53 protein-coding genes and 5 pseudogenes (1 of these 58 running past the window's edge) are annotated in these 57,671 nt (G+C 65.5%); 36 read left to right on the top strand and 22 right to left on the bottom strand.

The features are described from left to right. From ON21_RS33930 to ON21_RS34005, 16 genes are all read left to right on the top strand, one after another. A partial coding sequence (locus tag ON21_RS33930) for a dihydrodipicolinate synthase family protein (RefSeq protein WP_218004198.1) occupies positions 1-944 on the top strand: 944 nt, incomplete at its 5' end. A gap of 50 nt (positions 945-994) precedes the next feature. Further along, entirely contained in the window at positions 995-1,900 is a 906-nt protein-coding gene (locus tag ON21_RS33935; RefSeq protein ID WP_039804976.1) for a LysR family transcriptional regulator, read from the top strand. A 97-nt stretch (positions 1,901-1,997) separates the two neighbouring features. Further along, on the top strand, positions 1,998-2,189 hold the full coding sequence (locus tag ON21_RS33940) for a hypothetical protein (protein ID WP_157171159.1): 192 nt from the start codon (positions 1,998-2,000) through the stop codon (positions 2,187-2,189). A gap of 435 nt (positions 2,190-2,624) precedes the next feature. Beyond that, on the top strand, positions 2,625-3,542 hold the full coding sequence (locus ON21_RS33945) for an MlaE family ABC transporter permease (RefSeq protein WP_083881072.1): 918 nt from the start codon (positions 2,625-2,627) through the stop codon (positions 3,540-3,542). Then, positions 3,543-4,406: an ABC transporter permease gene (locus ON21_RS33950; RefSeq protein WP_039804980.1), complete on the top strand. Its 864-nt coding sequence runs from the start codon at positions 3,543-3,545 to the stop codon at positions 4,404-4,406. A gap of 4 nt (positions 4,407-4,410) precedes the next feature. After that, the gene (locus tag ON21_RS33955) at positions 4,411-5,502 is read left to right on the top strand and encodes an MlaD family protein (RefSeq protein ID WP_174372241.1); all 1,092 of its coding nucleotides are present in this window, start codon (positions 4,411-4,413) and stop codon (positions 5,500-5,502) included. Then, positions 5,499-6,506 (top strand): MlaD family protein, encoded by a 1,008-nt coding sequence (locus ON21_RS33960; protein WP_039804982.1) that lies wholly within the window; start codon positions 5,499-5,501, stop codon positions 6,504-6,506. The genes ON21_RS33955 and ON21_RS33960 overlap by 4 nt, the downstream gene beginning before the upstream one ends. Then, positions 6,494-7,534: an MlaD family protein gene (locus ON21_RS33965; protein ID WP_039804984.1), complete on the top strand. Its 1,041-nt coding sequence runs from the start codon at positions 6,494-6,496 to the stop codon at positions 7,532-7,534. The genes ON21_RS33960 and ON21_RS33965 overlap by 13 nt, the downstream gene beginning before the upstream one ends. Beyond that, positions 7,534-8,637, top strand: a complete 1,104-nt coding sequence (locus tag ON21_RS33970) for an MlaD family protein (protein ID WP_039805041.1) — start codon at positions 7,534-7,536, stop codon at positions 8,635-8,637. The genes ON21_RS33965 and ON21_RS33970 overlap by 1 nt, the downstream gene beginning before the upstream one ends. Before the next feature lie 131 nt (positions 8,638-8,768). Next, positions 8,769-9,689, top strand: coding sequence for an MlaD family protein (locus tag ON21_RS33975; protein ID WP_245562849.1), 921 nt, complete (start codon positions 8,769-8,771; stop codon positions 9,687-9,689). Beyond that, positions 9,686-10,654 (top strand): MlaD family protein, encoded by a 969-nt coding sequence (locus tag ON21_RS33980; RefSeq protein WP_039804987.1) that lies wholly within the window; start codon positions 9,686-9,688, stop codon positions 10,652-10,654. Before ON21_RS33975 ends, ON21_RS33980 begins: the two co-directional genes overlap by 4 nt. 38 nt (positions 10,655-10,692) lie before the next feature. Continuing rightward, positions 10,693-11,310 (top strand): hypothetical protein, encoded by a 618-nt coding sequence (locus ON21_RS33985; RefSeq protein WP_039804989.1) that lies wholly within the window; start codon positions 10,693-10,695, stop codon positions 11,308-11,310. A gap of 99 nt (positions 11,311-11,409) precedes the next feature. After that, a complete protein-coding gene (locus ON21_RS33990; RefSeq protein ID WP_245562850.1) occupies positions 11,410-12,318 on the top strand; it encodes an alpha/beta fold hydrolase in 909 nt (302 codons plus the stop codon). Continuing rightward, positions 12,315-13,211, top strand: coding sequence for an alpha/beta fold hydrolase (locus tag ON21_RS33995; protein ID WP_039804990.1), 897 nt, complete (start codon positions 12,315-12,317; stop codon positions 13,209-13,211). The genes ON21_RS33990 and ON21_RS33995 overlap by 4 nt, the downstream gene beginning before the upstream one ends. After that, entirely contained in the window at positions 13,208-14,794 is a 1,587-nt protein-coding gene (locus ON21_RS34000; RefSeq protein WP_039804992.1) for an FAD-dependent oxidoreductase, read from the top strand. The genes ON21_RS33995 and ON21_RS34000 overlap by 4 nt, the downstream gene beginning before the upstream one ends. Positions 14,795-14,982: 188 nt before the next feature. Continuing rightward, entirely contained in the window at positions 14,983-15,195 is a 213-nt protein-coding gene (locus ON21_RS34005) for a hypothetical protein (protein WP_039804994.1), read from the top strand. Between the two features lie 354 nt (positions 15,196-15,549). On the opposite strand, the pseudogene ON21_RS37745 reads toward ON21_RS34005, so the two are convergent. Then, positions 15,550-15,702 (bottom strand): annotated as a pseudogene (locus tag ON21_RS37745) (TetR/AcrR family transcriptional regulator); the annotation flags it as partial. 23 nt (positions 15,703-15,725) lie between these two features. Further along, entirely contained in the window at positions 15,726-16,076 is a 351-nt protein-coding gene (locus ON21_RS40725; protein WP_157171160.1) for an acetylxylan esterase, read from the bottom strand. Between the two features lie 25 nt (positions 16,077-16,101). On the opposite strand from ON21_RS40725, the gene ON21_RS34020 reads away from it, so the two are divergent. The 5 genes from ON21_RS34020 (at position 16,102) to ON21_RS40730 (ending at position 20,836) form a co-directional block, all read left to right on the top strand. Further along, a complete protein-coding gene (locus tag ON21_RS34020; RefSeq protein WP_245562851.1) occupies positions 16,102-17,418 on the top strand; it encodes an MFS transporter in 1,317 nt (438 codons plus the stop codon). A 133-nt stretch (positions 17,419-17,551) separates the two neighbouring features. Continuing rightward, complete coding sequence (locus ON21_RS39790) at positions 17,552-17,947, top strand: amidohydrolase family protein (RefSeq protein ID WP_051021713.1); 396 nt, start codon at positions 17,552-17,554, stop codon at positions 17,945-17,947. Further along, a complete protein-coding gene (locus ON21_RS36400; RefSeq protein WP_218004199.1) occupies positions 17,907-18,620 on the top strand; it encodes an amidohydrolase family protein in 714 nt (237 codons plus the stop codon). The genes ON21_RS39790 and ON21_RS36400 overlap by 41 nt, the downstream gene beginning before the upstream one ends. 257 nt (positions 18,621-18,877) lie before the next feature. Next, positions 18,878-20,476 (top strand): bifunctional 3-(3-hydroxy-phenyl)propionate/3-hydroxycinnamic acid hydroxylase, encoded by a 1,599-nt coding sequence (locus ON21_RS34030; RefSeq protein ID WP_051021721.1) that lies wholly within the window; start codon positions 18,878-18,880, stop codon positions 20,474-20,476. 225 nt (positions 20,477-20,701) lie between these two features. Next, positions 20,702-20,836, top strand: a complete 135-nt coding sequence (locus ON21_RS40730) for a hypothetical protein (RefSeq protein ID WP_281032735.1) — start codon at positions 20,702-20,704, stop codon at positions 20,834-20,836. Positions 20,837-20,942: 106 nt separating this feature from the next. Here the strand turns inward: ON21_RS40730 and ON21_RS34035 are convergent, their stop codons facing one another. From ON21_RS34035 to ON21_RS39515, 4 genes are all read right to left on the bottom strand, one after another. Continuing rightward, complete coding sequence (locus ON21_RS34035) at positions 20,943-22,331, bottom strand: MFS transporter (protein WP_245562852.1); 1,389 nt, start codon at positions 22,329-22,331, stop codon at positions 20,943-20,945. After that, positions 22,328-22,714, bottom strand: coding sequence for a hypothetical protein (locus tag ON21_RS40515; RefSeq protein ID WP_039804997.1), 387 nt, complete (start codon positions 22,712-22,714; stop codon positions 22,328-22,330). Before ON21_RS40515 ends, ON21_RS34035 begins: the two co-directional genes overlap by 4 nt. A gap of 207 nt (positions 22,715-22,921) precedes the next feature. Continuing rightward, positions 22,922-24,472: an MFS transporter gene (locus tag ON21_RS34045; RefSeq protein WP_051021735.1), complete on the bottom strand. Its 1,551-nt coding sequence runs from the start codon at positions 24,470-24,472 to the stop codon at positions 22,922-22,924. A gap of 39 nt (positions 24,473-24,511) precedes the next feature. After that, a complete protein-coding gene (locus ON21_RS39515) occupies positions 24,512-25,171 on the bottom strand; it encodes a hypothetical protein (protein WP_174372242.1) in 660 nt (219 codons plus the stop codon). A 219-nt stretch (positions 25,172-25,390) separates the two neighbouring features. On the opposite strand from ON21_RS39515, the gene ON21_RS34055 reads away from it, so the two are divergent. Beyond that, positions 25,391-26,848, top strand: a complete 1,458-nt coding sequence (locus tag ON21_RS34055; protein WP_063821184.1) for an amidohydrolase family protein — start codon at positions 25,391-25,393, stop codon at positions 26,846-26,848. Between the two features lie 622 nt (positions 26,849-27,470). On the opposite strand, the gene ON21_RS34060 is transcribed toward ON21_RS34055, so the two are convergent. From ON21_RS34060 to ON21_RS34105, 10 genes and pseudogenes are all read right to left on the bottom strand, one after another. Further along, positions 27,471-28,568: an MlaD family protein gene (locus ON21_RS34060; RefSeq protein WP_039805001.1), complete on the bottom strand. Its 1,098-nt coding sequence runs from the start codon at positions 28,566-28,568 to the stop codon at positions 27,471-27,473. Between the two features lie 456 nt (positions 28,569-29,024). Next, positions 29,025-29,657: an MBL fold metallo-hydrolase gene (locus ON21_RS34065; protein WP_039805003.1), complete on the bottom strand. Its 633-nt coding sequence runs from the start codon at positions 29,655-29,657 to the stop codon at positions 29,025-29,027. Further along, positions 29,654-30,739, bottom strand: a complete 1,086-nt coding sequence (locus ON21_RS34070) for an S-(hydroxymethyl)mycothiol dehydrogenase (RefSeq protein ID WP_039805004.1) — start codon at positions 30,737-30,739, stop codon at positions 29,654-29,656. Before ON21_RS34070 ends, ON21_RS34065 begins: the two co-directional genes overlap by 4 nt. Positions 30,740-30,788: 49 nt before the next feature. Further along, positions 30,789-31,157 carry a DoxX family protein gene (locus ON21_RS34075; RefSeq protein WP_039805006.1) on the bottom strand — a complete coding sequence of 123 codons (369 nt, stop codon included), beginning with the start codon at positions 31,155-31,157 and terminating at the stop codon, positions 30,789-30,791. After that, positions 31,157-33,043: an acyl-CoA synthetase gene (locus tag ON21_RS34080; RefSeq protein ID WP_039805008.1), complete on the bottom strand. Its 1,887-nt coding sequence runs from the start codon at positions 33,041-33,043 to the stop codon at positions 31,157-31,159. The genes ON21_RS34075 and ON21_RS34080 overlap by 1 nt, the downstream gene beginning before the upstream one ends. Then, positions 33,040-33,975, bottom strand: a complete 936-nt coding sequence (locus tag ON21_RS34085) for a fumarylacetoacetate hydrolase family protein (RefSeq protein ID WP_039805010.1) — start codon at positions 33,973-33,975, stop codon at positions 33,040-33,042. Before ON21_RS34085 ends, ON21_RS34080 begins: the two co-directional genes overlap by 4 nt. Continuing rightward, positions 33,972-35,106, bottom strand: a pseudogene (locus tag ON21_RS34090) (VOC family protein). The gene ON21_RS34085 and the pseudogene ON21_RS34090 overlap by 4 nt, the downstream one beginning before the upstream one ends. 488 nt (positions 35,107-35,594) lie before the next feature. Then, entirely contained in the window at positions 35,595-36,725 is a 1,131-nt protein-coding gene (locus ON21_RS34095; RefSeq protein ID WP_039805012.1) for an NAD(P)/FAD-dependent oxidoreductase, read from the bottom strand. Beyond that, positions 36,722-36,919 (bottom strand): ferredoxin, encoded by a 198-nt coding sequence (locus tag ON21_RS34100; protein ID WP_039805015.1) that lies wholly within the window; start codon positions 36,917-36,919, stop codon positions 36,722-36,724. The genes ON21_RS34095 and ON21_RS34100 overlap by 4 nt, the downstream gene beginning before the upstream one ends. Before the next feature lie 13 nt (positions 36,920-36,932). Further along, entirely contained in the window at positions 36,933-38,117 is a 1,185-nt protein-coding gene (locus ON21_RS34105) for a cytochrome P450 (protein WP_039805017.1), read from the bottom strand. 234 nt (positions 38,118-38,351) lie between these two features. Between ON21_RS34105 and ON21_RS36405 the strand changes: the two genes are divergently transcribed. Both ON21_RS36405 and ON21_RS34115 read left to right on the top strand, forming a co-directional pair. Next, positions 38,352-39,017 (top strand): TetR/AcrR family transcriptional regulator, encoded by a 666-nt coding sequence (locus ON21_RS36405; protein WP_083881074.1) that lies wholly within the window; start codon positions 38,352-38,354, stop codon positions 39,015-39,017. A 53-nt stretch (positions 39,018-39,070) separates the two neighbouring features. Beyond that, complete coding sequence (locus ON21_RS34115) at positions 39,071-39,763, top strand: DUF8020 domain-containing protein (protein WP_039805019.1); 693 nt, start codon at positions 39,071-39,073, stop codon at positions 39,761-39,763. Positions 39,764-40,232: 469 nt separating this feature from the next. On the opposite strand, the gene ON21_RS34120 is transcribed toward ON21_RS34115, so the two are convergent. Further along, positions 40,233-40,832, bottom strand: a complete 600-nt coding sequence (locus ON21_RS34120) for a TetR/AcrR family transcriptional regulator (RefSeq protein ID WP_051021739.1) — start codon at positions 40,830-40,832, stop codon at positions 40,233-40,235. Positions 40,833-41,249: 417 nt separating this feature from the next. Between ON21_RS34120 and ON21_RS41200 the strand changes: the two are divergent. The 3 genes and pseudogenes from ON21_RS41200 to ON21_RS34130 form a co-directional block, all read left to right on the top strand. After that, positions 41,250-41,600: pseudogene (locus ON21_RS41200) on the top strand (DAPG hydrolase family protein); the annotation flags it as partial. 143 nt (positions 41,601-41,743) lie between these two features. Beyond that, positions 41,744-42,103 carry a DAPG hydrolase family protein gene (locus ON21_RS41205; RefSeq protein WP_051021741.1) on the top strand — a complete coding sequence of 120 codons (360 nt, stop codon included), beginning with the start codon at positions 41,744-41,746 and terminating at the stop codon, positions 42,101-42,103. Positions 42,104-42,401: 298 nt separating this feature from the next. After that, positions 42,402-45,683 (top strand): protein kinase domain-containing protein, encoded by a 3,282-nt coding sequence (locus ON21_RS34130; protein WP_039805021.1) that lies wholly within the window; start codon positions 42,402-42,404, stop codon positions 45,681-45,683. A 356-nt stretch (positions 45,684-46,039) separates the two neighbouring features. Here the strand turns inward: ON21_RS34130 and ON21_RS34135 are convergent, their stop codons facing one another. The 4 genes from ON21_RS34135 to ON21_RS41295 form a co-directional block, all read right to left on the bottom strand. Beyond that, positions 46,040-46,486: an SRPBCC family protein gene (locus ON21_RS34135; protein WP_039805023.1), complete on the bottom strand. Its 447-nt coding sequence runs from the start codon at positions 46,484-46,486 to the stop codon at positions 46,040-46,042. Between the two features lie 111 nt (positions 46,487-46,597). Continuing rightward, complete coding sequence (locus tag ON21_RS34140) at positions 46,598-47,515, bottom strand: alpha/beta hydrolase (RefSeq protein ID WP_051021743.1); 918 nt, start codon at positions 47,513-47,515, stop codon at positions 46,598-46,600. Continuing rightward, positions 47,512-47,964, bottom strand: a complete 453-nt coding sequence (locus ON21_RS41210) for a hypothetical protein (protein ID WP_039805025.1) — start codon at positions 47,962-47,964, stop codon at positions 47,512-47,514. Before ON21_RS41210 ends, ON21_RS34140 begins: the two co-directional genes overlap by 4 nt. Positions 47,965-49,101: 1,137 nt before the next feature. Continuing rightward, positions 49,102-49,560 carry an arabinosyltransferase C-terminal domain-containing protein gene (locus tag ON21_RS41295; protein ID WP_306307732.1) on the bottom strand — a complete coding sequence of 153 codons (459 nt, stop codon included), beginning with the start codon at positions 49,558-49,560 and terminating at the stop codon, positions 49,102-49,104. 384 nt (positions 49,561-49,944) lie between these two features. Between ON21_RS41295 and ON21_RS34150 the strand changes: the two genes are divergently transcribed. Both ON21_RS34150 and ON21_RS34155 read left to right on the top strand, forming a co-directional pair. After that, positions 49,945-50,868, top strand: coding sequence for a tyrosine-type recombinase/integrase (locus tag ON21_RS34150; RefSeq protein ID WP_039805027.1), 924 nt, complete (start codon positions 49,945-49,947; stop codon positions 50,866-50,868). Continuing rightward, the gene (locus ON21_RS34155) at positions 50,862-51,194 is read left to right on the top strand and encodes a tyrosine-type recombinase/integrase (RefSeq protein ID WP_157171164.1); all 333 of its coding nucleotides are present in this window, start codon (positions 50,862-50,864) and stop codon (positions 51,192-51,194) included. Before ON21_RS34150 ends, ON21_RS34155 begins: the two co-directional genes overlap by 7 nt. A 379-nt stretch (positions 51,195-51,573) precedes the next feature. Here ON21_RS34155 and ON21_RS34160 read toward each other — a convergent pair whose 3' ends face one another. Beyond that, positions 51,574-52,518 (bottom strand): LysR substrate-binding domain-containing protein, encoded by a 945-nt coding sequence (locus tag ON21_RS34160; RefSeq protein ID WP_039805031.1) that lies wholly within the window; start codon positions 52,516-52,518, stop codon positions 51,574-51,576. An 81-nt stretch (positions 52,519-52,599) separates the two neighbouring features. Here ON21_RS34160 and ON21_RS34165 point away from each other — a divergent pair, with 81 nt between their 5' ends. The 7 genes and pseudogenes from ON21_RS34165 to ON21_RS34190 form a co-directional block, all read left to right on the top strand. Next, positions 52,600-53,484 carry a thiolase family protein gene (locus ON21_RS34165; RefSeq protein ID WP_083881075.1) on the top strand — a complete coding sequence of 295 codons (885 nt, stop codon included), beginning with the start codon at positions 52,600-52,602 and terminating at the stop codon, positions 53,482-53,484. Between the two features lie 151 nt (positions 53,485-53,635). Next, positions 53,636-54,454 (top strand): annotated as a pseudogene (locus ON21_RS34170) (IS110 family transposase); the annotation flags it as partial. Positions 54,455-54,919: 465 nt separating this feature from the next. Continuing rightward, a complete protein-coding gene (locus ON21_RS34175; RefSeq protein WP_039805062.1) occupies positions 54,920-56,161 on the top strand; it encodes an IS110 family RNA-guided transposase in 1,242 nt (413 codons plus the stop codon). Positions 56,162-56,164: 3 nt separating this feature from the next. Further along, positions 56,165-56,554, top strand: a pseudogene (locus ON21_RS34180) (transposase); the annotation flags it as partial. A 53-nt stretch (positions 56,555-56,607) separates the two neighbouring features. Further along, a complete protein-coding gene (locus tag ON21_RS37760) occupies positions 56,608-57,036 on the top strand; it encodes an NUDIX hydrolase (protein ID WP_083881076.1) in 429 nt (142 codons plus the stop codon). 150 nt (positions 57,037-57,186) lie between these two features. Next, entirely contained in the window at positions 57,187-57,564 is a 378-nt protein-coding gene (locus ON21_RS34185) for an ArsR/SmtB family transcription factor (protein WP_039805035.1), read from the top strand. Next, positions 57,561-57,671 carry the 5' end (the start) of an aquaporin gene (locus tag ON21_RS34190; protein WP_039805037.1) on the top strand. The gene runs 633 nt beyond the window's last position, so only the first 111 of its 744 coding nucleotides appear in the window; the start codon lies at positions 57,561-57,563; its stop codon lies off the right edge, out of view. The genes ON21_RS34185 and ON21_RS34190 overlap by 4 nt, the downstream gene beginning before the upstream one ends.

Below are 57,671 nucleotides of genomic sequence, written 5' to 3' on the forward strand. Positions count from 1 at the left end.
TCTCAACCATGGCCGTGCTCACCCGAGAGGCGAGCGGCGTCTTCGCCATCGCGCCCACCCCCTTCGACGAGCAAGGAGCGTTGGACTTCGACTCGCTGCACCGTTTGATCGATTTCTACGAATCGGTCGGCGTCACCGGGATCACCTTGCTCGGCCAAATGGGCGAGGCGCCGAAACTGGCTCATGACGAGGCGACCCGGATCGTGCGGCACGTGCTGCGCAGGACCCGACTTCCGGTCGTCGTGGGAGTCTCCGCTCCCGGCTACGCCGCGATGCGCGCACTGACCGGTGAGGTCATGTCGGCGGGAGCGGCAGGCGTCATGGTCGCACCGCCGAACACCTTGCGCACCGACGACCAGATCGTCGGCTACTACGAGGGCGTCGCGGCCGTGCTCGGCGACTCGGTTCCCCTCGTCGTTCAGGACTACCCCTTGTCGTTCTCGGTTGTCATGAGCGCCGGGGTCATCGCGCGTATCGCCCGCGCCGTGCCCAGCTGCGTCATGCTCAAGCACGAAGACTGGCCGGGACTGGAGAAGATCAGCGCACTGCGGCAGTTGGAAGCCGAGGGCGAAATGCCGAGGCTGTCGATCCTGTGCGGCAACGGTGGGCTCTTCCTGGATTTCGAGACCGCGCGGGGCGCTGACGGCGCCATGACCGGATACTGCTTCCCCGAGATGCTGGTCGATGTGGTAGGTCATACCGCAGCGGGTCGTTCCGAGGAAAGCGATGACATCTTCGATGCGCATCTGCCGTTGCTGCGATACGAACAGCAGCCGGGTGTGGGCCTGGCCGTGCGCAAGTACGTCATGCACCGGCGCGGCCTGCTCGCCTCCGACACTCAGCGCACGCCTCGCAGTGTGCTCTCGAGCCGGGCGCGGTCGGAAGTCGACCATCTGCTCGCCCGGCTCGCTCGCCGGGACAGTCGGGCGAATCGGGTCGCATGACGCGGTCGTTCTGCGTCTGCGGCCAACGGCGGCGGCGGTAACCTCCTCCGATGCGACTGCGCCAGCTGGAGTACTTTCTTGCCGTCTGGGAAAGCGGATCGTTCAGCGCCGCCGCGGCACGGCTGTATGTCTCACAGCCGTCGCTGTCGCAGCAGATGCGTCTATTGGAGAAAGAACTCGGCGCGCAACTGCTCGAACGCGGCCGCCACGGCCTCGCCCTCACGCCCGCAGGACGGGCCTTCCTGCCCCACGCCGAGTGTGTGTTGCGGGCTGTCGGCGAAGCCGCGGATGCCGTGCACCAAGTGGTCGAGGGGCGAAGCGGCGACGTGCATGTGCTGACCGTCCGGTCGATCGCCTCCGGCATCCTGCCTCCGAGCGCCGTCCGGTGGCACTCCCTGTTCCCGACGGCCGTCCTTCGAGTGCACGACTTCTCGCACCGCCGCGCGCTCGAGGAGGCGGTTCGCGGCGGACAAGGCGACATCGCGGTCGGACCGCGGCCCGAACTGTGGGAGGGGCCCGTCGTGTCACTCGGTTATGAGGAGATGGTGCTGGTCGGCCCGGCAGGGCGGCACACGGGTTCCTCGGTGGAACTCGACGAACTGGCCGCAGCCGACTGGATCCTCTACGAGCCCGAGCAAGGCATGAGCGAAATAGTGGACCGGACGGCCACCGCCCTCGGATTCACCCCACGCGCCGTCGCGCGCACCGGACAGGTGGCCGCCGCTCTGCTGTTCGCCATGGAGGGGTTGGGAGTCGCGCTGGTGCCCAACAACGCCGTACCCGGCGGCTGGATACAGCACGCCAGAAGGATCGGGCCGGGGGTTTACCGTGAGATCGTCGCCTACAGCCGCAGCACGCCGACGCAACTGGCGCAGCGGTACCGAGACTTGCTCACCTCCCTCGAGTTGCCCCTCACCTCTGCGACGGAGCTTCCGGCAGGGGCGTTGCGGTGCTAGGCGTCCCTCGACACGATCAACCGAGGCCATCGAGGCCTGGATTTCGCTGCTGGGGCTCGATCCGCAGAACCGGGCCCTTCGCATGATGATCCGAGCGGTGGCCGGCGCCATCGACGAGGCCGCCGTCTATTGGCTGCAGAACGGCGAACCGTTCGACGTCGACGCTGTGGTCGAGTGCCTGATGCAGCTGACCGTGGCGGCGCTGCGTTCGGCCGCCGCGCTGGACAGCACTGTCGATGTGGACGCGGCGCTTCGGCCGATGCCTCGACGCTCGCTCCGGTTCTTCTGAAGTGCAGCAAGGATTTTCGCCTATTCGTCGTCGAGCGGGTGGGTTCCGCCATATTGCGGGGGGCGTGCTCCACATTGCCCTCGCTCCGCCGCGACCGGGCGGCTCCGAAAAATAACGGCAACTATGTTGTTGAAACATATTGACGACTGGCGTGATATCGGCCACACTGTAGCCATTATGCCTGGACGAGCAGCTGTCGATAACCGGATCGACCCCGATCCGATCTTCGGGACCGAGTGGCAACGGAAGAGCTCACGCGGGAGCCGCAGGTAGTTGATGCGGCGAACGCGGGGGGCGCGAAGCGTGCTGTCCACGCGTCGAAAGCGTCCACTGAATTGATGTTCATCCCTTCCGCTCCGAGCGGAGGGGCCAACTGAGCGACTACATGATCATTATGAGCGTGTAGTCGAAATGCGTAGTGATCGTGGACCGATCATGCGCGGACGCCGAAAAGCTGATCGGCGTATATCGGTCCCAAGCGAAAGTTCGATCGTTTTGACTCTGACACCCGACGTATTACCGCCGCAGCGGCGCGACACCTCCGCACTGCGGATCGTGCGAGCGAATTTCTCCGATACCGTCGTATCGGGCGTGCGCACCGGCGGACGGACCGTGGATATCGCGTTGGAGACCGTCGGCGGGGCGCTGTCGGATCTGGTTCGTCGCCGCTTCCAGTGGCGCGAGATGCTGCAACAGGCGTGGTACCTGATCACGGTCACAGCTCTCCCCGCGATACTCATGGCGGTGCCCTTCGGGGTGATCGTCTCGTTGCAGATCGGCAATATGATCCGGGAACTGGGCGGCGACTCCCTGCTGGGGGCGGCGAGCGGGCTCGGGGTCATCAAGCAGGGCGCTCCCATCGCCACCGGGCTACTGCTCGGCGGCGCCGGTGCGGCGGCGATCGCCGCGGACCTCGGCGCACGCACGATCCGTGAAGAAGTGGACGCGCTGCGGGTGATGGGCGTCAGTCCGATCCATCGGCTGGTCATTCCCCGCGCCGTCGCCATGGTGCTGGTCGCACCGCTGCTGAATGTGCTGATCATCTTTGCCGGCGTGGTCGCGGGATACATGGTCGCGATCGGCGCACAGGGAGTGACCTCGGGAAGTTACTGGGCTACTTTCGGTTCCTTCACGACGGTCACCGATGTGGGCATTTCGCTGCTGAAGGCCATGGTGTTCGGATTGATTGTCGCGATCATCAGCTGTCAGCGCGGGCTCGAGGCCAAGGGCGGCCCGCGCGGAGTGGCAGACGGAGTGAATGCCTCGGTCGTGCTCTCGGTGGTGTGCATCATGATCGTCAATCTCACTGCCACCCAATTGGTTCAGATGTTCGCTCCGACGAGGTTGGCCTGAATGACCGCGACCAGGTATGCCCCGAAGGGACTGCGCTGGGCCTATCGATTGGTCCGCGACCAGAACGTGCTGCTGCCGGTGGACTCCCTCGGATTCGCCCTGTCGTTCAGCTGGCAGGTGCTCTCGGCCATCCCCATGACGCTGAAGCATTATCGGATGCAAACCCTGCGCGCCATCGGTGACACAACCTGGGGGAGGGGTTCGCTGATCGTCGGCGGCGGTACCGTGCCGATGCTCGTCCTGCTGGGTATGGTGCTCGGCGCCAGTGTGGGCATCGAGTCCTACGGCACCTTGAATATGATCGGGCTCGGCCCACTGACCGGTGTGGTCTCGTCGTTCGCGAATACCCGGGAGCTGGCGCCGATCATCGCCGCCGTCGGATTCGCGGCGCAGGCCGGGTGCCGGATGACCGCCGAGATCGGATCGATGCGCATCTCCGAAGAGATCGATGCGATGGAATGCCTGGGGTTGCGGTCGATTCCGTTCGTGGTCACCACCCGGGTTATCGCCGGTGTCGTGGCGATCGTACCTACCTTCCTGGTGACGCTGATCCTCAGTTATCTGGCCTGTGCCGCGATCGTTGTCGGCGTCCATGGTCAGGCATCGGGGGTGTACCAGCACTATTTCGACCAATTCGTCAGCGGTCCGGATATCGCCGCGGCGGTGCTGAAAGTGCTGGTGTTCGGCGTCGCGGTGATCCTGATCCACTGCTATCAAGGATTTTTCGCCGTCGGTGGGCCGGAAGGTGTGGGAATCGCCTCCGGCCGGGCGGTGCGTGCCAGTTTCGTCGCGATCATCACTTTGGACATGCTGCTGAGCCTGGTCATCTGGGGATTCAGCTCGCCGGTCACGTTCACGGGGTAATGGAATGCCAACGTATGGATTGCCAGGAGCGGCTACCACCGCGAAGTCCGCGCGCCGGACAGGTGCGATCGCCCTCGCCGTCGCCGCGGTCGTCGCCGCGGTGTGGGGTGAGTATCACGCGGTGCGCGTAGACGATCGAATGGCGGTCACGCTGCGCACCGAGCATATCGGCGACGGCGTGGTCGCCGGAACTCGGGTGCGGCTGGACGGGGTCGGCGTCGGTGAGGTCACCGGTATAAGCAGTGTCGGAGCCGGGCAGCAGCAGATCACCGTGCGCCTGCACGGCTCTCAGCTCACCGGACTCACCGACACTCTCGGTGTCGACTACGCGCCGTCGAACCTCTTCGGCATCAGCGAGATCGAATTGCGTCGGGGCGAGGGTGGCGCCCCGTTGCGGGAGGGAGCTACCGTCGACCTCACCGGTGCGGCGGCGTCGCGAGTCTCCGATGTCACGATGGGCACACTGATCCGGTCACTGGGGCAGACCACCAACCAGGTACTGACGCCGGAACTGACCGGCGTGCTGACCGAACTCGCCACCGATGCCAAGGCATTCACGCCGATCCTGGAGGCCATCGTGATGCTGGGGCGAGCGGTGGCCGATACCCAGCGATACGATCCGTCCTTTCTGATCGGCCAGTATGCTTCGACGCTGTACGGGACGGCCGAATTCGCGGGCGCCACTGTCGACCTGCTCGACCACATCAACAACATCGAAGTTCTGCGCACCGACCAGCCGCTCTTCGATGCCGGTGTCACCCTGCTCACCGACGACCTGTTCCCCGCGCTCACGAACTTGGGCAACGTCGGGCAGCGGCACTACACCGGCTACAGCGACATGCTGACGCCATTGCTGAGCATCACCGCCCAGATGGTGCCCACCCCGCACAAGTCGAGTGCGGAGCTGCGAACCATCTTGGAACGCATCGACAATTCGTTCGTCGACACCCCTGAGGGACCTGTTCTGCAGCTCGAGCTCACCCTGCGCGGATTTCCCGTCCTAGCCTCCCCGCTGCTCGGCTTCCCTGGGGCCGGTGCCGCACTCGCGCCACCCGCACCAACCGAGCCGGCAGCGATTCCGGGAGGTACCCGATGAAATCGACCGCCCACATAATCCTGCGTCTGGTGACATTCGCGGTGGGGATGGCGGCCCTCTTGGCCCTCGTCGTGACGGCAATCCAGCGCCCGGTAGCCGGGAGTACCGACACGTTCCGGGTGATCTTCACCGATGCCAACGGCTTGAAACTCGGTGACGACGTCCGCATGTACGGCGTGCAGGTGGGCAAGGTTGAGGCGATCACCTTGGATCAGGGGCGGGCCTCGGTACGAGTGACCGTTCAACGCGACCACGCGGTGTACGAGGCGAGCACATTCGCGATCCGGTATCAAACGCTGACCGGCCAGCGGTATGTCGACGTGCGCCAGCCGACCACGCCGGGCCCGAAACTGGCGACCGGCGTGACCGTTCCGCCCGAGCGCACGATCCCCTCTTTCGACATCACTACGTTGTTCAACGGACTGCAACCGGTGCTCCGGGAGTTCTCGCCCAGCGCGCTCAATCAGTTCGCCGAGAGCGTCCTCGCCGTGATCGAGGGCAACGGCACCGGGTTGGGGCCCGCTCTGGACGCGGTGGAGCAGCTCAGCCGTTACGCCGTCGACAGGCAGACCCTGATCTCCACGCTCGTCCGCAACCTGCACGTCATCGACGACCGCATCGGCGGCAAGTCGCCCTACCTGGAAGACCTGATTCAGGGCCTGACCGACCTGTTCTCCGTGCTGGAGGACAAGCTGAACGGTCTGGTCGACTACGCACTCGCCGCACCACCGGTGCTCGGCCCCATCGACGATTTGCTCGCGACGCTCGGGTTCACCCCCGATACCAACCCGGATCTCGACGATGCCCTGCGCGCGGCGTTTCCCGACCCACAGTCGGCGGTGGAGGTGCTGGGCAAACTTCCCGGCCTTCTGCAGTCGCTGGAGGCGCTACTGCCGCAAACCGGGCCCGAAATGAATACCAGTTGCTCGAAAGGAGACGCCGAGGTGCCACCGCAACTGCGGGTACTCATCGGCGGCCAAAGGATCGCCCTATGCAACCGCTGAACAAATTGCCGCGCGGACGAATTCGATTCCGTGGCGATAGACCCGTTCCCGACGACCGAACGGCGCGCCGACGGGAGCTGCGGCTCGGCTTGATCGGCGCGGCCACGGTGGTGTCGGTCCTGGCTGCCTGCGGCATCTTGTACGCGCTACCGCTGGGCAAGGTGGAATACCGAGCCGACCTGAGCGAGGCCGGAGCCATCCGCCCCGGTGAGGACGTACGCGTGGCGGGGATCAACGTGGGCACCGTCGAATCGCTGGAATTGCACGACGATCGAGTGCACATGGTCTTCACGGTGGACGCCGATGTGTTCGTCGGTGATCAGTCGACCCTGGACATTCGCATGTTGACCATAGCCGGCGGCCACTTCGTCGCACTGACGCCCGCGGGATCGAAGCCACTGGGCAAGAAAGTGATCGCCAAAGACCGAGTGCGGCTGCCGTACACGCTCGGTCAGGCGTTCCAAGACGCGATAACCCCGGTGCGAGAGGTCGATGGCGAGGTTCTCCGGAACAATCTCGGCCAATTGCAGGCAGCACTGGCCGAGAGCCCGGATGGCCTGCGGCAGCTGGGACGAGCGGTGGATTCCATCGTCGACATCCTCGACAAACAGAATATGGATGTATCTCGCGCACTGGCGGTTTCCCAGGAATACCTGAGCAGGATCAGCGGAAACACCGCGTTGTACGGCCGGCTCAACAGCAAGCTCAACTTGACCACCGACATCCTCGTCGACAAGCGTGCCGAGCTACGGGTGTCGCTGGCTCTGCTGGCGCGGTTGCTGTCGCGCATCGCGGCAGCCGAACCCGCCTACGACCACACGCTGAAGCCGATGCTGGACGAACTCCAGAAGGCGATCCCGGAGCTCGAGCGGCTCACCGGCCGCCTCGATCAGGTCGTCGACTCCGTCCAGAGCATCGGACAGCAGCTACAGCAGATCGCCGGACCAGACGGGTACGCCCTCGATCAATCGCAGACGACCGTCTCCGCGCCCGCGCTGTGCATCCCCGTGCCCGGGAGGTCGTGCTGATGCGACGACTTCTCGCGTCCCGCGGATTCATGTCGGTGACGACCGTCCTGGTCCTGGTCGTGGTCTGCGCCGCCGCCTACGTCGTGCTGACCGGAGCCGGTAAGTCGATGCGCTCGTACTGCGCGATGATGCCGGACGCGGTGGGGCTCTACCAGGGCAGCCACGTCACGATGCTCGGGATCCCGGTCGGCTCGGTGACTCGGATCGAGCCGTCCGGTGATGGGGTTCGAGTCGACTTCACTGTCGAAGCCGATCACCCCCTGCGCGGCGACGTATCAGCTGTGACGCTGTCCGACACGCTCGTCGCCGATCGCAACCTCGCCATTCTGTCCGCGCCGAAACCGGCGGCCGAGTGGGCCACCGGCCGGTGCATCACCCGGTCTCTCACCCCCAAGAGCATGACCGAGACGTTGAACGCGTTGTCGAAGCTGGCCACCGAGCTGAGCACGCCGGACGACCCCGGCAAACGGGACACGGTGAGCGCAGGACTGTCGGCTCTGGACACCGCCGTGGCGGGCACCGGTCCCGCGCTCAACGAGCTGATCTTCAAACTAGGCGATGCGCTGAAATCGCCCGACGCGGCCATCGGACGCATCGGTGAACTGATCGACGCGATCAGCAAACTCGGCGCGGTACTGAAGAACAACTGGGGCGACCTGGAACACATGCTGACGCGACTCGGCGGAATGCTGGATCAGGCCAATAGCGAGGTGATCGCGCCCTTCATCGAAATCGTCGATGGACTGCGAGTGATCCTGCCCTGGTTCAACGACATCACCACCACATTCGGTCAGCCGCTGCTGAACCTCGTGCGCGCGACCGTCCCGTTGGTTCGCTGGGCCGGCGCCAATGTCGGCACCCTCGAACAACTCGTGAACATGATCCCTGCGCTGACCGCCGCCTTCCAGCGGTCCGTCGATCCGAGCACCGGCCAGGCCGCACTCTCCTACGCTCCACCCAAAGTCGCTCTCGGTCGAGCCGATGCCGAACAGGTGTGCTCGGCGATCAACGCGACACTCCCCGGCCGCTGCCGCGGCGCTGAAAACGGTTTGGCGACGATCGATCTGGTTCCGCTGGTGCTGGCTCTGGCAGGTGCACGATGAGGGGTTGGGGCGGAAAGAAGGGCACGACGAGACTGTTCGCGCTCGTTGTCGCTGGTGCCACGCTCGGCGGTTGTGCCTTCGATCCGTCGGCCATCACGATCCCCGGCACTGGCCGCGGCGAGGCATACCGCGTGCATGTCGAATTCGCTACTGTCCTCAACCTGCCCGCACGGGCGAAGGTGATGGCCAACGGCGTACAGGTGGGTGATCTGGCGGCAGTGACCGTGGTCGACCCCACGGCAACGGTTCCAGGCCATGTGATCGCGGATCTCGACATCGATCAAGCGGTAGAACTGCCCACCCGCACGACCGCGCAATTGCGGCAGAACACCCTGTTGGGGGACGCCTTCATCGAGCTGACCACACCGTCGAACGGATTCGACAACACTCTGGCCGACGGCGGCAGCATCCCGATCGCGCAGACGAAACCAGCTGTGCAGGTGGAAGACGTGATGGCCGGCCTCGCGATGTTCGTCCAGGGCGGTGCGGTCCACCAATTCCAGGACTTGGTGAACCGCATGAACGCGGTGCTGCCGCAACAACCGCCCGATACAGCTCGCATCGCGCAGGTCATCGGTGCCGACTTCGAAGACGTCGCCCGGCATCTCGATGAGGTGGACCGCTTCCTCGACGGAATGGAGGCCGATACGGCGGTGGTGCTGGGCCGCGATCGGGCGTTGCGTGGGCTGCTGAGCGAGCAAGGTACGACCCACGTCACCTCGGCACTGAAGTCCTTGATCCTCGTCCTGGGTGTAGCGGGCGTGATGGGCGATCTCGTCCACTCCTTCTCCTGGATGACCTCGCTGGTGACAGCGGGCGATGCCGCCGCAAAAGCCTTGATGCCGCTGATGTTCACCAACCGGCCGTTGGACCTGAACGCGCCGTCGAATCTCAACCGAATCGTGTCGCTCATTCGAGGTCGGATCATTCCGTTCGCCGAGCACGGCGCGAAGGTGAACATCATCAGCATCGACGCGGGAACCGGCATCCCTGCCGACGAACAGACCAGCCGGATCATCGACACCCTGCGCATGATCGGAGCCGTGCGATGACATCACGAGTTCGGGGCCCGGTGGTGTCGCTGGGCAGTCTCGCCGCCGTGTTACTCCTCGGCCTCGCCTACCTCACCTTTGATGTGGTCGGTGTCGACTGGTTCACCAGATACTCCACACTGACTATGACACTGACCAACTCGGGCAGCCTCGGCCCGCACTCGCCGGTCCTTCTGTCCGGCGTCCGGGTCGGCGAGATCGTTTCCGTGCGCAACGAGAACGGTGGTGTCCAGGTCGGCATGCGCGTGCGGGACGACTACCGCATACCGGTCGCCAGCACGGTGATCATCGAAAACCTCTCCGCTCTGGGCGAACCGCAGGTCCGATTCACTCCCGTCCAAGGCGGCGACGGATCGTACCTGCGCGACGGACAGCACATCGATACCGCGGCGATCCGTACGCCGACGTCGATACCGGAGGTCGCGCGCCAAGTGACTCATCTGATGGAACAACTGGACCCGCAGGCACTGGAAGCCATCATCGAGACCTTCGGCCAGGGGTTGGCCGGCACCGACGTCGTCGTCCCGCAACTCGCCCGGTCGACCTCCCTGCTGGCCGCGACCCTGCTGGCCCGAACCGATGCGATCCGAGCCATGCTGGTCGACCTTCAGGCATTGGGCGCGGACATGGACTGGACCGGTCCGGCGATGAGCGCGGCCGCGCCGGGCTGGACACAGATCGGCGCTTCCATGAACGACCTGGCGCGAGCGATCGAGAGGTATGTCCGGATCGGCACCGTGCCGGACATGTATGTCGAGGGCAACGGCGTCATACCGTTCGCCGGTCAACTCACCCGCTATCTGGATGAGATGGGTCCGGACCTCGCCCGGTTGGTGCCCGTGCTCACCCCAGCGGCCGCGCAGGCCGCTGGGCAGCTGAGCCGCGTCGACCTCAGCGCGCTGATTTCGCAAGCACTCGCCGAAACCGGGGACGGCGTCGTGCGCTTGCAGATCAACGTCAAATAGCGGACCGCACAGATCGAAACAACACCGCAGGAGTGCACATGAGCATCGAGACCAACGACCGAATCGGCGAGGAAACGATAACCGACCGGCCTGCACCGGCAGGCGACCGATCCGTAGCGGCTGGGCGGGCATCGTGGACGGTGTCGATACGGCCGTCCGGAATCGCACTCGCAGCCGCGTTCATCGCCGTCGTAACGGCGATGGGCGTTTTCGCCGCGCTGTGGCTTTCGACTCGTAGCCAGCTCAGCGACCGCGACGCCGCAGCCGCGGCCGACCGCCGTGCCGAGCAGGTCGCCACGGATTACGCGGTCGGCGCCTCCACCATCAACTTCCAGGACTACAACGCGTGGGTCACCAAGCTCAAGGCGAACACCAGCGCGTCGCTGGCGAACAAATTCGACGCCACCGCTCCGAAACTGCGGGAGATCCTGGTGCCGTTGAAATGGTCCTCGACCGCCACACCGATCAATGCCGTCGTCGCCTCCGAGAACGGCGGCGTGTACAAGGTGAACGTTTTCTTGAACGTCAACTCCACCAGCGCCCAAACTCCTGACGGAGGCCAGACGACGGTGACCTACAACGTCACGGTCGACTCGGGTGCGGGATGGAAGATCACCGATGTCGGAGGTATGGACGGCGCTCTGCCGTTGAAATGACCACTCCTGGCGACCTCGTTCTGGTTCATCATGCTGCCGCCGACGATGGTCGCTTCGGGATGGGCGGGCTGGACATGCGATCACCATATAACGGTTACAATGTTGCCATTATCACTTGACCGGGCGGCATATATCGGCAACACTGTAACCATTATGAGTAGACGAGTAGCTGTCGATGACTACATCGATCCTGATTCGCGCTTCGTGAGCGTCGAAGGTCAGAACCTTCACTACAAGCGATCGGGGACGGGGCGATCGGTACTGCTCCTGCACGGCAGCGGCTCGTCGCTGCACTGTTTCGACCAGGTGGCCGCAACTTTGTCGTCGTCTTTCGACGTGATTCGCCCCGACCTGCCCGGCTTCGGCCTCACGGGGCCGCGCACCGACCGCGACTACCGGGTGCAGACATATGCCAAGACGGTCGCCGCCTTCTTGAATTCCCTCGGAGTGGTCAGTGCTTCGGTGGTAGGCAATTCGCTCGGCGGCAACATCGCCTGGAATTTCGCACTGGATTACCCGCAGCATGTGGATCGGCTCGTGCTGATCAATGCCACCGGCTATCCGGGCAAGTCGCTGCCGTTGGCGCTGCGGCTGGCACGCAATCCGATCGGTCGAGTGTTGTTGCCCCGCTTGGCTTCTCGGTCGGCCACCGCACGCAATTTGCGCTCGGCGGTCGGGTCACGATCGTCGGTGGTGGACGACGAGATGATCGACCGGGTCTACGCGATGCTGACCAGGCTCGGCAACCAACAGGCATTCATCGACTTCGCGAATACCGACCAGATCGACCGCACCGCCGAGATTCCGGCCATCACCGCGCCCACTCTCGTGTTGCGTAGCGCGTCTATCGACGGCCAGCACTTCACCCGCGATATCCCCGGCAGCCACGAACGAGTCCACCCCGGCGGCGGCCACCTGCTCCCCGATGAAGATCCGGCGTGGGTGGCAGGCGCGGTCCTGGACTTCCTGACCACCGAGGTGACCGCACAGACGAAGGAAAAGCGATGAAGTACTTCGTGGCCCGCGGCGAGACCCGTCGCTTGGGCGGGCCCACCCGGCATGAGCTACGCGGTGAGTTCCTCCAATGCGGCGATGGAATCAGTCACTACGAGCTGAGCGGGCCCGCCGGGGCAGAAACCGTCGTCTTCGCGGGCGGTCTCACTGTCCCCCTGTTCTACTGGGACGAACTCGCCGCCGAACTGCACCGGCGCGGATTCCGCACGCTTACCTACAGCGCCTACGGACGGGGCTATTCCGATCGGGTGCAGGCACGCTACGACGAGGCGCTGTTCGTGCGGCAACTCACCGACCTGACCGAGCGACTGGAGTTGTCCCAGCCGTACCACCTCGTCGGAACTTCGATGGGTGCGCTGGTGAGCATGGCTTTCGCCGAGCGGCACGTCGACCGGTTGGCTACCTTGACGTTGGCGGGCCCCGCTGGGTTGCAGCCCGCACCTGCCGCCGCACGGCTGTTGCGCCACGAGTTCTTGGGAACCGTCCTGGCCAAGAGTCTGGGTAGCAGAATGCTCGACCGGCACCTCTCGCACAACGTGCGCGATCCGCAGCAGTCCGCAGCACTCACCGCAATGGTGCGGGAGTGCTACCAGTTCGAAGGCTCGATCTACGCGTTGGCCGCCACGATCGCCGACTTTCCGCTGGGCGGCCGCCAGGATCTCTACCGGCGAACCGGCCACCTGCCGGTGCCGAAGATGCTGCTGTGGGGCGATCGAGATCAGGTCACTCCTATCAGGAGCTTCGACGAGGTGTGCGCGTTGCTGATGCCCACCGAGTCGCACATCTTCTCGCCCTGCGGGCACATGGTCCCCTATGAGGAGCCCGTCCAAATGAGTTCCCGATTCGCCGCTTTCGTCGACGCCGCCAAGGAAGGGATGCACCGATGACGACCCAGCCGAACACCGATATCGTCGATGTCCTCGTCGTCGGCGCCGGGCCGACCGGCACCGCCTTGGCGATCGATCTGACCCGGCGCGGACGGGTGGTGCGGATCATCGACAAGGCCGCACACGCCTTCGAGGGTTCGCGAGCGAAGGGAGTCCAGCCGCGCACCCTGGAAGTGTTCGAAGACCTCGGCGTCCTCGATGGCATTCGCGCCGGCGGAGCCGACTACCCGCTGCTGGGCATCCATGCGGGTCCGCTGAACATTCCTTGGCGCATGATCTCGCATGCCGACGTGAGCTCGGATGTGCCGCATCCGAATACGTGGTTGATCCCCCAGTTCCGCACCGACGCCGCACTGCGCGCCGGACTGTGGCGGCTGGGCGTGTCCGTCGAATCCAACTGTGAACTGATTGGATTCGAACAGCATCCGGATACGGTCGTGGCGACGGTTTCCGGTCTTGACGGTGTGACCGAGATCAGCGCTCGCTACCTGGTCGGTGCCGACGGTGGGGCCAGCACGGTCCGGAAAACCGCGGGCATCGGCTTCGAGGGAACAACGGACGAAGCCGATCGGGTGATCATCGTCGACGCCGTGGTGGACGGCCTTTCCCGGGACCGCTGGCATGTGTGGCCCCGTCCGGGTGGCCGGTTCGTCGGCGCGTGTCCGCTGCCGCATTCCGATCGGTTCCAGGTGATGATCCGTCTGCGCCCCGATGAGGAGCCCGACCTCGACGAGGGCAGCCTGAACGCTCGCATCCGCAAGCAGACCGGCGACAAACACATCCGTTTGTCGCATATCAGCTGGAAGTCGGTGTTCCGCCCCAACATTCGCCTGGCTGAACGCTACCGTTCGGGTCGGGTGTTCGTCGCCGGTGACGCCGCTCATGTCCATCCCCCCACGGGTGCGCAAGGACTGAACACCGGTGTGCAGGACGCCTACAACCTGGGCTGGAAACTCGGTCAAGTGCTCGCCGACGCACCGGACAGCCTGCTCGACACCTACGAAGCCGAGCGTCAGCCGATCGCGGCCGGGGTCTTGGGCTTGTCGATCGAGAAGTATCAGGGTCTGTCCAAGCTCGACCCGTCATCCCTCAAACGCGGCGATGACGAACGCCAACTGGGCGTCAATTACCGCGGCGGACCCCTGGCGGCGGATGATGCCCAACGAACAGCGACGCTGCGGGTGGGCGATCGCGCGCCGGACGCGAGATTGCTGAGCGCGATAGGGGGATCGCAGCGGCTGTTCGATCTCTTCGCCGGACCGCATTTCACCGCGATCGCCTACGGTCCCGCCGCGGCCAGGGACCTGGCCGCACTGCCGTGGCCCGCGAAAGGCGCGGCGCTGAGACGGGTCGCCGTCGACAGCGGTGATCTGGTGGAGGCCGATGTGGTCCTCGCCGACATCACCGAGTCCTTTGCCCGGATCTACGGCCTGACCGACTCCACCCTGCTGCTGATCCGCCCCGACGGTTACATCGGCTCGATCGCCACCACCGATCGGATTGCGCGCACACTGAAATCCATCATTGCGATGACCCCGGCGGTCGAATCTCCGGTGACACAGACCATCGGGAGGGAAGAGTGAACCGCGGCGGCTCACTCGTCCTGGTGGGCTCGGCTATGGACGAGAGGTGCACGGTAATCGCTGCGGCGACGTCCTGTGTGGCGCGGAGACCTCGCCGACCTGACGAGGTTCGGATTTCGCAGGCCCGACCAAGGTCCGGCTGCCGCCGTCAGCGTTGCTGAGGGCGCGTTCATGAGATCGGAAATGCGATGTTGTGGCACCTGATGGTCGACTTCGGTCTGGGTTCCCCCTTGCATTTCGTCGCCTCCCGCGAGGCGGCTGTAACGTTCGCGCGGGAGGCGATCGAAAAGGGCTGGGCGCGGGCCGCCGCCGTCGATGACCGCGTGGACCACAGCTACCCAACGATGCCGTGCCAAGTCTTGTATGCGCCACCAAGGCCGGATTCCGCGCGCATGTTCTGATACACCCGGGAGCTCGATGCTGCCCGGCGCAGCGCTTCACCAGGCAGCCGTTCGAGCGGCGTTGGCCGATGCGCGTCGGCCCGAGGGGGCACCGCGAGCTCGTCGGGGCGATCACAGCCGGTGATGTGGACCGGCTGTGAGGCATCACCGAATGGCACAACCGAGCGGCCCGCGCCGACCGCGCGTTCAAGGTCACCAGAGCCATGATCGAGTGGTCTCGGGCGCCTTCATAGGATCTCGGCGGTTCGCCCGATGATGTCGGTGGCTACCTCGCGAGTGAGGGGGGCCGGGGTCGTGACCGGTCAGGGCCTCGATGGCTTCTTGGGCGTCGATGTCGAACATTGCTTCGGCGGTGAGCAGTGCGGCGCGGGTCCGCGCGTAGCGGCTGGTCGTCCCTTCGGGTACTCCGGCCTGCCTGTCGACGGCGCGGTGGGTGAATCCGCGACTGCCTTCGGTGGCCAGCACGCTGATCGCCGCCGCACCGACTCTATTCTTGTGACTGCCCATATCGGTGATGCTCCTTAGCCAGTTCACGTGCTGTCGCTACAGCCGTCGGAGTTCACTGCGGCCACCTCGCCGGGATGGCCGGCGACAGGGATTGTCAGCCCTGGCCATCCGGTCAGACGACGCACGCTGTCGCGAATCAGAACGGTCAGTAGCCGCAGGTTGGAATCGGGGGTGAGATGAATGAACGGGATGATCGCGGCGACGGCCTTGACGCGTGAGTCGGTGGCGCCCATGACCAGAGCGTGTCCACCGGACGGGCTCGCACCCCACACCCCGACTCGTTGGGGATCGACGCGGGGGTCGCGCGACAGCACGTCGAGTGCGGCGTGGAACGTCCGCAGTTGCCGCCGGTATCGCCCAGTAATATCGGACACACTGTTGCCGATCTAGCTGGCCGGAATGCCGCATAACGGCAACGATGTTGCCATTATGGTGACTCGATCAGCGACGCACGACGCCGTCCCCTTGTATCCGCACCGCTCCATCGCGCGCGAACCCCACTTCAGGTCGATGGCGCGAATCGGTTACGCCTTCGCCGTGGTCATGCTCGGCACGACCCTGCCGACGCCGCTGTACACGCTGTATGCCGCCCAGCTCGGGTTCTCCATCGGCATGTCCACCACAATTTTCGCCACCTACGCCGCCGGAGTCGTCGCGGCACGCATTCTGTTCGGCCGATGGTCGGACACGCTCGGACGTCGACCGCTGCTCATTGCCGGACTGGCCTGTTCCGCGGCCAGTTCCCTGGTCTTTCTCACTGCTGGGCCGGTGTGGCAGTTACTGGTCGGACGGGCGCTCTCGGGACTGTCGGCCGGCATCTTCACCGGTACCGCAACCGCAATGATCGTCGAAGCCGCCCCTGTGAAATGGAAGAACCGAGCCACTACGGTCGCCGGCGTCGCAAATATCGGGGGACTGGGCATAGGGCCAACACTGTCGGGGGTGCTGGCGCAATACGTTCCGTGGCCTCTGCACTGCGTCTTCCTTGTGCATCTGGCGATGATCGGTGTAGCCGCGCTCGCGATCGTGCAGGTGAACGAGACCGTTGCGACGCTGCCCGGAACTCTGCTCACTACGCAGCGGCTGTCCATTCCGCCTCAGGCGCGGGGTGTGTTCACCCGCGCGGCACTCGCCGCATGCGCTGGTTTCTGCGTAATCGGTCTGTTCACGTCGGTCGTGCCGACGTTTCTGCGCGAATCTCTGCACGTTCACGACAAGGCCATGGCCGGCTTGCTGGTTTCCGCGGCGTTCGCCGCGTCCGCGGCCACCCAAGCGTTCACCAGGACGCTACCTGCCTCCAAGGCCATGATCCTCGGTTGTGTGGCCCTGATACTCGGCGCCGCGCTGCTCGCCGCAGCGTTGAGCACTCGGTCGGTGGTCATGCTCAGCGCGGCTGCGCTGGTTACCGGCCTCGGGCATGGCGCGAGCTTCGGCAAGGGGCTCGGCGCGGTAGTGGAAGCGGCTCCGCAATCGCGGCGCGGCGAGATCGCCTCCGCCTATTTCGTCGTGGCCTACTTCGCGATTTCCGTTCCGATCCTGGGCGTCGGCTTCGCCGCCCAGCACTGGAGCCCGTCCCGCATCGGCATCGTCTTCGGAGCAGTGGTCGCCGCCGTGGCCACGGTGGCGCTCCTCGGCACGATCTGCGCCGCCCGCCCCGGCGAGTCACCCGACCCGGCGACAACGCGTGACGCGAGGCTGCGATTCGGACCTGGATGATCATTCGCGGCAGCGCCCCCGCCGAACGCGTCCGTGAGTCGTTTCTCGCCGACGGCACTGGCTTCCGCCGCCTCCGCAATCAGAACCAGCACCCGCTGTTGACTGGTCCGACGCTCTCGACCTGGACTATTTCATGCAATCCCGGTCCGGAGCCGACGCGCTGTTCCACCAGTACACGCCCGAGGACGTCTACTGGGGGCAATTCGGTGGGGCACTGGAGAACCTGGCCGCGGGAACCACGACAGTCGTCGACACGTCGCAATGCTCGTATACGCCCGAGCGCACCGACGCCGCGCTTGAAGGAATCCGCCGATCCGGGATGCGGTGCGTGTTCAGCTTCTCGCCTTCGTTCGGCGATCATGAGCCGGATCCATCGTATGCCCACCCGGAAGACATCCATCGCCTCGTCGACACCACCGGTGCAGCCGACGACGGATCGCTCGTCCGCCTCGCACTGGGCTATCACGTCGATGAGGATTTGTTGGAGCTTGCCCGCGACCTCGGTGCCCATGTTCGCGTATGTCAATGACACCAGCTGGGGTCATGTGCTCGAGCAGTTCGAGAAGGAGGTACTGCTCGGGCCCTGGGTCACCTTCATCCACTGCCTCGGTCTCGAGGACGCCGCGTGGCGAGCCATCGAACGGACCGGTGGCAAGGTGTCGGTCTCCGCGAGCGCTGAGCAGTCGCTCGCCATCCGTCAGCCGGCCTTGCAGACGGCCCTGGAGCATGGCATTCCGACGAGTTCCGGCACGGACACGGTGGGCATCGCACCTGTCGACTTCTTCTCCCAGATGCGTGCGGCCATCCGCAGCCGCATCCACGCGGCGAGACAGAGCGACTCACCTGAGGTTCCGCCGATCACGGTGCGGAACATACTTCGAATGGCAACACTCGGCGGAGCCCAGGGGGCGCATCTCGACCATCTCGTCGTTACACCGGGCAAGCGGGCGGACGTCATCGCGCTGAACGGCCGCACGCTCAACGCTGGACCGGTGAATCACGCGCCGGGCGCCGTCGTCCAGCATATGGACACCAGTAACGTCGACACCGTGATTGTGGACGGGCGCGTCGTCAAGCGCGATGGCCGACGGGTCGGCGTGGACGTCGAAGCTGTACTGCAGCAACTCGAACGCTCGGCCGCCGGGCTCGTGAGTCGTTCCCGAGCGACCAATATCCTCTTCACGGGGTGCAGGCAGCAGTAGGACGGCGATATCGGCGGCTGTATTCACGGCCGCGGCATGTTCCTGTTCGATGTTGCCGTAATCGACCTTGGTGCGGTCGGCGGGCAGGGGGTCGCGGCGATCGCCGTTGACGCGGGTTAGAATAACGGCGACACTGTTGTCACTATGATAGATGTGCTCTACACCTCATCCCAGGTATCCGATCGGATACGGTCACTCGAACGTCCGGCGGCCGGCCTCGTAGGTCGTTCCAGAGTTACGGGTTGGCGGAGGCTGTCATGACGTTCGACGTTGCCGTGATAGGCCTGGGTCCGGTTGGGGAGCTGGCGGCGCTTCTGCTGGCACGCGCGGGGTTGACGGTGTTGGTCCTCGAGCGCGAGGCCGATGTGTATCCCAATCCGCGTGTCGGCGTTCTCGACGGAGAAGCGTTACGCACGCTTCAAAAGGCCGGAGTGTACGAGCGCACGGTTCCAGACATGCTCCTCGGAGCTGGCGCCCAGTGGGTGTCGGCTCGCGGCAAGGTTGTCGCGACGACGCTGCCGACGGAGAAAATCCAAGGGCACCCGTGGATGTCTGCGATCTACCAGCCGTTGCTGGACAAGCACCTTCGGGCGGCCCTCGCGGAGTATCCGGATGTCGATATCCGACTGGGTCACCGGCTCATCGGGTTGACCCAGGACGACGAAGTCGTCGAACTCACGTTTCGTGATGTCGACGGCAGGACAGGGAACGCGCGTGCGCGCTTCGTCGTCGGGTGCGATGGCGCCAATAGCGCTACCCGGGAAGCGATCGGCGTCCAGCTCGTCGGATCCGCATACACCGACACCTGGCTGATCGTCGATGCGAAGCTGCCGGAGCCGGTCACCCATCTTCCGTATTTCCAGATGAAGCTGGACCCGGCGGCGCCCAGTCTGACCGGCCGGCTCGCCGCTGGTGGGCACCGCTGGGAACGCAAGGTGATGCCCTGGGAGGACCGCGAGGAGATCCTTACCCCGCAGGCTGCGCGGCGGGTGATCGCTGAGGTCGCAGACCCCGACACCGCGGAGATCTTGCGTCATCTCATCTACACCTTCCGAGCCAAGAGCGCCGAGCACTGGCGGGTCGGACGGGTTTTGCTGTGCGGCGACGCTGCCCACTTGATGCCTCCGATGATCGGCCAGGGGCTGAATTCGGGAATCCGGGATGTCACGAACCTGACCTGGAAAATCGCGGCCGTGGTGAATGGCGGCGCGCCACTGCAGATACTCGACTCCTACGAGGTCGAGCGCCGCCCGCACGCCGACGCGATTACCGCGATGTCGGTCCGGGTCGGCCGCCTGGTCACTCTGCAATCGCGGTGGGCGGCCATGATTCGCGACGCGGTGGGAGTGACGCTGCTGCGCGTCCCGCCGCTACGGGAACACGTTCGCCAAGGACGCTGGCGCCCGCCGGCCCGCTACCGACGCGGTTTGCTGCTGACCCAACCGTCGCTGCGCTCGCCGGTTGGCCGCCTGTTTCCCCAGCCGCTCGTACGGACGTTCAGTGGAGCGGAGCGTCGACTCGACGATGTCTCGGGCTCTGGCTGGCGCATCATCGGCTGGGACACCGATCCACGCGAAGCGCTGTCGACACACGGCCGCCGCATCGCCGAAGGCGTCTTGGGCGCGAACTACGTAACGCTGACCTCCCCTGGGCAGCGCCCCGTCCATGGTGGAGCGCCGACCCAGATCCTCGAAGACCTCCATGAGCTGACCCGCCCATACTTCAGGCGGCAACCATTCGTCGTAGTCCGTCCCGACCACTATGTCTGCGGGAATCCCTCGTCGACTGCGCTCGACAGCACTGTGTGGAAGTTGGCGCAGCAGATATCGAAGGCGCGCATCGAGGCCCTGCAGTGAACCGGCGTCTGGACACTCGATCCCGCAACCGCGGACATCAGGTTCTGTTCCCGCGGGCTCTGGGGGTGCTCCCGGTACCCGGCCGCTTCAGTCGACCACCCGGCTCGTTGACCTGGGGCGAGGATGGAACGGCGAGCCGAGCGGTTGGCTGCTTTACTGGGCGCCTCGTAGTCAGACCGTTGCGACGATGGCCGGAATCCAAGGGGGTGGTGCTCGGTGATATCGATGTCCGCGGTTCCTGGTAGTCAGACCCATTTCATCGCGGCGCGCATCGAACTCGCCGGGACGCCGGAGCGGGCTGGCAACAACATCATTTGCCGATTCGAGACGCTGCCGGTGCGGCTCGTGCCCAAGCGGTGACAGAGGCGGATCACCGCTGATCAACAGGTTCGCCACCCGTTCGGCCATCGCCATGGCCGATCGGCGGTGATCGACCTGTTCGGCCGTGCCACCGAGACCTTCGCGGCTACGCTGCCACACCGCCGAGGTCACCGGAGGTGTGCCGATCCTCCGCAGGTTCGTAGCGCCTCAGCAGGCTCAGGGCCGCGAGGACGCTCACCAAGGCGATGGCAGCGTAGCCGAGCACAATGCCCCACTGCGCGCTGCGCGGCTGGCTGACTACCTCATCTGCTGTCGATGAGACGAATCCGCTCGCAGCCAGGACGAAGCCGTAGATGCCTGCACCCGCGGCACCTCCGATGGTCTCGCCGGCCGACCAGATCCCGGCGAGAACCCCCGCACGGCGGCGGCCGGACTCGTTCGCGTCGGCCGCCAAGGTGTCGGCGAGCATCGCTTGCGGCAGGATCTGCGCCCCGGCGAAGCCGATTCCGGCGATCAGGATGGCCGCGCAGGCGACCTCGAACCGCACGGAATGCTCGACGCGTGGTAGGGCGGCGACCGCGAGAGCACCTGCGCCGAGGATCGAAAGCGCCACGGTCAGGCAGGCCTTCTTACCCCAGGCCGACGCGGCACGACGCCACGCCGGCATCGTCAGCAACATCGGTCCCACCGCGCAGAGGAACAACGCCGCGATCGCACTGTCCGATCCGAGAATCTGTGCCGACAGATAGGGCAGCCCGGCCAACGTGACGGAGACGACCACCTCGATGAGCACGAACACTCCCAGCAGAGTGCGAAACGGGCGGTGCCGATGAGCCATGGTCAGCGCTTCACGCAGCGATCCCACTGTCAGCGACTGGTTCGCCGGCACGGCGTGAGTGGATCCGCGAGCGCTGTAGATCGCGCCGCACGCGCCGACAACGATCACGCCGACCATCACGAGCGCCAGCACACAGTAGTCATGACGGTCGCCGCCGTCGGCCCCAGCGAAGGAGGATGTCGCCGCTGCCACGACAAGCATCGCCGCACCCAGCCAGGCGGTCCGCCACGCCATCATCGACGTGCGTTCCGCCGAACTCGCAGCGAGCTCGGCGGGCAGGACACTATAGGGGATCACGAAGGCCGAGAAGCCGAGGCCGGTCACGGCCAGCGCGGCGCCTACCCACCAGACAGCACTGTTTCCGCTGACGGGGGCGGAAAAGATGGCCACGAACCCCAGCGGGAGCACGACCGCTCCCGCGATCATCCACGGTCTGCGAGGGCCGAGACGTGACACGGTCGAGTCGGTCAATCTCCCGATGACCGGGTTGTACACCAGGTCGAGCAGCTTGGGTACGAGGACGACGAATCCTGCCGCCGCGGCGGCCACGCCGAGTGTGTTCGTCAGGTAGTGCAAGAGGACGAGGCCGGGCACCATGGCATACGTCGCCGTTGCCAGGGAACCCAGGCCATAGGTCATCCGAAGGCGCGCCGAGAGGGCGAACCCAGTATGTGGGCCGACGGCGGTCAGCGTCACGTCCCCTCCTCGCGCGGCACGTTCACGTCCGGCTCGCTGTCCGAATCGTGGTGGTTGATGGCGGGCGGGGCGCCGCAGTCGTATCGCAGCGGACCCGGCGGGATCACCGAGGCCGCGCCGCCGTCGCTTTCGCCCGCGGTCACGAACGCATCGACGCCGACCGGAGTCTGTTGTGGGGTGACTCGCTCGGCGGAGCGCACGCAGTTTTCGTCGCGGCCGAGGACCCGCGCATAGGCGCCGTCGTCGCGCAGATCCCGTTCAACGGCTTCCCGAAGCAGGTCGAGGGAAGAAGGGCCCGGGACACGCTGAAGCTGCTCGGCGCGATCGTGTGGGACCGTCTGCGTGGCGCGCTGCCGGTCGGCCTCGTTCGCGGCGACGATCATCTGGTCGGCGGCCGCGTCGCCGATGGGCTCCTGCTGCGGGATGTTCGCGGGCGCGGTAGCTCGGCTGCTCGTCTCGTCGCCGTGCGGCCGCAGTCGGCGATCCGCATTGCGCCCGCGGAAAGCGCGACGAGAGCGATGCGAGTCTCGATGCTTCGACGGAAACCGTGCGTAGGCATCACAACTCCTTCCGACGGACTGCTCGAGTGTTCAACGCGGGGAGGTTTGGGTTCGGGGTGCGCGGAGCAGGGCGCCGAGGGCGGCGGCCGCGACGACGGCCGCCACGACGATCAGCGAGGCCGACAAGCCGTCGATGAAGGCTGAGCGGACGGCTGCCGCCAAGGGCTCACCTTGCGGACCCAGTTGTGCGGCGGCCTGTAGCCCTGCGGCGGCGGAGGATTCGACCGCGTGCGCGGCTGCGGGTGGCAGTTGATCCAGCGCGGGCAGTGACGATGTGTAATGGCTCGAGAACACCGAGCCCATGAGGGCGATGCCGATCGCCGCGCCGACCTCCCGGGTGGCGTCGTTCATGGCGGATGCGACGCCTTGCTGATCGGCGCGCAGTGATCCGACGATGACCGAGGTGCCCACGGCGCTGGTCACGCCCACACCGAGGCCGGCGACCACGAGGCCACCGAGAAAGGGCAGGTAGCCGGAGTCCACGTGCAGCAACGACAGCGCGTAGATGCCGGCGGCGAGTAGCAGCAGGCCTCCGCTCACGACCGCTTTGATCCCCATCCGCTCGGTCAGCAGGGGAGTCAGCACACTGACCGGCATGACCACCACCGCGATGGGAACCAGCGCGATCGCGCTCTGCAACGCGCTGTAGCCGAGGATCAACTGCAGATATTGCAGCCCGACGAAGAAGAAGCCGAATATGGCGAGGAACTGGACGAGAACGGTGACCGCTCCCGAGCGAAACCCGGGAATGCCGAACAGGCGCGGATCGAGCAGCGCGTGCTTGTTGCGGAACCCGAGTACGGCGTACAGCGTCAGCGCCGCCGCGGAAACAGCGAAGCTTCCCACCACCCGAGCGCTGGTCCATCCGGCTTCGCTGCCTTCGATGATGCCGTATACGAGCGCGCCGATCGCGACGGCGCTCGTATACGCGCCGATGTGGTCGAGTGGGTGGCCTTCCTCGTCGCGGGTGTTGGGCGCCAGGAGCAATGCCAGCAGCCCACCGACCACCGCCATGATCGCGCTGGCCACGAAGATCGAAGGCCAACTCCATACTTCGAGCAACAACCCGGCGGCGAGCATGCCGAGGATCGCGCCCGCTGCAGCGAATCCGGACCAGATCGCGACGCCGTGGTTGCGGCGTTCGGCTGGAAACGCCGCGGTGATGGTCGACAGCGTGCCCGGCATGATCATCGCGGCGCCGATGCCCATGACCGCGCGCCAGGCGATCAGGGTGGTCGTCGAATCGGCGAACGCGGCGGCAGCCGAACCGATCGCGAAGACCACGGTGCCGCCGATCAGTACATCGCGTCGGCCGAACTTGTCACCGAGCGCACCGATCGGCAATACCAGCGCGGCCAGCGCGACCGTGTAAGCGTCCGCGATCCAGGTCAGCGATGTGGTCGAGGCCGACAGATCCACCGCGAGCTCCGGCATGGCCAGATTGAGCGCCGATACCGACGCGACCACGAGCACCAGGCAGGTGCACATTGCCGTCAGGATGCCGCCGGTACCCGCGCGCGCGGCCGGAACCTCGGCCTCTGGGCTCGGACCACCAGGCGCACTCGCCCTGGTTTCGTCCACGTCTCCTCCTCGATCTCCGATTTCGCGCCGCTGCCGAGTTCAATCGGAAACTTCAACATCACCGACAGTACTGACTATGTCGTCAGTTATGACAGACAAGTCGGTCAAGCATGGTAGCAGCGGGTGTTGCGGATGCCACAAGCCTGAGTCGAACGCGCTTTCCTGTGCCGGAAGGTTGATCGACCGACAAATGCGAGGGAGCTCGATACAGCCGAGCATGATCGAAGTTTGCTGATCGACCTTGTACGCCGACCTTTCGCCGCAGCGATCACGGCCCGAGGAATAGTCGTTCGCATGGTAGGCGGGCCGGCGTCCACGATCAGCACGTCGGTTGTCGGCGTGATTGCCATGGCTTGCGCCGCCCTTCGTGAGATGCCGGAAACGACCAGCCGGGCCGACCAACGTCAACATGGCAGCGGAAGCGTGGTGGTGCCTGACGTAGGCCATGGTGACCAGCGCGCCCATCGAGGTGCAGACCAAGTGGTGAGGCGTGGGCAGGCGGGTGAAATGCTGCCCGTCCATAGTCGCGCTACGCAACACCGACGTCGGCACCGAGATAGCGGGAATCTCGCCGCTGCGGTCGGGCTGGCCGGCGTTGACGACCTGGATGTCGCGGTCGAGTTGGTCGCCCATAATGGTTACATCGTTACCGATATTATTGCGGTAGTCAAGGATGGGGATGAGCGGAGCGCTTGACACCGCGGTGCAATATCGGTCACGCTGTATCCGTATTATTTGCATGATCGCTCGGCCTTTGAAGGTGAGGGATGGTTCACCCTTCGCCGGTCGCCGATCCGTGTCGGCCCGAGGCGTGAGCCCCTTGTCGAGCCACGACTGGGGCGTACCGGTGTCTGTTGCCGACCACATGCCCTTTCGGCCTGTCCGCTGATTTGCCCTCACGGGTGACGGGAGAAACGAATGAGCCGCACACTGTTGCGCGGGGCGAAGGTGATCACCATGGCGCCGGATCGTCCCGACGTCGAGGAGGTCGACATCCTCGTCGACGGCGACCGCATCACCGAGATCGGTGATCGACTCGACCCCCGGGATACTGAGGTCGTCGAGTTCGCGGGCCGAATCATCATCCCTGGGCTTGTCAACGCTCACCTGCACTCCTGGCAGACAGCGATGCGTTTCGCGGGCGCGGACTGGTCTCTGCCGGAATATCTTGTCCACGCTCATGGAGTCGCCGCGCGACACTTTCGCCCGCAGGACATCCATATCGGGACGCTCGCCGGGGCCCTCAACCAGATCGACGGCGGTGTGACGACCATCGGCGATTGGTCCCACAATTGCGTGACACCGGACCACGCGGACGCGGCGATCGACGCGTTGCAGCAGGCCGGCATCCGGGCGGTCTTGCTGCATGGCACGCCGCACGGTCTGCGCGATCGGGTGCACGACACCCGGGAGATCGACCGCCTGCTCGGCGGAGCGATCGCCACGAGCGAGTTGCTCTCACTGGGGATGGCCGTGGCGGGCCCGCAATTATCGAAACCCGAAGTGGCGGTCGCGGATCTGCGTGCAGCTGCCGAACGTGGACTGTTGGCGTCGATGCACCAGAGCGCCGGACCGCCCGGTCCGGGCTGGCAGGCCGTCAGCGCCGCCGGCTTGTGGGGGCCCCTGACCAACATCGTGCACGGCACGGGTTTGACCACTGCTTGGGTGAAACGGTTGGTCGAGGCCGGGGTCAGCTTCACAACGACGCCGGAAAACGAACTGGGCCAGGGTCATTGCGCGCGAGTGACCGATCAGCTGCTGGGCCTGGGCGCGGCACCGTCGCTGGGTACCGACACCGAAATCGTCGCGCCGGGGGAAATGTTGGTCGCCGCGCGGCTGGTGTTGGCACGCCAGCGCGGCCTCGCGCACGAGCAGGCGCACGCAAAGACCGGCTTGGGTGCGCCGGTGGTCTCGCTCGGTGTGAAACAGGCGCTGGCGTGGGCGACCGTTGAGGGTGCGCGCGCGCTGGGCATGGCCGACCGGATCGGTCGCATCGAGGTGGGCATGCAGGCTGATCTCGTTGTGATCGACACGCGTGCGCTCAACCTGTGGCCGCTCCACGATCCGATTGCCGCGGCGCTGCATGCCAACGTCGGCAACATCGAAGCGGTCATGATCGCAGGACGCTGGCGCAAACGCCGCCACCAGCTCGTGGACTGTCCTGTGGACGAAATCATGGAGACATTGCAGCGGTCGGGTGAGCGTTTCATCGACCAGATCTACGCGGAAGGTCGTTTCGCGCGCATTCGACGGCGTGTGGTGAGGCACGTTGTGCGTCGGCAGTTACGGCAGCAAGCGCGTGGATCGGCGCAGGATGCGCTGGCATCGCATGAAAGCCCGTCACAGGACCGTACTCGAGCCCGAGACCGGATCTGAGATTTCAACGGTGATCGATGGCTGGCGCGATGCAGGTCATGCCGTGAACACACCCGGTTCCTGGCACGAGGAGGGGTTCAGCCTCTCCATGACTGAACGCATCGGCTACGGGGGGCGGATCCCCGGCCACCGCAACCCATGCGGTCGTTCCCGGGCTCGTCCTGTTGTACTACCGCACCACTATCCTTGGCCGCCGAAGGCGGCGGCACCGGGGGATACCGACTGATGGCAGTCGCCATGCGACGCCTGATATTCCTTGGCACATGCGGGGCGCTCTACAGTGCACGCCAGTCGACCCATATACCGACCGAGCCGACGAAACAGGCGGCCGGATCGCTGCGTGAAGTATTGATTGGAGCCTGCCACAACCACCCCGTTTCGCATGGTGAGACAATCGCTGCGGCGGCCGGTGCGGGTATATACGCCGTTGTGCTCGCAGCCAGCGGTTTGGTCTCACCGAGGGCCAGGGAATCGGTAGTCCAGCCGGAAAGCGCCCAGTAGGGCATCATGTTCGGATTCTCCGCATTTCAGGCATCAGCATCATCGCCGCTCTCATATTCACGCGCTACGAGCACTCTTTCGATCGATGTCCGAACGCGAAAGGTCTGAGGTCGCGACACGTCTATTTCGTCAGTCCGAGCAGTGCGGCGGTGAGTCCGTAGTCGGGACCGAAATCCTGCATGTTTCCGGTACGGCAGCCGTCGGCTTTCATCTGGATTCGCTCGCAGAACAGGCTGACTATTTCACCGTTGAGGGCGGTTAAGAGCATCATTTTCACACGGACATGTCCATGCTCTCGGTCGACCAGGTTGTCGATGTTCTGAAACACCATGGGTGTCAGGTCGACCACCTCGGTGAGGCCGTAAGCGTTGGCGCGGAGCTGGTCGCTCACCTTCGTCAGTCCGGACAGGGTGTCCGCCAGTTGGTGCTGGTACTGCCCGAATGTGCCTGAGGTGTTGGCAAGGAAGGCGCTGAGCTGCTCCAGCGTAGCCTGTAGACCGGGCGCCTGCTCGGCGAGCAACCCGTTCATTTGCGTTACTTTGTCACTGAAATCCCGCACCGCGCGGTCGTTTTCCGCGAGTATCGAGGTGAGTTCGTTCAGCCTGATGATGATATTCGAGATCGCGTCCTTGTTGTCGGTGCCGACCTTCAGGGCGCTCGACAGCGCCTGGAGAGTGTCGCGAATCTTCGTGCCGTTGCCCTCGAGAAGCGGGTGCAGCACTCGGCCCGACAGCGGGCCGGACCCTTCCATCTCGTCTTGCGGCTTCAGGGCGGCGGTGAACTGATCAATGGTTTGGATGAGCGTGTCGAGCTCGACGGGAGTCTTGGTACGCGACTTCGGCAGGTGGGCACCGTCGGCGAGCATCTCGCCGTGGGTGTAGACGGGGGTGAGCTCGATGTGGCGGTCGGTGATGATGGACGGCGATATCAACACAGCCATCGCGTCTTTTGGGATCTTCACATCAGACTTGATCGACAGATACACCTCGATGACGGTGCTCTTCGCCACGACTTTCTCGACCCTGCCGACCTCGAGCCCGAGCACCGTAACGGGATTGCCTACATAGACGCCGGCGATATTGTCGAAGTCGGCGGTGATGCGCGTTGGTTCATCACCCGCGTGCGGCAGCAGCGAGCAGCCGCTCACCGTGAGCGCGGCGACGCCGATGGCGAATGCCTTGACCGCGTCGCACTTTGTCCGGGCAGCGAATGTCAGCATGGATATCCTTTGTGGTCTCGCATGATGCGCGACCTCTCTGTCAGACGAATAACGTGATTTACGATCGCGGGCCGGGCGGGGCTTGGTTGCGACTCCCGGAAACTGGTCGTCGATACCTATCGCCATACCGGCCACCCACGGCAATTCATCGCGTCTCAGCGGGCTGCACGACGCCCGGACGGCGCGTCAATCAGTCGCGCGGCAATCGCCGCGCAAACGACGCGCGTAAGACAACGATTTCCATCGAAGACCTTCCTTGCATTGTCGCCACCAGTAGGCAACCGGAAGCCCGGCTGCGCCTACAAACCGTCGGTCGGCGCGGCATATGGCGAGGACGCCGGCCTTTCTCGGCGTCGTCGATGCCACTGTACACAGTTCCGGCAACGATGTGTCCGAAATTTGCGAATTGGCTGGCAATGCTCGCATCCCCGATGGACGCGCCGGTCACGGCGCAGCTCAGAACCCCCGCTCGATCCACTGAGGCAGTTGCGGTGCTTCGATGCCTATGGTGGTGCCGTCGCCGTGACCGGTGTGCACCAGGGTGTCTTCCGGTAGGGCCAACAGTCGCTGCTGTATCGAACCGATGATGGTGGGGAAATCGGAGAAGGATCTGCCGGTCGCGCCTGGCCCTCCAGAGAAAAGAGTGTCTCCGGAGAAAAGGGCTTTGGCCTCGGGCAGGTGCAGGCAGATGGATCCTGGAGAGTGTCCGGGAGTGTGGATTACCTCGACGGTTGTCCCAGCGATCGCGATACGTAGTGAGTCGGTGGCAGCCCAGTAGCGCTGTCCGGGGTGACTCATGTCCCAGAGGGGATGGTCTGCGGGATGCAAAAGCACTGGTGCATAGAGCTTTTCGCCGAGCTGGGGCGCGAAGGTGATGTGATCGTTGTGGCCGTGGGTACAGATCACCGCGACGACGTTGCGATTGCCGACTGTTTGAATGATCGCTTCGGCATCGTGGGCGGCGTCGACGACGATGACCTCTTCGTCGTTGCCGATCACCCACACGTTGTTGTCGACCTCCCACACACCGCCGTCGAGTTCGAAGGTGCCGCTGGTCACCACGCGGTCGATACGGAGCCCCCCGCTCACAGGATGACCACCGAACGGAGCACATCACCGGTGCGCATCCTCTGGAAGGCCGCCTCGACCTCGTCGATCTCGATGCGCTCGGTGACGAACTTCTCCAGCGGTAGCCTGCCTTGCTGGTAGAGGTCTACCAGTGCCGGAAAGTCTCGTTCGGGTAGGCAGTCGCCGTACCAGGACGACTTCAACGCGCCACCGTGGGAGAACAAGTCCAGCAGTGGCATATCGAGCCGCATGTCGGGGCTCGGCACACCGACGAGTACCACGGTGCCGGCCGAGTCGCGGGCATAGAATGCCTGCTTCCACGTCTCGGGGCGACCGACCGCATCGATGACGACATCGGCGCCGAACCCGTCGGTGAGTTCCTGCACGGCGGCGACTACGTCGACGTGGGAAGCATCAATGGTATGTGTGGCACCAAGGTCTCTGGCCCAGGCGAGCTTTCGTGGATCACGGTCCACGGCGATGATCTTCGATGCACCGACCAGGCGTGACCCCATGATCGCGGCGTCGCCTACACCGCCGCAGCCGATGACTGTGACGGAATCGCCACGGCCTACGTTGCCGGTGTTCACCGCGGCACCCAATCCCGCCATCACGCCGCAACCGAGCAGTCCGACGACGGCAGGGTCGGCGGTGGGGTCGACTTTCGTACATTGCCCGGCGTGTACCAGCGTCTTCTGCGCGAACGCCCCGATCCCGAGCGCTGGGGTGAGCTTCATGCCATCCTCGAGCGTCATGGGCTGACCGGCGTTGAACGTGCTGAAGCAGTACTGAGGACGCCCGCGTTTGCAGGCGCGGCATCGACCGCAGACCGCGCGCCAGTTCAAGACGACGAAGTCGCCGGGTTGCACCGAATCCACACCCGCCCCGACGGTTTCGACAATGCCGGCGGCTTCGTGCCCGAGCAGGAACGGGAACTCATCGTTGATCCCGCCCTCCCGGTAGCTCAGATCTGTATGGCACACCCCGCACGCGGCGATCGCGACGACGACCTCACCGGCGCCTGGGTCGGGAATGATGATGTCGGTGAGCTCGACGGGAGCTCCCTTCGCACGAGCGATTACGCCGCGCACCTTCTGAGGCATTTGGTTCCTTTTCTTCACAAGCATGCGCCGGTCGATGAGCGACCGGGATTCATCCGGCACTCATCGGATGGCCGCCAGACAGTGTCATCAAATACGCGAGGACGAGCAGAGCTGTGATGACGGCGGGAAGCATGGCAGCTGGCTTGTCGCGGGCGCGTACGTGGACGACAACCGCACCGATCATCAACAACAGCAGCCCGATTCCCGCCGCCGCGCCGATCAGCCGCCAGCCGATGCCGGCCAGCAGGCCCAGCGCGCCAGCGATTTCCAGGCCGCCGACCCACCGGAATACGTTGAGAGACAACCCGGCGTGCGCGGCACGGCCCCGCGCCGATCCCACCGCGAAAACCTTGGGGCCGCCGACCAGCAGGAACAACGCCGCCAGCGTGACCGCGAGCACTGTCGAAGCGAGGTTCATCAGCGCACCGTCACATTCCATCGCATCGTGTATCGGTCCAAGACGTGCACGACGTCGCCCTTCGTGTCGGGATTATCGAGTTCGACTGTCGCTACGATTGCTCCGTCCTCGACGGTGGTGTCGATGCTGTGTACCGCACTGATCGCAGCGAGGGCGTCGAGGAGTTCGCGGCGGGCCGCGTCGGCGCGCAGGCCCAGTTTGTAGGGTTTGCCGACGTCGGTGATCGGCAGCACGTCCAGGATCGTGACCATCTTGGGCACGGCGGCGCGCTCAGGCACGTGGCGGGCCGCCCAGTCGAGCAGTTCGGCTTCAGTGACCTCACCCCGCGACGCGACGGTGACATAGGCGACGGGCACCTCTCCGGCATGGACGTCGGGACGTCCCACCGCGCCGACCGCGGTGACCTGTGGATGTGCCAGCAGAGCGTCTTCGATCATGGCCGGATCGATGTTGTGTCCGCCGCGGATGATCAAATCCTTGGCGCGACCGTGCAGATAAATGAACCCGTCAGCGTCGATGTGGGCCAGATCGCCGGTGTCGAGCCATCCCTCGACGAGTTTGCCCCTGCCATCGAGTACGTGCTGGCGCCCATCATGACCGGTGACGTAGCCGGCGAACACCGTTGGTCCGCTGATGGCGAGGACTCCGATCTCGCCGACCGCCAGTTCGGTCCAGGTTCCCTCCTCGTCGCTGCGCACCACCTTCACTTGCTGATAGGGCATGCGCTGACCAACCGAACCCGGACGCGGCCGGTCGGGGAAGCTACGTGCGCTGGCGCAGGTTGCTTCCGTGAGCCCGTAACCTTCGACCAGCGTGATACCGGTGTGGGTCTCGAAGCTTTCACGCACCGCCCGTGGTAGCGGGGAGGCGCCCACCATCGCGTACCGCAGGCTGGAGATATCGGCCGTGATCGGGCACTGGGCCAGCACCGCGTATACCGTCGGGACCGCGCTCATCGCGGCGATGCGGTAGTGGGCCACCATGTTCCAGAACTCGCCGTAAATCGCCAGATCCCGATAGCCCAGCGGTCCGGCCCACACCACCGGTTGGCCTTTGAACAAAGGCGCGAGCAGGGTGACGACCAGGGCGTTGACGTGGAACAGCGGCAACGCCGCGAACACTACGGAGTCATCATCCAGCAGCGAGTTCGCCGCGATCATCCATGCGTTGGCGACCTCGCCCGTGTGGGTGTGCGCTGCCAGCTTCGGCACGCCGGTGGTGCCGCCGGTGTGGAACAACGCGGCAAGATCGGTTCCGAGGGGGAGCTGCCCGACGAATGTGGCATGCGCATGAGCGGCGGCCAGCTCATCGAGGTAGCCGACGCGCACACCCTTGATCGACACCAGTGCATGCGATACCCCGGCCGGGCTTGTGGGACGCAGCACGAGCAGCGCGTCCAGCAGGCCGTCGGCCGCCAAGCGGCGGGCGCCGTCCCAGACGGGGGCCGACAACTCGGGGCCCGCGGCGATGAGGACGCGGGCTCCGGTGCGCCGCAACAGCTCCGCGAGGTGCTCAGCGGACAACCCGCCGTTGATGGGGGCGGCGATCCCGGCGAGTTGGGCGGCGAGTGCCGCGGGGATGAGTTCGGCGCAGTTGGGTGCGATCAGGGCCACTGCGTCGGTGCGGCGCACGCCGATTTCGTGCAGCAGGTTCGCGTACCGGTGGACGTCGGCGAGCAGTTGTGAATAAGTGCGCCGCACCGGTTCTCGCCATCGGGCGGCTTCCGGGAGCACGGTGACGGCGGTGTGGTCGGGCCAGGATTGCGCCGCCCGCCTCAGCAGGGTGTAGGTCGATTCCGGCAGGCCGCGCTCGGCCAGCGGCACGGATTCGATCTCGGGCAGGTCGGTCGGTTCGGCGTAGCGGGGCCACAGCGGGTGCTCGGTCACCGGTACCTCACCGTGGTGCGCTGGCGGCCCAGATCGATGGCGCCGTCGTCGGTGGACACCGTTGCCTCGATGACGTCTGCGTCGTGCAGGTATTTCGGATTCTTGGCCTGGCTTTTGAAGAACAGCTTCCATTTCGTGGCGGGCGGCAGCAGCGAGCCGATGATCTCGACCGGTTTGGGCGGCGCACTGATCGCCGTGCCGACGGGGGTTCCGGTGAGCAGCAGGTCACCGGCGTCCATGCGCTGGAAACCGGTCAACACGCGCAGGGTGTGCAGCGGCCGGTAGATCATGTCGGCGACGGTCATGTCCTGGCGCAACCCGCCGTTGACCCACAACCGCAGCCGCAGATCGGTGAACCGCTTCAGCTCGTCGGCCTCCAGCAGCACCAGCGCCGGCCCGACCGGGGTGAACGTCGGATACGACTTCGCCTCGTAGAACTGGGTTTTCGGCAGTTGGACATCGCGGGCGGAGATATCGTTGGTCACGACCAGCCCGGCGATATAGTCCGCGAGGTTCGTTTCGGTGATCTCGGAGCCGACCGGCATCTCGCGACCGAACACCAGCCCGATCTCCACTTCGTAATCCAGCAACCGCACGTGCGGCGGCCGCACGATGTCGTCGTGCGGCCCGCTGATCGAACCGGATGCCTTGCGGAAAAACGTCAGCGGCACCGTTGCCGGGTCACCGACGGAGTCCCGCACATGCGAGGCGAAGTTCGTCATCTGTGCCACCACCCGGCACGGTGCGGTCACCGGAGACACCAGTGCCAAGCTTTCCACCGGCACCACCTCGGTACTCGCGGTCGCCGCGCGAATCGCCTGACGGTCGGCCAGCAGTCCCCCGGTGGTGATGGCGGCGGTATCGATCCGGGCGGCGCCCGCGGGTGTGCTCACCCACCAGGCGTCGCAGGTACGGAGAACAGAAATGCTCATGAGCTGGCTACTTTCCATAGGCCGCGCAGGCGACGGAGGTCGAATTCGTTGTCCTCGCGCAGCGCGTCGACCATCGCCGCCAGCTCGCGAAGGGATTCCCGGCCCGGTTTGAGGCCGAGAAAGTCTTTGCTGGCCGGTGGCCCCCACTGCGCCAGCCCCGAGGCGGTGAACGCAGCCCAGCCCGGTTCCACCGTGCAGTCGAACATGTCGCCGTCGCTGAAATGCTCGACCAGCAACCCGTCCGGATCACGCCAGTAGTCGAAGATCTGGCTGCCCTGGACGTGCCTGCCGATCCCCCACGACCGGTAGTAACCGTGATCGCGCAGGTACTCCCCGCCCGCGGCCAGTGCGTCCAGATCGGCGACTTGATAGGCCGAATGCACGTATCGGTTCACCGGCCCGAGCACCAACGCCAGCGTGTGGTGATCGGCGGGTGTCTTGCCGCGATCACAGCGGATGAAACTCATCACCGGGCCGCGCTCACGCTGCCCCGGGTAATAGAGGAAGTCGCTGACTATCAGGCCCAGACTGCCCCAGATACCAGTCCAGCGTTTCGCGGTACCTGGTGGTCTGCACCACCACATGCCCGAGCCGCTGCACCCGCGCCGGCACGCGGGGCGGCCGCTGCGTCCGGTTCACGCGGGCGAGTTCGTGCCCGCAATTCAACGGGTGCGGCGACTGCGCGGGCAGGGCCGGCAACGTGTGAGTATCGGCGACAACCCGCACCCGCAATCCGCTCGGGTCGGTCAGATCGACCGTCGATCCACCCAGGGACTCGGGCAAGTTCATCACCGTGCCGCTTCCGGCGCGGGCCAGCCGGAGCAGGTCGGCGGTGTCCGCCGCGCGGAAAGCCGGGCCGAGGAACGGCGAGCGCACGCCCTGGCGAATAACCACGCACGGCGCGGCGGGGTCCGCACCCCGAAGATGCAGCTCCTCGGCCGTGCGCAGCGAAGTCGAGAAACCGAACGCGTGCGCGAACACTTCAGCGCGCTCCAGATCCGGCTTCTCGAACTCCAACCACGCCAGATCGTGCACCTTCACGATCGGATCACGCGCTCGCCCCGGATGCTCACCCGCTACCGCGCCGTGTTCGCTGTGCAATCCGGTATGCGAGTCGTGCTGGTCGGCCATCGACCATTCCCTCCATATACTGAAGAATTCTTCACTGCTCGTCGAAACAACTCCGGTGGAACCCCATAACCAAGGAGCTGCACTCGACCGGCTCACCGTGGGCTGGGATGTTCCTGTCCAGATTTTCGAGCAGCTGTCCGAATGACAGACTGCTTGTGTCGCAGAATTCCCATTCCCAGCGTGGGTGCGCGCAAGTATGGGCCAGCTTTCGGTATTTCGGATGAATGCCTCGGGGCGGGGGGTTCGCTGGCGATATTTCCACCGCAGCCCGCGCGGGCCGGTTCCTGGTCCGCGATGCCGAGGCGGCGTCGATGATCGTGGCGTGGACCGCTCTGTGCTTGGTGTGATTGCTCCATGAGAGTCCTGACCGAGGCGATAGTCTTTCCACTGATCACGAGGCCGAGGACCTGCTGCCCAAGTTCCGGACATCCGCGAGGCCTGTCGAATCTGCCAGCTCATCTGCTCTTCCTCGATGCGTGGTCGCAGGGCTATATGGATCCGGTCATCTTCCTCAATGCGGCGACGGATTTCCGGATCCCGTAGGCGACAACCGTCGGCCTCCTGTCGGGCTGTTTCCAGGTGAGCAGAGCGGCTCCGTCCGCGATGCTGCCCTCTACACTGGTCGGTTCGCCGACGAGTGGCAGCGGCCCAACGATTTTGATGGATACCCCCAGTATTTCGGTCCAGAAGTAGTCGTCGGTGGCGGACGTGGAAGATGCGAGCCCGAGGGCCGAGGCGGCGGCGACCTTGCCTTGTGCCACAGCGTTGGACCAGAACGGGGCCCGTCGGCCGGCGCGGATCGAGTAGGTGACATCGCCGGCCGCGTAGACCCCGGCGATTGCTGTCGCACACAAATGGTCGATACCGATGCCGCGTTCGTCGGCTACGCCGGAACCATCGAGCCACGAGGTATTCGGTACTTCCCCGGCGCAGGTGACCACGAGGTCGGCGGTCGATACCGATCCATCGCCGAGAATGACACCGCAGACCGGATCGTCTGCGAGTGTGACCAACCGGGGAGTGTGCACTATCCGGACGCCGTGTTCTTCGGCCCGTGCGCGTACGGCGTCGGAGAGGAAAGGCCCGAGGATTCGCCGCAACGGAGGGTCGACGTCGATCACGGTGACCGCGACGCCGCGAGCGACGCACGCGCTGGCGACCTCCATTCCCAGGAACCCGGCGCCGACCACGATCGCCGAGGTGGCGGTCGAGAGTCTCGCTCGCAACGTCCGCGCGTCCTCGAGTGTCCGAAGGACCAGTTCACCGGTCTGTCCACCGGCGGCCAGCCGTCGTGCGTCGGCGCCGGTTGCGGCGATGAGCGCGTCATATGCGAGGGTGCGGCCGGTTGCGGTGGTGACGGTGCGGGCGTCGAAATCCGTGCTGACGGCGGATTCGCGGAGGAGATCTATCTCTAGGTCGTCGAGCCGATACGGCAGAGAGCCCTCGGTGGCCGGGTTGTGCAGGACCGCCTTGGACAATGGTGGTCGTGAGTAGCCGCCGAGTTCGTCGGCGCCGATGATGGTCAGTCGACCGGTGTGTCCTAGGGTGCGCAGTTGACGCGCGGCGGTGATCCCGGCGATGGACTCGCCGACGACGACGATCGAGCGGGGGGAGGTCATGACTGCTCTCGCAGGATCGCTACCGGGCAGGAACTGATGGCCGCGCGCGCGGCGGTGACGTGCTCTTCGGGGACCTCGCCGCCCTCGAATCGGTAAGTCAATTCGCCTGCGTCATCGAGTTCGAACACTGCGGGGGCCTGCTCGGCGCACATGCCATGGCCTTCGCAGCGAAGGTAGTCGACGGAGATCTTCATTGCGATTCGTCCTTCAGGCGGGAATGAGTTGCAGGGGAAGGGTTTCGAAGCGGTGGATGATGTTGTTCATCGCCCATTGCGGTCGTCCGGTGATCTCGATGCGTTCCACGCGCTGGAGCAGTGCGGCGAGGATTGCCTGGGTTTCCAGCCGGGCCAGGCCCTGGCCTGCGCAGCCGTGGGTGCCGTGGCCGAAGCCCAGTTGACGGGATGCGTCGCGGCGGATGTCGAAAGTGTCGGGAGAATCCCACTCGAGTGGATCCCGGTTCGCCGAGGAATACATCACCACCACGCGTGCGCCCTCCGGAATGGTGACCCCCGCCAGGGCGACGTCACGAATTGTCTTGCGAGAAAAGGCCCGCAGCGGTGACTCGTAGCGCACCACTTCGTTGACCGCATTGGCGATCATCGTGGGGTCGGACCGCAGTAGCTGCCACTGGTGCGGATGGGCAGCGAACAGGTACAGGGCGCTGGAGATCGCGCTGATCGTGGTGTCCAGTGAGGGTGCGAGAAAGTCGATCATCATGGCGGGGCACTCGTTGTGCGCGATCTTGCCTTCATCGGCGGCTTGGAGGATCTCCGCACCCGCGCTGCCGGGCAGTAGCTGCCGGTCGCGAGCGAGGCGGCGGGTGAACCGCATCATCTCGATGCTGGCCGGAGCGGTTCGGATCGATTGGTTGTTGATCGGCCCGAGTGAGTCGAAAGTGGCTCCAGCCCACCGCAATAATTGCTCGCGGCCGTGCTGTGGCCATCCGATCAAATCGGGTACGACCGACATCGGCAGTGTGGTAGCCAATTCGACGCCGTCGATCTGGCCCCGTGCTATAGCAGCTTCGACGGCCGCGACCGCTTGCCGTTCGACCGTCTCACGCATCGAGCGCAGCGCCTTGGGGGTCAACCGTCGGCCTAAGAGCGCACGCCGCCGGCTGTGGTCTTCGCCGTCACTGTTGAGGGTGGTACCACGCGAAAGCCGGTTGGCGACAGGATTCAGTCCGACCCCCTCGCCGGAGATGAAAGTGTCGTCAGCGAGTAAGACAGCCCTGCACTCGGCATAGCACGGTAACGCGTACGCCCGCTGCCTTGCCAACCACACGACCGGACCCAACTCGCGCATCCGGGCGTAGTGCGGATACGGGTCCATGATCGCTCGCCGCGAGTACAGGTCCGGCTGGTAAACGGGGACACCAGCAGTCTTACGCATCGAAACTCCTCAACACCAACGATCGTCCGTCGTTGGCTCCTCACCGGATCGCCCCGGCCGAATCCCGCCTCGAACTGGATTCAGGCGACTGGATCGCCGGGCCCGATCTGTGGCCTGCATCCCAGGCTAGCCATTTGGTTGACTACATGTCAATGACATGAAATCAACTTGTGTTTGTCACGGTGGCGGCCCAGTATCGGAGGAGTCGATCGGCAGGCAACAGGAGGGACACCGATGACCGCGACAGCCGGGAAGGGACGTACGACCATGCGTGCTGCGCAGGCCGCCGAGACCCGCCAGCGCCTCATCGACGCCGCAGTCGAGGCGTTCTCCGAACACAACTACGACGAAGTGGCCGTGGCCGACATCGCAAAAGCCGCCGGGGTGGCCCATGGACTGCTGTTCCATTACTTCGGCAACAAGCGCGGCATCTATCTGGCGGCCTTACGGGATGCCTCCGACCGGATCGTGCAAGCTCAGGGGCTCGATCCCGAGCTTCCTATCGTCCAGCAGATCCGCGCCGGATTTCGCGCTCACCTCAGTTATCTCGCCGCACACCGCGGGCTCGCGCTCCGGTTGGTTCTAGGCGGACGAAGCGCTGATCCCGAGGCGTTCGAGGCCTTCGAAGCGGGTCGATGGCGGACGATCGAGGGGTGGACCACCCTGTTGGGACTCGACCCTCAAATTCCCGCCTTGCGCATGATGATGCGGTCCGCCGCTGGTGCGCTCGATGAGGCGACCCTCTACTGGCTACAGAACGGAGAACCCTTCGACATCGAATCCATGATCGATGCCCTGATCCCGATGGTGGTCGCCGGGCTGCGTGCTGCCGCTCAACTCGACCCCGCCCTCGATGTGGACACCGCCACGCAAGCAATGCTGGATAGTCGCAGGCGGTGAAGTCGCACCAGTGAGGTGCAGGTGTGAGACACACAGGCCGAAACAGGAAGCCCATGCAGTCCAAGAAACTCACCGCCGTAGCGGTCCTGGTCGCCGCGATCACCGGTGTCGTCGCCGGTACCTCGCACGCGGAGTCGGCGCCCGACGCCTCGATCGACTATCACGCCGAGGTGATCGACGACGAGCGATCGAGGATCACCACCGATGCCGGTTCGCTGGTTGTCGAAGACGACGTCTTCAAGATCAAGGCTGTGGATGGCACTACGGTCGCCGGCGCCGAGCTGAAGTTCCGCATCGATGACTTCGAGCTACCGATCGCCGCCGATATCGTCGGCAATACGGCGACCCTGATGCCGGTCCTCGACGCGGGCAGGGCTGTCTACAAGCCGGTCGCCCTCCCGTACGAGGACAAGGCCCCATGGAAGAACGAATACGACCGCGAGCAGGCAGCGTGGTCGCGGCTGACATCCACCATCGCAATGGGCGCCACCATCGGCACCCTGGTCGGCGGCCTCGCCGGTGCCGGTATCGGGTGCGTCGCCGGTGCTGCCGCCGGTCTGGTCGCCACCGGCATCCTGGCCGCGCTCTTCGGGGCCGGTCCGCTGCTGGGCTGCGCGGTCGGTGCCGCCGGTGTCGGGTTCCTCGGCACTCTGATCGGCCAGATCGTCGTCACCGCACCGGTCGCCATCGCTGCGGCGATCCAGTACTTCAGCACTATCAACCAGCCCTCCCCGGCAACGAAATAGTCAGGTAAGCAACCGGATCTTACCCACCGAATCGGCATCCGCCGGGAGCCCGCCAGGGGCGCCCGGTGGATGCCATTGAGTGAGCGGGGGTCCTACTGGTTTGCTTTCGTTCCGGCTGGCGTTTCCCGACACACATCACCACCGTCGATTTCTCCGTGGGCCTTCAGCGCCTGCTCAGCAAGGCGTGCGCCGAGGGACTCCACGAGCGCCCACACGCTGTTCGCGCAGACCTCGACGACGCCCAATACTCAGATCTCGCAATGCCCGACCTGGTGTGGGCTTCGGCCTCGGTGCACCACACCGTCCACCCCGACGACGCTTTTACCCGGCCGTCGGCCGCTACGCGCTGGCCACCCCGCAACGCCTGCGCCACGCCGTCTCGCCCGGGGATCTCGCCGCGCACTCGATTACTTGATGCCGATTACCTACCAGTGTCGCCGCCACGGGCGACCATCGGGCACGATCAGCATCATTGGTTCCAGGTCAGTACCAGTCGGGTGAGGACTTGACGCAGTTCGGCCGGCGGTAAGGGGGTGGCGCCGATCATGACTTGGCGTTGGATCAGCCCGTCGACGACGACGGTAACGGCCTCGGCGGTCAGAGCAGGTTCGGGCACCTCGAGCGTTTCGAGTAGCCGTTGCGTGAACTGCACGAAGGCTCGGCGTTGCTGATCGAACAGGTCCCGCAGTTGTGGGTGGAACTGGGCTTCGCCCAGGAGGAGGTGTCTTGCCAGAGCCCGCCGACCTGCCGGTCCGGTGGTCATGGCTTCGATGAAGGAGGCCATGAGTTCGGCCAGTTGCGGGATCGAGGTCGGGTCGAGGGCCGGCACATCGGTGAAGTGGGTGACAACGAGTTCGTAGTCGCGGGAGAACAGCTCTTCCACAGCCAGGGCGATGAGCTTGCCGCGGGTGGGCGCGTGATAGTTGACCGCGCCGGGGCTCATCCCGGCTGCGGCGTCGACTGCGCGGTGGGTGAGGCCGCGCACGCCGTGGTCGGCGAGCACCTCGATCGCCGCCGAGGCGATGCTGCGGCGCCGCCGGGTCACGTCCGGACGGGTGGGCTCGCTCATGACGGCATCGTAGAGCGCAGCTGCAGCACCGCCATCGCTGCTGGTTGTCGAAAACGGGTGGAAGCCAGAGGCGCGACCAGCGACCGGCGTGATCGAGACGCAGCCTCGAAGCCAGCAGTTGTGATCCGGTGCCGCGGGAACCGGGAACAAGCAAACTTTCCGTCGGTGAACTCGCCGACAGGCATAGACGCCTTGTCGCGGAGAGCCCGGATCGACACACCGGCGTCAGCCGCTGGAGGGCGAGGTCATGTGGGGTGCTGGCCAGTGCGCGAGCTCAGGGCTCTGTGGTGTGTCACAGAGGTGTGTCGACAGCCAGCGGTGCCGACACACCTCTTTTAATCTCAACAGATGTTGAGAAGCTGGTGGATGTCGCGGCGCGCGATGCTGTCGATGATCACGAATGTGGGGGCGACATTGATGATCGAAGAGTCGACGGGCGCCGGGCACGCCACCCCTGCGGGAGAGGCGCGTTATCGGGGGTATTCCGCCGAGGACCGGCTCCTGCCCTTTGCGCGGTTCTTCACCGAGCGCACGCTGCCCGCGCCCGCGGAGGTCGCCGTCGCCTATGCGGGGCCCCCGACCGATCCGCAGCTGATCCCGGAGTTCGACTGTCTGCCCGACGATTTGAGCCCGAGCGGATACTCCCTGGTCGAGACCGGATACGGGCATACGGGCTCGGGCGTGATGTGGGTTGCCGTGCGGACGGTGATGCCGAGGGTCAGTGCGGCGATGTGGGACTGGTGGTTCGGCTGGCATATCGCCGAGCCGGCTCGCTACAAACTCTGGCATCCCGAAGCGCACCTGTATGTCGGTGCCGCGCAGTCGCGAACCGAGTCGGGGCTCGGTGACCGTGACAAATACTCGGCAACACGGTCTATGTCGATGAGTACATCGGCGTCAAACTGCAGCAATTGGCCATCAGTTTTCACGACCCGGCGTTGCTGGGCCTGGAAGTGCCCGATGGTCACACGATCATTTCCGGCCGGGTGGGCAGCAGCGTGGCTCCGCTGGATGTGGGGTGGCTGGCGCATCAGGTCCGCCCCGTGCCCGGCGGGTGCGAGATGCGCAGTCGGTTCTATCTGAATCTGTACGGTCCGCGCGTTCCCGATGCGGGGCAGGCCGCGCGGGCGGTAGCGCGCGGAGCCGCTGTCGATCCCGCCGATCTGATACTCGGGCTGGATATGGCTCGCGAGCTTCTGCTGCACTGCGGACAGGAAATGAACCATCTGGCCACGTTCCTTCCCGAACTTCACCGCGAATTCGCAGGCTAGGCCTGGCATTGAGCAAGCGCTCCGCTGTCGGGTCCGCCGATGCCCGGCGAGCCGGGCTTCCGCGGCATGCGTCAGCCTCCGACACCCGATTTCTCCGGGATCTCCGATCGACACCGCTGACGACCGGCCCCCAGCGACGACTTCTGGTCACCGCGTCGGAGAGGATCGAAAGCCGTGGCCGGGACAAGCGGCGTTTCCACCTTCGCTGAAGGCCGATGTGGAGTTTTTCCGTACCGCCGAGGATACGAGCGGAGATATTCTGGCTGGTATGCGACCACCAGTGAGTCGCGAGTAGAGGATGACCGGAAGCGATCCCTTCACGACACAGCGTGATGTTGGCGTAGACGCCGTCACGGAGTTGAGCGCTGCGGGGTTCGCGGACGCCGAGGAGGTCGGTCGCGGTGGCTTCGGCGTCGTCTACCGCTGCACCGAGGTCGCTTTGGATCGTACTGTGGCGGTCAAGGTTCTGACCGGCGAGCTGGAGGACGACCGGGAGCGTTTCTTCCGCGAGCAGCGGGCGATGGCTCGCCTCACCGGGCACCCCAATTTCGTCGGCGTTCTGCACGTCGGCGAGACCGAGACCGGGCGTCCGTACCTGGTGATGCCGTTTCACCGCCTGGGATCGCTCGACGCGAGGATCCGCGATGATGGCCCGCTCTCGGTGGAGGAGGTACTCCGTCTCGGTGTGAAACTGGCGGGCGCGTTGGAAGCGGCGCATCAGGCCGGGGTTCTGCACCGGGACATAAAACCGGGCAACGTTCTGCTCACCGATTACGGCGAGCCCGCATTGACAGATTTCGGCATAGCCCGCATCGCTGGCGGGTTCGAAACCGAAACCGGCGCGTTCACGGGTTCACCGGCGTTCACGGCGCCGGAGGTGCTCGGCGGGGTTGGCCCGAGTCGCGCGTCAGATGTATACGGCCTGGGTGCCACGCTGTTTTGCGCCTTGACCGGGCATGCGGCATTCGAACGTCGGCGAGGCGAGGAGGTGGTCGCGCAGTTCGTGCGGATCACGACCCAGCCGGTTCCAGACCTACGTGAGAGCGGCTTCGCAGAGGACGTGTGCGCCGTCATCGAGAAGACCCTCTCACGTGAGCCTCGGGACCGCCCTACCGCCGCGGAATTGGGTGAGCAGTTGCAGCGGGTTCAGCTCGCGCACGGTTTCACCGTCGACGAGATGGTTTTGCCCGAAGACACGAGAGCGACACGAACATCGTCTCCAGGCGCCGCACCTGCCCTCCAAGATGACATCGCCTCCGATCGAATGGCGGGACCGCGACACGCGCGTGCGGGCAATCTGCCCCTGGAGTTGACCAGCTTTGTCGGTCGGCGGACCCAGGTTTCGGAGGTGAAGAGCCTGTTGTCGGGATCGCGCCTGATCACGTTGACCGGGATAGGCGGGATCGGCAAATCACGGCTCGCCCTACGCGTTGCTCACAAGGTTCAAGACGATTTCCCGGGTGGGGTGTGGCTGGTGGAGTTGGGTGAGTTGCGCGATGCGGCGTCATTGGTCGATGTCATCGGGGCCGCGCTGGGTTTGCGCAACCATGCCGGCAGGCCCATGCTCGAGGTACTGGTGGAATTCTTTTCCACCCGCCAGCGACTGCTGGTGCTGGACAACTGCGAGCAAGTCGTCGAAGAGGTCGCCGAGCTGGCCCAGTCTCTGTTGCAGGCCGGCCACCTGTTGCGGATCATGGCGACCAGTCGTGAAGCGTTGGGTATCGCCGGGGAATCGGTAGTTGCGATCTCGCCGCTGACGTTTCCGGATCCACAATCTTCACCGTCGTTACGGAGCCTGGCCGCCTTCGACGCGGTGACGCTGTTCACCCAGCGAGCCGCCGCAGCAGTCCCGGGCTTCGAGCTGACCGACAGCAACAGACTCAGTGTGGTCGGTATCTGCAGCCGATTGGACGGGCTGCCGTTGGCGATCGAACTGGCCGCCGCGCGGCTGCGCACGATGTCACCAGAGCAACTTCTCCTGCGGCTGACGGATCGTTTCACGCTGTTGACCGGTGGCAGGCGGGGCGCACCGACGCGACAGCAGACGTTGCGGTGGTGCATCGGCTGGAGCTACGACCTGTGCACCGGGACCGAGCAACGGTTGTGGAATCACCTGTCGGTGTTCGCCAGAGGTTTCGAACTCGACGCCGCCCAGCAGGTTTGCGGCGCTGATCTGGCCGAGCCGGAGTTGCTCGATTCGATCTCTGCGTTGGTCGACAAATCGATCTTGATACGCGAAGACGTCGACGACACAGTCCGGTTCCGAATGCTCGAGACCGTGCAGGAGTACGGAAGGGACCAACTCGAAGGCACCGGGGACTACCCCCAGCTGTCTCGTCGTCACCGGGACTGGTACGAGCATCTGGCGATCACTGCCGAAGCCGAATGGATGAGCCCACGCCAACTGAAGTGGATCGCCCGCCTGGAACGGGAACTACCGAACCTACGACAGGCGATGGAGTCCAGCCTGTCAGAGCAAGGCGAACACGCTCTGCGCATAGCGCACGCACTGTTTCCGTTCTGGCTGGTGCGCGGCCGGCCCAGCGAGGGTCGTCGCTGGTGTGACCGCGCCTTGAGCCGGTCGTCGGGCGCACCGAACGCAGATCGAGCCAAGGCATTGGTGGCGGCTGTCATGCTGGCTGCGACACTCGGCGACTTCGGGGCCGCAACTTCCCGGCTGGCGGAGCTCAGGGTGCTCGCCGAACGGACGGCCGAGCCCATCAGCGGTGCTCTGCTTGCGTACGCCGACGGCTTCATCGCTCTGGTCTGCGGCGATCCGATTCGTGCCAGCGCGCTCATGAAAGATGCCGCCGATACGTTCGGCGCCCGCGGCGAACTCACGACGCATTCGAGGGCACTGCTCGCGCTGGGACTGGCTTACGCTCTGCAAGGGGACACTCGCGAAGCACTCGCGCGTGTCGAACAGGCGCTGGCCATCGCCGATTCCCATGGCGAGACGGTCTATCAATCTTACGTGCTAGGAGTCAAAGGACTTACCTACTGGCTGCAGGGTGAGTCCGGTCGCGCTGTGCACTATCTAGGGAACGCTGTCCAACTGTCGCGGCTGGTGATCGACCCGATCGTAGCCGCGATCAGCTCGGAGGTTCTGGCCTGGATCGCCGCCGAGGACGGCGACGCCCGGCGCGCCGCCGTGCTGCTGGGTATCGCCGAGCACCTCGGGCGTTCGCTAGGCGGTTCCGGGATCGTTTTTTCCGCTTTGTCCAAGTATCACGAGGAATGCGAGCATCGCGCGGTCAAGGTTCTCGGGACGAGGGCATACCACGCAGAGCGCCGAAACGGATCAGCGATGAGTTTCGACGCTGCGGTCGAGTTCGTGTTAGGTCAGCAACCTTCCGTAACGCCGACAGATCACCACTCGGTGACTTTGACAAAACGTGAGTGTCAGGTCGCCGACCTCGTCGCCGAAGGCCTCACCAACAGGGCGATCGCCGCTCGACTGAGGATCGCCCATCGCACGGCGCAGGGACACGTGGAGCACATCCTCACCGAACTGGGCTTCACCTCGCGGGCGCAGATAGCGGCCTGGGTAGCAGAGCAGTCACATCGCAAGCCGCAATGACGGATGGTCGCAGGGGCACTGCCGACCCGGGAGGTTTGCGAAGTGGCGGCGTTGCCCCCGCACTTTCGTCCGCCAGGGGACGAACGTGAAGCGACCCGGTGGTCGTGAAAGCTCAGAACCTGGTTGACCACTTTCTCCAGACCCTGCCGGCACGACCGGCCGTATCCGGTGACGAAAGGCGCAGAAATCCGCGGTTCCGCTTGCATAGTGCAGGCTGTCACCAAGTCACGGCGCTGCTGTCGGCAGCATCGCTGACAGCTCGGATCGGTGACCACATGTCCCCGTTCGGCGGGGGAGGATGCCGCCCAGGCGCTGCGGGACGCAGTTGTCCGTGTCCCGGCCGGGGCAGCCCGGTCTCAGTGTGGCGCGCGAGTGGTTTCGCGGGCGGCGGTGCGCAGGATCAGCCGGAATCCGACCCCCAGCAGTGCATGCCCCAGCCGGGTGAGGGCTGCGCCGATGAGTGGAGTGGTGATGTCGAAGTCGATCCTCCACGCGACGTGGGTGCGGTCCGCGTCGAGCTCGAGGTCGATGCTGCCGCCGCGGTGCGGCAGGGCAGGACGGCTGGCGAGCACGTCGTAGGCGATGTGCGTGGGTTCGTCGTATTCGGTGATCTTCTCGGTGAACAGCACCCCGCCTGCGAGTATCTGGCGACGTTGACCGATTCCGTGCGCGGTGGGTGTGCCGTGGCCGAGGATGCGGACGCGCAACACTCCCGGTGCTCGGCTGTAGTTGCGGGCGTCGGCCAGCCAGGCGAAGACCACCTCGATGGGTGCGTCGATGGTGCGGGTCACGGTCAGCGGCATGTGCTCGGCTTTCTGGTAGGGCGGTTCGGTCCCAGCTCGGGTACCGCCGCGCGAGTGGTTCGGACGCGGGGGCAGGCGCCCGGTTTGGTGGTGTGTGGACGGTGGAATCGTTTACGCGGCAGCCTGTTCGAGGCGACTGGCGATGAAGCGGCCGATGGCTCGGTAGGCGGCGCGGCATTCGGGGATGAACGCGGGCAGCGCGTGGAAGACGTGCACCTGCCGGGACCAGGTGTGCAAGTGGCATTCCGCGCCTGCGGCGTGCAGTCGAGCGGCGAGTTCGATGGCGTCGGCGGCGAAGAACTCTTCGTCGCTGGCGTGGATCAGCGTCGGTGGCAGCGGGGTGCCGGGGCGTGGGCGCAGTTGCAGGGGCTGGTCGGTGAATTGCGCGACGGCCGCGCTGGCCACAGTCGCCGACAGCAGCGGGTCGCGATGGGCTGCTCGGCGCGCGGTGCGCAGGGTCAGATCGGTCATGGGTGCCAGCAGGACCATCGCCGCAGGGCTGGTGCGGCCGTGGGCGGCGTGGGTGAAGGCGAAGTCGGCGGCCAGGAACCCGCCCGCCGAATCCCCGGCCAGCACGATCCGCTGGGCGGCCAGACCCTGATCGAGCAGGGCGGTGTAGGCGGCGGCGACGTCGTGCACGGCGGCGGGAAAGCGGTGTTCGGGGGCGAGGCGGTAGTCCATGGCGAAGACCGGCAGCCCTGTCGCGGCCGACAACCGGGAGGTCAGCCCACGATATCCCTGTGGTGAGCCGACGATGAAACCTCCGCCGTGCACATACAGCAGGGCAGCGTCGGTGCGGTGTACGCGCGGCCCGATCACCCATTCACCGCGCACGGCCCCTTGGGTGACCGGTTCGACGATGCTGCCGCGCAGCACCGGCGCCGCCGCCTGCATCACCTGATCGACCAGCGACCGCATCACCGGCAAGGTGTGAGCGTTGACCGGAATGGTCGCCATCAATCTCGGCGCCAGGGGCGCGAGCCCGCGGTGCAGGGCGCGAGCGCGCAGCGACGCCGGATCGGGAGTCACGAGATCGAGGGATGTTGGTTCAGCTGACGAACCAACACCCCGAACTCGCTGCGGTTCAATGGCTCCGGTGACAGCAGCCGCGCGGCCGGACCGGCCACGAACACCCGTTTGCAGGCGTCGATTGCGGTCGCGATCGCCCGCGATCCCGCGCACGCACTCGCTGCAGCGCTGGCCGTCACCGGCCCGCCGCCCGTGCCGCCGGGGAATGCGCCGGGTATCGCAGCGCGGTGTCCAACGACCCGGGCTGAGACGGGTGGAATCCGGGCCGCAGATACCCGCGGGAGTTCGGTGAAGAACACCGTCCAGCTCGGGATCACCCCGCGCCGGGTGGCGCGCCAGAACTGCCACAGCCTCGGCACCGAATCGAAGTCGAAACGCACATCGCGTGCGTTTATCGCGTGCGCCTCGTCGCGGTAGAGACGCTTCGTCGCGTCGTCGGTGGGGACCATGCCCTCAAACTACACAGCAACAAAATGTATTGCAATGTTGCTGGGCCATGGATGGGATCTTGTAGCAGGGGTCAGAACTGCGGGTATGAATCCGTCCCGCCGACCGCGGCACTCACCAATATTTGCGGTTACCGAAGCCCGCCGCCGGGTTGAAGCATGGTGACCACAGCTTCCGTCTCCGCCCGCGCCAGGACCGCTCACCGAGGACGGCCACCCCGACGGCATGCGACCCCAACCGGCCTCAACTTCGACAGGGCTACGATCCGATCGTCATCGCGGCGGACGGACGCACCCGATCCGCCATGGCCCTCCGATAACACTTCGGGGTGACCAGCTACGCCCCGAGGAACAACCGTTCACACGGCAGCCGCGGCGGAGGGTGCGCGGCGCTCGGATTTCGGAGCAACTCAATCGTGCACCATGGAGATCTGCTCCAATCGTGAAGGAGATTTCCCACTGCCGCCGCCGAGGTGGTGTAGTCGAAAGCGATGCCTGCCAGCCACATTCGCAGATGTACATCACCGGATGCCGGCAGGCCACAATCATGGGACTTCCGACCTCCGCCCGAGAGGGGATGCCTCGACACCTGCTTCGCGCACTGGCAGGTTGGTTGCCGCCGCGGCGAGTCGGCGCGGGCCCCGGGCTGGATCGACCTCCTGGGGTCATGCGCCGACGGGGAGGCGGCCAGGCCCAGGGGGGTGATGGTTCGCGTCGCTGTCGCAGCCATGAGGTCTCACAGTCAGGGGGTGCAGGTCGTGCCATGGAGCGGGATCCTGCTCAGGCTATACAGCAACAAATATAGTTGCAATGTTTCTGAGACGGATCGTCTATCAATGTGTCGTGAACCACATTGGACCGCTGGCGTGAACGCACGTCGTCAAGTGATCCTTCCCGCCGAACCCTCCAGGCTCGGCCAGTAGGACCGATATCAGATCCACCGAAGATCAGACATATCCGTGGGCTCCTCGTGATCCGCATTCGTTCGTGTTGTGCCGTAACGGTTGCGTCGCACCATGTTCGACCTATGGTGGATAGGTTCGCGAAGGCGCCTGCACACCCCGTCCTGGATGAGCCGGGCAGCCCTGTTGGACACCGTCTCGAGGCCGACCACCAGCAAACCATCGCCAGATGTGGAGGTCAGTAGGAGGTGATGATGTGTCCTGTTGTCCAGGTTCCTGAACGCTGAACGTCACTGCGGGTGATGGTTGCCGGGCGTGTGGTGGGATCCAGGGGGATGAATTGCTCGATGGATCCCCAGTCTCTGTCCCAGTCGTTGTCGAGGTAGGCGGGCATGGTGCGTGCGGTGAACAGCAGTTGGGTCCAATGCCTCGCAGCGCCGACGAGGCACGCAATCTGATGTCGGCGATCGAAATGGCACCCGTCAGGGGCGGCGGAACCGCGTTGACATCGGCTACCCAGCCCCGCGACTCGATGTAGAAGAAGGTACCGGTGATGACCGCCAAAACCCGTAACGGCGGCCGTCTCGGCCGGGGTTCGTCGGCGAGCCCGGCCAAGCCGTGCTCGATGAACCGTATCCGGCCCCGACCTCGGCCGCCCCGTCCTCCCACCGCCGAATCCTACAATCAGCCAACGTATTTCAAGCGCGGAACACTAGTCGACGGGGTGATGACGCCGTCATCACTTTGCTGGTGACGCCGTAACCACCGCAGTGTCTGAAACTGCTCTGACCTGCGGTGTTGACGCCGTAACCACAATCCCGTTACGTTCGGTACTGAAATGCACCGATGCGTTGTGAACCTGCAGGTGCGAAGCAGGTCGGGTGTTATCGACAGGTCGCTGACCAGGGCTTTCCCGGGCGGCCGGGCGGGGGGATCGACACCCCGCCCGGCTCCGGAGAAATCCCAGGTCGGCGCCTTTTCGGTATACTGGGATGGGTGCCGCGTCACCACCGCGGTCACCAATAGCTTCTCGAGGCCTCTCATCGAATCGACCTACGTCGATCACCGAGGAGCTTCTTCGATGCCCGCACCTCGCCCCCGGCCGCGCAAGGACGGCACGGTCAACTGGCAGGTCCCCTTCCACTACTACGACACCGACGGCGCCCGCCGCCAGTCCTCGCAATCGTTCGACGACTACGCCAAGGCCCAGTGGTGGGCCGGGCTGATCGACCGTGTCGGGATCAACGAGGCCTTGAAGGTCCTCGACACCGAACACGACGCCGAATCCGGCACGATGTTGCTGGTCGAGTGGCTGACCAAGTACGTCAACCGGTTGACCGGTGTCCAGGACGATGGCCGCCGCAAGTACCTCGCCTACATCCGCAACGACATCATCCCGTTCTTCGGCGACGGCGCGCCGTTGGACGCGGTCACTCAGGACGCCGACGCCGCCTGGATCGTCTATCTCCAGCAGGACAAGGGCAACTCACCCAAGACCATCTCCAACAAGCACGCCTTCCTCAGCGCGGCGCTGCGCGCCGCGGTGGAACAACGGCCGGTGCCGCTGCTGCCCTACAACCCCTGCGCGGGCATGCGGTTGCCGCGCCACGATCGCGCGGAGATCGACATCTTCGACAACGACGAATGGGAACTGTTCGAGCAGCTGCTGGGCCGGCGGTGGCGCCCCCAAGCCGAGTTCGGGCTGGTCTCGATGGCACGTCCCAGCGAAGTCGGTGCGTTGCTGGTCCGCGACATCGACCCGGTCACGGGTGCGGTGCGGATCAGCAAGGCGTGGAAGGCTCGCGGCAGCAGGCTCGTGCTCGGCAAACCCAAGTCCAAACGCGGCATCCGCACGGTCAACGTGCCGCTCGAGACTCTGCAGCGGCTGGATCTCGACCGCCCGGGGACAGTCTGCTGTTCCACACCGACAACGACACCCCGGTCACCGCCTACCACTTCTATAAGAACGCTTGGCAACCCGCGTTGCGCCGCCTGGACGTGCTGACGCGCAGAGACCGCAGGCTGCTGCGGAACAAGGCACTGTGGCGTGACGCCGACCCGGAACATCTGCTGGCCGAGTTCGGCCCCGCGATTCGTACGCTCGGCGGCAAGGTGCTGACCCCGTATATGCTGCGCCACACCGGGATCTCGTGGAAGCTGCAGGACGGTGTCCCGATCTTCGTCGTCTCCCGCGATGCCGGGCACGAATCGGTCAACACCACCGACCGCTACTACGGGCACAACGACCGCAAAGCGAGCGAATCGGCCGCCCAGGTCATCGCGGGCCGCTTGCCCAGAGTACGCGCCAGCATGCTCAGCGTCGCCGCCTGAGCCGCGACCGCCCACCGATCAGCGCGACAGCGGATTTCCATATCCGATGAACGCAGGATAGATTGAGCCGTCAACTGTTTGAGCGATCGGATGGTAGGCGCGAATACCCCTGAACGAGCCTCGAACCGCCGCAGACCAGTTCGGGGCTCATTCGGACTGGCGGCATGGCTGCTGTTGCCACCGGCGAGGACTGGCATGCGTTCGAGTGCCTCTGAGTGTTCGTCGCCGGTTGTCTCTGAGAGTATGCGAGCATGCGGTGAGGGCACGATCGGTTCCCGGTCTTCGCGGTCAGTGCCGATCCGCGGACGCGGCATATCGGTCCATGACTACCTGTCCGCTCGCGACTGATCGATGCACCGTTGGTGGTCGGTGGACCCCGCTACGTGGCCTGGGCTGCGGCTCGGACCAGTGCGGCGACGGCTGTGACGCCGGGCGAGTTTTCTGATTCTCGTCGGGCCAGTATGAGGTCGACGGTTTCGGGGTGTTTGAGTGGTCGGTAGGTGACGCCGTCGAGTCCGAGGCTGCGGACGGGTTCGGGGGCGAGGGCGACGCCGAGGCCGGCGGCTACGGAGACGGCGAGGGTGGCGGTTTCGCTGACTTCCAGGATGGCGGGCCGGAATCCGGCGCGGGCGCATGCGTCGAGTACCAGGTGGTGCATGGTGGATCGGTCGCCGGAGGGGTGGGTGATGAAGGTTTCGCCGCCCAGGGCGGCGAGGTCGACCGGATCGGTGTGGGCGAGGGGGTGGTTGGTGGGGAGGACGGCGAGGAGGTGTTCGGTGCGTAGTGTTTCGAGCACGATGCTGGGCGCGTCGGGGTTCGGTGCTTGGAGGTGGTGGAGTCCTCGTTGTGGTCCTGGTTCGGAGCCTGGTTGGGGGCGGATCAGTGCCAGGTCGTATTCGCCGGTGGCCAGGCCGTCGAGCAGTTGCGGGGACAGCAGTTCGCCACGCACCCGCAGGTCGATGTGGGGGAGTTCGGTGCGGACCATCCGGGTCAGGCGGGGAAGGACGTCGTAGGTGGCGGTGCCGATGAAGCCGACCGAGACGCGGCCTGCGCTGCCGCGGGCGAATGCCGCCATGTCGTCGCCGGCGCGAGCGCACGCCGCCTCGATCCGCCGCGCGTGTTCGGCGAAGCGTTCGCCCGCGGGGGTGATCTCGACGCGGCGGGTCGAGCGGTCGAACAGCTGGATTCCGAGTTGGGTTTCGAGCTGTTTGATCTGTTGGGACAGGGCTGGTTGGGCGATGTGGACGCGAGCTGCGGCTCGGCCGAAATGACGCTCGTCGGCGAGGGCGAGGAAATAGCGCAGGGTCCGCGGGTCGAAGTCCATCCAGCGATCCTATCGCTGCTACTTATCAATGGCCTGAAATGAGTATTGGACTGCATCAATCCGCGTGTTTAGCGTCGAGGCATGACCGATTCCTTCGTCTATGCCGCGGCGCGCACGCCGTTCGGGCGTTTCGCAGGTGCGCTGGCCGATCAGCGCCCCGATGATCTGGCCGCCGCGGCCCTGTCCGGCGTGCTCGCCAAAGCGCCGCACCTGTCGCATGATGCGGTGGGGGATGTGATCTGGGGGTGTGCGAATCAGGCCGGTGAGGACAACCGCAACGTCGGACGGATGGCGGTGTTGCTGGCCGGGTTGCCGACCGGGGTACCGGCGACCACGGTGAACCGGCTGTGCGGCTCCTCTTTGGATGCCGTGATGAGTGCCTCGCGGATCATCGAGACCGGTGACGCGGAGGTGGTCGTGGCCGGGGGAGTGGAGTCGATGACGCGGGCGCCGTGGGTGTTGCCGAAGCCTTCGCGGGCCTTCCCCGCCGGAAATGTCACCGCGGTCTCGACCACGCTGGGCTGGCGGCTGGTCAACGACAGGATGCCCGCGGAGTGGACGGTCTCGCTGGGGGAGTGCAACGAACAGCTCGCGCAGCGGTACGGGATCTCCCGTGACCGCCAGGACGAGTTCGCCGCCCGCTCACATTTTTTGGCGGACGCGGCGTGGGAGGCGGGCTTCTACGACGACCTCGTGATCGCGTCCGGTGGCCTGGCCCGCGACGAGGGCATCCGGCCCGACTCCACCGCCGAGAAGCTGGCCGGATTGAGACCGGCGTTCCGGGAGAACGGGTCGATCACCGCCGGGAACGCTTCGCCGCTGAACGACGGCGCGGCCGCGGTCCTGCTCGCGAGCGAGACAGCCGAGCTGGGCATCGATCCGCTGGCACGGGTGGCGGGCCGGGGGACGTATGCGCTGGATCCGCAGGATTTCGGCTTTGCGCCGGTGGAGGCGGTGTTCGCATGATCCGGGGGGTGGTGTCGCCGGGTCCTGGTTGGCGTCGATGGACCGCTGATGGGGACAGGGCCGAGGGTAGGTCTCTTCATAACGTGGGTGCTGGACGTTGACGCCGGATCGGCGACCGGTCCGGGCTTCGACACGATGAAGGAACTGCGAAGTGGCACAGGCGTATGCCGTGTTCTGCGGCGTTGACGTTGGTAAAGGCGAACACCACGCGGTCGGTCTCGACACCGGCGGCAAACGGTTGTACGACAAGGCACTACCCAACGACGAAGCCAGGCTCCGAGCAGTCTTCGACAAACTCGCCACCCACGGACCACTGTTGATCGTGGTCGACCAGCCCAACACCATCGGCGCCCTGCCGGTCACCGTCGCCCGCGCCTGCGGCCACGACGTGGCGTATCTGCCCGGACTGTCGATGCGCCGCATCGCCGATCTGTATCCCGGACAAGCCAAGACCGATGCCCGTGACGCCTACATCATCGCCGACGCCGCCCGCACGATGCCGCACACATTGCGCCGAGTCGATACCGGCGACGAAGCACTCACCGAACTCGGTGTGCTGGTCGGCTTCGACGACGACCTGGCCGGCGAGGCGACTCGCACCAGCAACCGCATCCGCGGCCTGCTCACCAGCATCCACCCCGCGCTCGAACGCGTGCTCGGCCCACGCGTCGCGCATCCGGCGGTCCTGGAGATCTTGTCGCGCTGCGGCGGACCCGATGGAATCCGCGCTGCTGGCAGAGGCAAGCTCACCGCGATCGCGGTCAAACACGCCCGCCGGATGGGCGCTCGCCTCGTCGAGGAAATCCTTACCGCGCTGCCCGCACAGTCGGTCACCGTTCCCGGTTCCAACGCTGCGGAGATCGTGCTGCCAAAACTCGCCGATTCCCTGAAAAACGTTTTGCTACAACGCAAAACCATCGCCGAGGATATCGAGAGGATGCTCGATGCACACCCTCTTGCCAAGGTCCTGATCTAATAACACGCGAACGAGCCCGAAGCTGATCAAGATCTCTGTTCGCTTCGAGCTCGCCCTCAAGTTCGTGTTCCACCGACGGCTGGCGATACCTGGGGCCCGGAGCCCTCCAGCTAAGACCGCGCCGCGGCGGAACACAACCGGTGGTGACCCGGACGGGACGCCTTGTCCTGACCACGGACCGACGAGTCCTTCATCGAGACCGGCGGACCACACCCGCCCGGGCCACCGCCACACCTGCTGATCAAGGATGTCGCTCGTGGTTCGAGCCCGTCCGCGCGACCTACACCTTGCTTCTCGGGAGCCTGGAGCTCTGGCATCAAGACCGGAGTCGTGCGGATCGCTGGGATCGTGAACGGCTCAATCGGAGGGAAGGCCACGAGCCTCGTTATTAGGGTGCCGCACGTTCTCGCCAGGGAATCCGACCAGTCCAGACAGGTGAGCAAGGAGAGCAAGTTGGCAATCGTGTTCTGCGGCATCGACTGGGCCGAGCGCCACCACGACGTCGCCCTGGTCGACGCCGAGGGCAAGCTGGTGGCCAAGCGCCGCATCGCAGAGTCAGCCGACGGTTTCGCCGAACTGACGGCCATGCTGGCCGACGCCGGCGACAGCCGCGAGGCCCCGATCCCGGTCGCGATCGAGACCCCGAGCGGGCTGCTCGTCGCCGCGCTGCGGGAGACCGGCCGGGCGATCTACGCGATCAACCCGATGGCCGTCGCCCGCTACCGCGAACGACACACCGTCTCCCGCGAGAAGTCCGACCACGCCGATGCGATGGTATTGGTCAATATCCTGCGGACCGACGCCCACATTCATCGTCAGCTGCCCGTCGACACCGAACTCGCCCGCGCAGTCGCAGTCCTGGCCCGCGCCGCCCAGGACGCGGTCTGGCGCCGCACCAGGGCTTTGCAGGAACTTCGGTCTCTGCTGCGCGAGTACTACCCGAGCTTTCTCGCCGCATTCCACCGCAGCGGCGCCACGAACCTCGCCGGCCCCGAAGCCCGCCAGCTGCTTGCGCTCGCCCCGACACCGGCGGCCGCCGCCAAGCTCACGCCGGCACGGATCGCGAGCGCTTTGCGGCGAGCCGGCCGCCAGCGCGGCATCGACGCGCTGGCGGCGGAGATTCACCATGCGTTCCAAGTTTCACAGCTGCGGCAGCTTCCGCTCATCGAGGAAGCGTTGGGGCGTCAGGCTCTCGCTCTGCTGGCGACGCTCAACGCCGAATGCGACAACGCCGAACAGCTCGGCCGGGCCGCCGTCGAAGCGTTCCAGCAACACCCCGACCACGCGGTGATCACCAGCTTTCCCGGCATGGGCGAACTCAGCGGCGCACGACTCCTGGCCGAGATCGGCGACGACCGTGCCCGCTTCGCCGACGCCCGCGCGCTCAATGCCTACGCCGGTTCAGCGCCCGTGACCAGAGCCTCCGGACGCAGCATCGCCATCACCCGCCGCCTGGTGAAAAACGACCGCCTGAACGCAGTCGGCTTCCTCTGGGCCTTCGCCGCCATTCCCCGCCCAGGCCCGGCCAAGGACCACTACGACCGGCGCCGCGCCTGCGGCGACCGCCACGCCGCAGCGCTGCGGCACCTGTTCAACCGCATGATCGGCCAGCTCTACCACTGCCTCCACACAGGACAGACCTACGACCCGATCAAGGCCTTCGGCGGACCCGCACACCACACCGAACCCGTCGCAGCTTGACAGTTAGCGAGATCGGAGGTCTCGATGCCTGGCATCGGAGTCAGGACCGGAGCCCGCATCTTGCTCGAAGTCGGCGACGGCTCGGCCTTCGCCACCGCCGGGCACCTTGCGGCCTACGCCGGCATCGCGCCGGTCACCCACCGCTCCGGCAGCTCCATCAAGGGTGAGCACCCCGCCCGCTCGGGCAACCACAAACTCAAACGCGCGCTGTTCCTGTCCGCATTCGCCGCCCTGCACGACCCAGCCAGCCGCGCTTACTACACGCGAAAACGCAACGAGGGCAAGAAACACAACGCCGCGCTGATCTGCTTGGCCCGACGCCGCTGCGATGTTCTCTACGCGATGCTGAAAACAAAACAGTCATATCGGAACCCAACCGCAGCTGCCGCCTGAGCTCAGAGAACCGCGCGCGGTCCTCGAAAGGTCTAATCGGGCACGATGTTGAAGTGGAGCAACCGAGAATCCGGGTGGCCGCCTACGTTATTCGGCACCGCACCGTCGCTGAACTCCTTGTCTTCGACCACGTCGGCATGCCCGAAGCAGGAACCCAGATACCGGCCGGTGGTGTCCACTCAGGCGAGGACCTCGAACAAGCTGTCCTACGCGAAGTGGCCGAAGAGACTGGGCTGTTCGATGTTTCCGTGGTCAATCAGATAGCCGTGGAAGACCGGCCACACCCGCTGACCCGTCAACCGCGCCGGACTACTTTCTTCCATCTTCGTGCCATGCCAGACACAGCAGACGCCTGGATACATCGAGTCGACAGCGACGGAGATGACCACGGACTGACCTTCGCCTGTCGCTTCTCAGCACTACCGCTGGACATTCCGTTGGCCGACCATCAGGACGCCTGGCTGGCCAAAATCCTGAGCTGAGTCCGTAGTCGTCGGGCAACTACATCCAGGTTCATCGTCATTCTCTCGACACCGACCTCCCCTTGCGAAAACGATAGGGACACCCCCCGGCGGGCACTGTTCACCGGCTGTCGATTTGTCTGCGATATCGACATCGATCAATATCGATGGGTGTCGAATCAGTCGCTGCCATGGATCGGGGCGACCCCGCCCTCGTGCGAGGTCGCCCCGATCGTTCGTGAACCGCTCTCACCCGCCGCCGCGATCGAACTGGCCGCGGTGTTCAAGGCGCTGTCGGACCCGGCGCGCCTGCGGCTGCTGAGCCTGGTCGCCAGCCGTAGCGGCGGCGAGGCCTGCGTGTGTGAACTGTCGGCCGGATTCGAGTTGAGCCAGCCCACCATCTCCCACCACCTGAAAGTCCTGCGCGAGGCCGGGCTGCTGTCCAGCGAGCGCCGTGGCTCCTGGGTGTACTACCGGATCCAACCGCAGACGTTGGCACCGCTGGCACGGCTGCTCGACATCCCCGCTGCGCAGGCATCGGCGCGATGAGCGGCCACGCGCGCCGCCTGCTCGCCGAATTCGCCGGCACCGCCGCCTTGGCCGCGGTCGTCGTCGGCTCCGGTATCGCCGCGCAGCAACTCACCGCTGACCTCGCG

This window comes from Nocardia araoensis NBRC 100135 (assembly GCF_000308435.1).
In the GTDB taxonomy this organism is placed as follows: Bacteria; Actinomycetota; Actinomycetes; order Mycobacteriales; family Mycobacteriaceae; genus Nocardia; species Nocardia araoensis.

Bases quoted from the DNA above. Each gene is read 5' to 3' on its own strand.
- ON21_RS33935 (WP_039804976.1), top strand. From the start codon at position 995: ATGCGACTGCGCCAGCTGGAGTACTTTCTTGCCGTCTGGGAAAGCGGA.
- ON21_RS33945 (WP_083881072.1), top strand. From the start codon at position 2,625: ATGCGCGGACGCCGAAAAGCTGATCGGCGTATATCGGTCCCAAGCGAA.
- ON21_RS33950 (WP_039804980.1), top strand. From the start codon at position 3,543: ATGACCGCGACCAGGTATGCCCCGAAGGGACTGCGCTGGGCCTATCGA.
- ON21_RS33955 (WP_174372241.1), top strand. From the start codon at position 4,411: ATGCCAACGTATGGATTGCCAGGAGCGGCTACCACCGCGAAGTCCGCG.
- ON21_RS33960 (WP_039804982.1), top strand. From the start codon at position 5,499: ATGAAATCGACCGCCCACATAATCCTGCGTCTGGTGACATTCGCGGTG.
- ON21_RS33965 (WP_039804984.1), top strand. From the start codon at position 6,494: ATGCAACCGCTGAACAAATTGCCGCGCGGACGAATTCGATTCCGTGGC.
- ON21_RS33970 (WP_039805041.1), top strand. From the start codon at position 7,534: ATGCGACGACTTCTCGCGTCCCGCGGATTCATGTCGGTGACGACCGTC.
- ON21_RS33980 (WP_039804987.1), top strand. From the start codon at position 9,686: ATGACATCACGAGTTCGGGGCCCGGTGGTGTCGCTGGGCAGTCTCGCC.
- ON21_RS33985 (WP_039804989.1), top strand. From the start codon at position 10,693: ATGAGCATCGAGACCAACGACCGAATCGGCGAGGAAACGATAACCGAC.
- ON21_RS33990 (WP_245562850.1), top strand. From the start codon at position 11,410: ATGTTGCCATTATCACTTGACCGGGCGGCATATATCGGCAACACTGTA.
- ON21_RS33995 (WP_039804990.1), top strand. From the start codon at position 12,315: ATGAAGTACTTCGTGGCCCGCGGCGAGACCCGTCGCTTGGGCGGGCCC.
- ON21_RS34000 (WP_039804992.1), top strand. From the start codon at position 13,208: ATGACGACCCAGCCGAACACCGATATCGTCGATGTCCTCGTCGTCGGC.
- ON21_RS34005 (WP_039804994.1), top strand. From the start codon at position 14,983: ATGTTGTGGCACCTGATGGTCGACTTCGGTCTGGGTTCCCCCTTGCAT.
- ON21_RS34020 (WP_245562851.1), top strand. From the start codon at position 16,102: ATGCCGCATAACGGCAACGATGTTGCCATTATGGTGACTCGATCAGCG.
- ON21_RS39790 (WP_051021713.1), top strand. From the start codon at position 17,552: ATGCAATCCCGGTCCGGAGCCGACGCGCTGTTCCACCAGTACACGCCC.
- ON21_RS34030 (WP_051021721.1), top strand. From the start codon at position 18,878: ATGACGTTCGACGTTGCCGTGATAGGCCTGGGTCCGGTTGGGGAGCTG.
- ON21_RS40730 (WP_281032735.1), top strand. From the start codon at position 20,702: ATGTCCGCGGTTCCTGGTAGTCAGACCCATTTCATCGCGGCGCGCATC.
- ON21_RS40515 (WP_039804997.1), bottom strand. From the start codon at position 22,714: ATGATCGTCGCCGCGAACGAGGCCGACCGGCAGCGCGCCACGCAGACG.
- ON21_RS34055 (WP_063821184.1), top strand. From the start codon at position 25,391: ATGAGCCGCACACTGTTGCGCGGGGCGAAGGTGATCACCATGGCGCCG.
- ON21_RS34060 (WP_039805001.1), bottom strand. From the start codon at position 28,568: ATGCTGACATTCGCTGCCCGGACAAAGTGCGACGCGGTCAAGGCATTC.
- ON21_RS34070 (WP_039805004.1), bottom strand. From the start codon at position 30,739: ATGCCTCAGAAGGTGCGCGGCGTAATCGCTCGTGCGAAGGGAGCTCCC.
- ON21_RS34075 (WP_039805006.1), bottom strand. From the start codon at position 31,157: ATGAACCTCGCTTCGACAGTGCTCGCGGTCACGCTGGCGGCGTTGTTC.
- ON21_RS34085 (WP_039805010.1), bottom strand. From the start codon at position 33,975: ATGAGCATTTCTGTTCTCCGTACCTGCGACGCCTGGTGGGTGAGCACA.
- ON21_RS34095 (WP_039805012.1), bottom strand. From the start codon at position 36,725: ATGACCTCCCCCCGCTCGATCGTCGTCGTCGGCGAGTCCATCGCCGGG.
- ON21_RS34100 (WP_039805015.1), bottom strand. From the start codon at position 36,919: ATGAAGATCTCCGTCGACTACCTTCGCTGCGAAGGCCATGGCATGTGC.
- ON21_RS34105 (WP_039805017.1), bottom strand. From the start codon at position 38,117: ATGCGTAAGACTGCTGGTGTCCCCGTTTACCAGCCGGACCTGTACTCG.
- ON21_RS36405 (WP_083881074.1), top strand. From the start codon at position 38,352: ATGACCGCGACAGCCGGGAAGGGACGTACGACCATGCGTGCTGCGCAG.
- ON21_RS34115 (WP_039805019.1), top strand. From the start codon at position 39,071: ATGCAGTCCAAGAAACTCACCGCCGTAGCGGTCCTGGTCGCCGCGATC.
- ON21_RS34120 (WP_051021739.1), bottom strand. From the start codon at position 40,832: ATGAGCGAGCCCACCCGTCCGGACGTGACCCGGCGGCGCCGCAGCATC.
- ON21_RS34130 (WP_039805021.1), top strand. From the start codon at position 42,402: ATGACCGGAAGCGATCCCTTCACGACACAGCGTGATGTTGGCGTAGAC.
- ON21_RS34135 (WP_039805023.1), bottom strand. From the start codon at position 46,486: ATGCCGCTGACCGTGACCCGCACCATCGACGCACCCATCGAGGTGGTC.
- ON21_RS41210 (WP_039805025.1), bottom strand. From the start codon at position 47,964: ATGGTCCCCACCGACGACGCGACGAAGCGTCTCTACCGCGACGAGGCG.
- ON21_RS34150 (WP_039805027.1), top strand. From the start codon at position 49,945: ATGCCCGCACCTCGCCCCCGGCCGCGCAAGGACGGCACGGTCAACTGG.
- ON21_RS34160 (WP_039805031.1), bottom strand. From the start codon at position 52,518: ATGGACTTCGACCCGCGGACCCTGCGCTATTTCCTCGCCCTCGCCGAC.
- ON21_RS34165 (WP_083881075.1), top strand. From the start codon at position 52,600: ATGACCGATTCCTTCGTCTATGCCGCGGCGCGCACGCCGTTCGGGCGT.